This is a genomic window from Herminiimonas sp. KBW02, assembly GCF_003852535.1.
GTDB lineage: Bacteria > Pseudomonadota > Gammaproteobacteria > Burkholderiales > Burkholderiaceae_D > Oxalicibacterium.
On record NZ_QAJP01000004.1, the window covers coordinates 619,933 to 676,262 of the forward strand.

At 53.6% G+C, this 56,330-nt stretch carries 57 protein-coding genes and 2 tRNA genes (2 of these 59 only partly in view); 42 read left to right on the plus strand and 17 right to left on the minus strand.

The window, feature by feature from the left end; genetic code table 11:
• The 3 genes in view from rfbA to rfbD are tightly spaced (at most 2 nt apart) and all read left to right on the plus strand, a layout consistent with a single transcriptional unit that may run on beyond the window.
• A protein-coding gene (gene rfbA / locus DBR37_RS07205; RefSeq protein WP_124573770.1) for a glucose-1-phosphate thymidylyltransferase RfbA crosses the window boundary here: on the plus strand, window positions 1-132 show its 3' portion. Its footprint begins 774 nt before the window's first position; only the last 132 of its 906 coding nucleotides appear in the window; its start codon lies beyond the left edge, outside the window; it ends in the stop codon at window positions 130-132.
• A 2-nt stretch (window positions 133-134) separates the two neighbouring features.
• Window positions 135-680, plus strand: a complete 546-nt coding sequence (rfbC, locus tag DBR37_RS07210; protein WP_124573771.1) for a dTDP-4-dehydrorhamnose 3,5-epimerase — start codon at window positions 135-137, stop codon at window positions 678-680.
• On the plus strand, window positions 677-1,573 hold the full coding sequence (gene rfbD / locus DBR37_RS07215; protein ID WP_124573772.1) for a dTDP-4-dehydrorhamnose reductase: 897 nt from the start codon (window positions 677-679) through the stop codon (window positions 1,571-1,573). The genes rfbC and rfbD overlap by 4 nt, the downstream gene beginning before the upstream one ends.
• An 86-nt stretch (window positions 1,574-1,659) precedes the next feature.
• Here rfbD and DBR37_RS07220 read toward each other — a convergent pair whose 3' ends face one another.
• Window positions 1,660-2,697 (minus strand): Fe(3+) ABC transporter substrate-binding protein, encoded by a 1,038-nt coding sequence (locus DBR37_RS07220; RefSeq protein ID WP_124573773.1) that lies wholly within the window; start codon window positions 2,695-2,697, stop codon window positions 1,660-1,662.
• Between the two features lie 173 nt (window positions 2,698-2,870).
• On the opposite strand from DBR37_RS07220, the gene DBR37_RS07225 reads away from it, so the two are divergent.
• On the plus strand, window positions 2,871-3,785 hold the full coding sequence (locus DBR37_RS07225; RefSeq protein ID WP_124573774.1) for a patatin-like phospholipase family protein: 915 nt from the start codon (window positions 2,871-2,873) through the stop codon (window positions 3,783-3,785).
• Between the two features lie 37 nt (window positions 3,786-3,822).
• Here the strand turns inward: DBR37_RS07225 and DBR37_RS07230 are convergent, their stop codons facing one another.
• Window positions 3,823-4,374: a C40 family peptidase gene (locus DBR37_RS07230; RefSeq protein WP_124573775.1), complete on the minus strand. Its 552-nt coding sequence runs from the start codon at window positions 4,372-4,374 to the stop codon at window positions 3,823-3,825.
• Between the two features lie 112 nt (window positions 4,375-4,486).
• Here DBR37_RS07230 and DBR37_RS07235 point away from each other — a divergent pair, with 112 nt between their 5' ends.
• Window positions 4,487-5,656 (plus strand): response regulator, encoded by a 1,170-nt coding sequence (locus tag DBR37_RS07235; protein ID WP_124573776.1) that lies wholly within the window; start codon window positions 4,487-4,489, stop codon window positions 5,654-5,656.
• Window positions 5,657-5,694: 38 nt separating this feature from the next.
• Here the strand turns inward: DBR37_RS07235 and DBR37_RS07240 are convergent, their stop codons facing one another.
• Window positions 5,695-6,045 carry a hypothetical protein gene (locus DBR37_RS07240; RefSeq protein WP_124573777.1) on the minus strand — a complete coding sequence of 117 codons (351 nt, stop codon included), beginning with the start codon at window positions 6,043-6,045 and terminating at the stop codon, window positions 5,695-5,697.
• 201 nt (window positions 6,046-6,246) lie between these two features.
• Between DBR37_RS07240 and DBR37_RS07245 the strand changes: the two genes are divergently transcribed.
• From DBR37_RS07245 to DBR37_RS07265, 5 genes are all read left to right on the plus strand, one after another.
• Window positions 6,247-6,654: a heme-binding protein gene (locus DBR37_RS07245; RefSeq protein WP_124573778.1), complete on the plus strand. Its 408-nt coding sequence runs from the start codon at window positions 6,247-6,249 to the stop codon at window positions 6,652-6,654.
• 294 nt (window positions 6,655-6,948) lie between these two features.
• Window positions 6,949-8,103: a glutamine-hydrolyzing carbamoyl-phosphate synthase small subunit gene (gene carA, locus DBR37_RS07250; protein ID WP_124573779.1), complete on the plus strand. Its 1,155-nt coding sequence runs from the start codon at window positions 6,949-6,951 to the stop codon at window positions 8,101-8,103.
• Entirely contained in the window at window positions 8,096-11,326 is a 3,231-nt protein-coding gene (gene carB / locus DBR37_RS07255) for a carbamoyl-phosphate synthase large subunit (RefSeq protein ID WP_124573780.1), read from the plus strand. Before carA ends, carB begins: the two co-directional genes overlap by 8 nt.
• 100 nt (window positions 11,327-11,426) lie before the next feature.
• Window positions 11,427-11,900 (plus strand): transcription elongation factor GreA, encoded by a 474-nt coding sequence (gene greA, locus DBR37_RS07260; RefSeq protein WP_124573781.1) that lies wholly within the window; start codon window positions 11,427-11,429, stop codon window positions 11,898-11,900.
• Window positions 11,900-12,361: a DUF4149 domain-containing protein gene (locus DBR37_RS07265; RefSeq protein ID WP_124573782.1), complete on the plus strand. Its 462-nt coding sequence runs from the start codon at window positions 11,900-11,902 to the stop codon at window positions 12,359-12,361. Before greA ends, DBR37_RS07265 begins: the two co-directional genes overlap by 1 nt.
• 10 nt (window positions 12,362-12,371) lie before the next feature.
• Here the strand turns inward: DBR37_RS07265 and yhbY are convergent, their stop codons facing one another.
• The gene (yhbY, locus tag DBR37_RS07270) at window positions 12,372-12,842 is read right to left on the minus strand and encodes a ribosome assembly RNA-binding protein YhbY (protein ID WP_124573783.1); all 471 of its coding nucleotides are present in this window, start codon (window positions 12,840-12,842) and stop codon (window positions 12,372-12,374) included.
• Window positions 12,843-12,938: 96 nt separating this feature from the next.
• On the opposite strand from yhbY, the gene DBR37_RS07275 reads away from it, so the two are divergent.
• From DBR37_RS07275 to DBR37_RS07320, 10 genes are all read left to right on the plus strand, one after another.
• A complete protein-coding gene (locus tag DBR37_RS07275) occupies window positions 12,939-13,583 on the plus strand; it encodes an RlmE family RNA methyltransferase (RefSeq protein ID WP_124573784.1) in 645 nt (214 codons plus the stop codon).
• 138 nt (window positions 13,584-13,721) lie between these two features.
• Window positions 13,722-15,605: an ATP-dependent zinc metalloprotease FtsH gene (gene ftsH, locus DBR37_RS07280; RefSeq protein ID WP_124573785.1), complete on the plus strand. Its 1,884-nt coding sequence runs from the start codon at window positions 13,722-13,724 to the stop codon at window positions 15,603-15,605.
• 86 nt (window positions 15,606-15,691) lie between these two features.
• Window positions 15,692-16,528 (plus strand): dihydropteroate synthase, encoded by an 837-nt coding sequence (folP, locus tag DBR37_RS07285; RefSeq protein ID WP_124573786.1) that lies wholly within the window; start codon window positions 15,692-15,694, stop codon window positions 16,526-16,528.
• A 28-nt stretch (window positions 16,529-16,556) separates the two neighbouring features.
• Window positions 16,557-17,894: a phosphoglucosamine mutase gene (gene glmM / locus DBR37_RS07290; RefSeq protein ID WP_124573787.1), complete on the plus strand. Its 1,338-nt coding sequence runs from the start codon at window positions 16,557-16,559 to the stop codon at window positions 17,892-17,894.
• 75 nt (window positions 17,895-17,969) lie between these two features.
• Window positions 17,970-18,046 (plus strand) — tRNA-Pro (locus DBR37_RS07295).
• 232 nt (window positions 18,047-18,278) lie between these two features.
• Window positions 18,279-18,518 (plus strand): hypothetical protein, encoded by a 240-nt coding sequence (locus tag DBR37_RS07300; protein WP_124573788.1) that lies wholly within the window; start codon window positions 18,279-18,281, stop codon window positions 18,516-18,518.
• Between the two features lie 16 nt (window positions 18,519-18,534).
• A complete protein-coding gene (locus DBR37_RS07305; RefSeq protein WP_124573789.1) occupies window positions 18,535-18,792 on the plus strand; it encodes a hypothetical protein in 258 nt (85 codons plus the stop codon).
• Between the two features lie 158 nt (window positions 18,793-18,950).
• Window positions 18,951-19,027: transfer RNA gene (locus DBR37_RS07310), tRNA-Arg, on the plus strand.
• A 158-nt stretch (window positions 19,028-19,185) separates the two neighbouring features.
• Window positions 19,186-19,458, plus strand: a complete 273-nt coding sequence (locus tag DBR37_RS07315) for a hypothetical protein (protein WP_124573790.1) — start codon at window positions 19,186-19,188, stop codon at window positions 19,456-19,458.
• A 299-nt stretch (window positions 19,459-19,757) separates the two neighbouring features.
• Window positions 19,758-20,555: a fumarylacetoacetate hydrolase family protein gene (locus DBR37_RS07320; protein WP_124573791.1), complete on the plus strand. Its 798-nt coding sequence runs from the start codon at window positions 19,758-19,760 to the stop codon at window positions 20,553-20,555.
• Window positions 20,556-20,608: 53 nt separating this feature from the next.
• Here DBR37_RS07320 and DBR37_RS07325 read toward each other — a convergent pair whose 3' ends face one another.
• From DBR37_RS07325 to wrbA, 5 genes are all read right to left on the minus strand, one after another.
• Complete coding sequence (locus DBR37_RS07325; protein ID WP_124573792.1) at window positions 20,609-20,827, minus strand: hypothetical protein; 219 nt, start codon at window positions 20,825-20,827, stop codon at window positions 20,609-20,611.
• Between the two features lie 374 nt (window positions 20,828-21,201).
• Window positions 21,202-21,636: a DUF4124 domain-containing protein gene (locus DBR37_RS07330; RefSeq protein WP_124573793.1), complete on the minus strand. Its 435-nt coding sequence runs from the start codon at window positions 21,634-21,636 to the stop codon at window positions 21,202-21,204.
• A 34-nt stretch (window positions 21,637-21,670) separates the two neighbouring features.
• On the minus strand, window positions 21,671-23,077 hold the full coding sequence (locus DBR37_RS07335) for an FAD-binding oxidoreductase (RefSeq protein WP_124573794.1): 1,407 nt from the start codon (window positions 23,075-23,077) through the stop codon (window positions 21,671-21,673).
• Complete coding sequence (locus tag DBR37_RS07340) at window positions 23,077-23,469, minus strand: DUF2069 domain-containing protein (RefSeq protein WP_124573795.1); 393 nt, start codon at window positions 23,467-23,469, stop codon at window positions 23,077-23,079. Before DBR37_RS07340 ends, DBR37_RS07335 begins: the two co-directional genes overlap by 1 nt.
• Complete coding sequence (gene wrbA, locus DBR37_RS07345; RefSeq protein ID WP_124573796.1) at window positions 23,469-24,077, minus strand: NAD(P)H:quinone oxidoreductase; 609 nt, start codon at window positions 24,075-24,077, stop codon at window positions 23,469-23,471. The genes DBR37_RS07340 and wrbA overlap by 1 nt, the downstream gene beginning before the upstream one ends.
• Before the next feature lie 108 nt (window positions 24,078-24,185).
• Between wrbA and DBR37_RS07350 the strand changes: the two genes are divergently transcribed.
• The gene (locus tag DBR37_RS07350; RefSeq protein ID WP_124573797.1) at window positions 24,186-25,493 is read left to right on the plus strand and encodes a YihY family inner membrane protein; all 1,308 of its coding nucleotides are present in this window, start codon (window positions 24,186-24,188) and stop codon (window positions 25,491-25,493) included.
• On the opposite strand, the gene DBR37_RS07355 is transcribed toward DBR37_RS07350, so the two are convergent.
• Window positions 25,446-25,763 carry a DUF962 domain-containing protein gene (locus tag DBR37_RS07355; RefSeq protein ID WP_124573798.1) on the minus strand — a complete coding sequence of 106 codons (318 nt, stop codon included), beginning with the start codon at window positions 25,761-25,763 and terminating at the stop codon, window positions 25,446-25,448. The two genes, DBR37_RS07350 and DBR37_RS07355, sit on opposite strands and share 48 nt — an antisense overlap.
• A 219-nt stretch (window positions 25,764-25,982) precedes the next feature.
• On the opposite strand from DBR37_RS07355, the gene DBR37_RS07360 reads away from it, so the two are divergent.
• Together DBR37_RS07360 and DBR37_RS07365 are read left to right on the plus strand one after the other, a co-directional pair.
• Complete coding sequence (locus tag DBR37_RS07360; RefSeq protein ID WP_124573799.1) at window positions 25,983-26,438, plus strand: CBS domain-containing protein; 456 nt, start codon at window positions 25,983-25,985, stop codon at window positions 26,436-26,438.
• 144 nt (window positions 26,439-26,582) lie between these two features.
• On the plus strand, window positions 26,583-28,469 hold the full coding sequence (locus tag DBR37_RS07365; protein ID WP_124573800.1) for an MFS transporter: 1,887 nt from the start codon (window positions 26,583-26,585) through the stop codon (window positions 28,467-28,469).
• Between the two features lie 49 nt (window positions 28,470-28,518).
• On the opposite strand, the gene DBR37_RS07370 is transcribed toward DBR37_RS07365, so the two are convergent.
• Complete coding sequence (locus DBR37_RS07370; RefSeq protein ID WP_124573801.1) at window positions 28,519-30,756, minus strand: bifunctional diguanylate cyclase/phosphodiesterase; 2,238 nt, start codon at window positions 30,754-30,756, stop codon at window positions 28,519-28,521.
• Between the two features lie 181 nt (window positions 30,757-30,937).
• Here DBR37_RS07370 and aroC point away from each other — a divergent pair, with 181 nt between their 5' ends.
• The 18 genes from aroC to DBR37_RS07460 all read left to right on the plus strand — a co-directional run bounded on the left by aroC (window position 30,938) and on the right by DBR37_RS07460 (window position 51,170).
• Window positions 30,938-32,035, plus strand: coding sequence for a chorismate synthase (gene aroC / locus DBR37_RS07375; protein WP_124573802.1), 1,098 nt, complete (start codon window positions 30,938-30,940; stop codon window positions 32,033-32,035).
• Window positions 32,036-32,077: 42 nt separating this feature from the next.
• Complete coding sequence (locus DBR37_RS07380) at window positions 32,078-32,905, plus strand: M48 family metallopeptidase (RefSeq protein WP_124573803.1); 828 nt, start codon at window positions 32,078-32,080, stop codon at window positions 32,903-32,905.
• A gap of 171 nt (window positions 32,906-33,076) precedes the next feature.
• The gene (gene leuC, locus DBR37_RS07385; protein ID WP_124573804.1) at window positions 33,077-34,483 is read left to right on the plus strand and encodes a 3-isopropylmalate dehydratase large subunit; all 1,407 of its coding nucleotides are present in this window, start codon (window positions 33,077-33,079) and stop codon (window positions 34,481-34,483) included.
• A 16-nt stretch (window positions 34,484-34,499) separates the two neighbouring features.
• Window positions 34,500-34,622 (plus strand): entericidin A/B family lipoprotein, encoded by a 123-nt coding sequence (locus DBR37_RS07390; protein WP_124573805.1) that lies wholly within the window; start codon window positions 34,500-34,502, stop codon window positions 34,620-34,622.
• Window positions 34,623-34,728: 106 nt separating this feature from the next.
• Window positions 34,729-35,376, plus strand: a complete 648-nt coding sequence (gene leuD, locus DBR37_RS07395) for a 3-isopropylmalate dehydratase small subunit (protein WP_124573806.1) — start codon at window positions 34,729-34,731, stop codon at window positions 35,374-35,376.
• Between the two features lie 30 nt (window positions 35,377-35,406).
• A complete protein-coding gene (gene leuB / locus DBR37_RS07400) occupies window positions 35,407-36,477 on the plus strand; it encodes a 3-isopropylmalate dehydrogenase (RefSeq protein ID WP_012080022.1) in 1,071 nt (356 codons plus the stop codon).
• Between the two features lie 86 nt (window positions 36,478-36,563).
• On the plus strand, window positions 36,564-37,670 hold the full coding sequence (gene asd, locus DBR37_RS07405; RefSeq protein ID WP_124574193.1) for an aspartate-semialdehyde dehydrogenase: 1,107 nt from the start codon (window positions 36,564-36,566) through the stop codon (window positions 37,668-37,670).
• Between the two features lie 198 nt (window positions 37,671-37,868).
• On the plus strand, window positions 37,869-40,709 hold the full coding sequence (locus DBR37_RS07410) for a FimV/HubP family polar landmark protein (protein ID WP_124573807.1): 2,841 nt from the start codon (window positions 37,869-37,871) through the stop codon (window positions 40,707-40,709).
• Window positions 40,710-40,796: 87 nt separating this feature from the next.
• On the plus strand, window positions 40,797-41,612 hold the full coding sequence (truA, locus tag DBR37_RS07415) for a tRNA pseudouridine(38-40) synthase TruA (protein WP_124573808.1): 816 nt from the start codon (window positions 40,797-40,799) through the stop codon (window positions 41,610-41,612).
• A 21-nt stretch (window positions 41,613-41,633) separates the two neighbouring features.
• The gene (locus DBR37_RS07420) at window positions 41,634-42,311 is read left to right on the plus strand and encodes a phosphoribosylanthranilate isomerase (RefSeq protein ID WP_124573809.1); all 678 of its coding nucleotides are present in this window, start codon (window positions 41,634-41,636) and stop codon (window positions 42,309-42,311) included.
• 14 nt (window positions 42,312-42,325) lie between these two features.
• Window positions 42,326-43,597, plus strand: coding sequence for a tryptophan synthase subunit beta (gene trpB / locus DBR37_RS07425; protein ID WP_124573810.1), 1,272 nt, complete (start codon window positions 42,326-42,328; stop codon window positions 43,595-43,597).
• Window positions 43,598-43,698: 101 nt separating this feature from the next.
• Window positions 43,699-44,496 (plus strand): tryptophan synthase subunit alpha, encoded by a 798-nt coding sequence (gene trpA / locus DBR37_RS07430; RefSeq protein WP_124573811.1) that lies wholly within the window; start codon window positions 43,699-43,701, stop codon window positions 44,494-44,496.
• 107 nt (window positions 44,497-44,603) lie between these two features.
• Window positions 44,604-45,476 (plus strand): acetyl-CoA carboxylase, carboxyltransferase subunit beta, encoded by an 873-nt coding sequence (gene accD / locus DBR37_RS07435; protein WP_012080015.1) that lies wholly within the window; start codon window positions 44,604-44,606, stop codon window positions 45,474-45,476.
• 96 nt (window positions 45,477-45,572) lie between these two features.
• Window positions 45,573-46,871 carry a bifunctional tetrahydrofolate synthase/dihydrofolate synthase gene (folC, locus tag DBR37_RS07440; RefSeq protein ID WP_124573812.1) on the plus strand — a complete coding sequence of 433 codons (1,299 nt, stop codon included), beginning with the start codon at window positions 45,573-45,575 and terminating at the stop codon, window positions 46,869-46,871.
• Between the two features lie 20 nt (window positions 46,872-46,891).
• The gene (locus DBR37_RS07445) at window positions 46,892-47,758 is read left to right on the plus strand and encodes an SPOR domain-containing protein (protein ID WP_124573813.1); all 867 of its coding nucleotides are present in this window, start codon (window positions 46,892-46,894) and stop codon (window positions 47,756-47,758) included.
• A 30-nt stretch (window positions 47,759-47,788) separates the two neighbouring features.
• Window positions 47,789-48,277, plus strand: a complete 489-nt coding sequence (locus DBR37_RS07450; RefSeq protein WP_124573814.1) for a CvpA family protein — start codon at window positions 47,789-47,791, stop codon at window positions 48,275-48,277.
• A gap of 56 nt (window positions 48,278-48,333) precedes the next feature.
• Window positions 48,334-49,851, plus strand: a complete 1,518-nt coding sequence (purF, locus tag DBR37_RS07455; RefSeq protein WP_124573815.1) for an amidophosphoribosyltransferase — start codon at window positions 48,334-48,336, stop codon at window positions 49,849-49,851.
• Between the two features lie 77 nt (window positions 49,852-49,928).
• A complete protein-coding gene (locus DBR37_RS07460; RefSeq protein WP_124573816.1) occupies window positions 49,929-51,170 on the plus strand; it encodes a cystathionine gamma-synthase family protein in 1,242 nt (413 codons plus the stop codon).
• Between the two features lie 12 nt (window positions 51,171-51,182).
• On the opposite strand, the gene DBR37_RS07465 is transcribed toward DBR37_RS07460, so the two are convergent.
• The 6 genes from DBR37_RS07465 to DBR37_RS07490 form a co-directional block, all read right to left on the minus strand.
• Window positions 51,183-51,779: a TIGR00730 family Rossman fold protein gene (locus DBR37_RS07465; RefSeq protein ID WP_124573817.1), complete on the minus strand. Its 597-nt coding sequence runs from the start codon at window positions 51,777-51,779 to the stop codon at window positions 51,183-51,185.
• A gap of 83 nt (window positions 51,780-51,862) precedes the next feature.
• Window positions 51,863-52,459 (minus strand): phasin family protein, encoded by a 597-nt coding sequence (locus tag DBR37_RS07470; RefSeq protein WP_124573818.1) that lies wholly within the window; start codon window positions 52,457-52,459, stop codon window positions 51,863-51,865.
• A gap of 189 nt (window positions 52,460-52,648) precedes the next feature.
• Window positions 52,649-53,146, minus strand: coding sequence for an RDD family protein (locus tag DBR37_RS07475; protein WP_124573819.1), 498 nt, complete (start codon window positions 53,144-53,146; stop codon window positions 52,649-52,651).
• 18 nt (window positions 53,147-53,164) lie between these two features.
• Entirely contained in the window at window positions 53,165-53,893 is a 729-nt protein-coding gene (locus tag DBR37_RS07480) for a DUF3106 domain-containing protein (protein ID WP_124573820.1), read from the minus strand.
• A 2-nt stretch (window positions 53,894-53,895) separates the two neighbouring features.
• The gene (locus DBR37_RS07485; RefSeq protein ID WP_124573821.1) at window positions 53,896-54,306 is read right to left on the minus strand and encodes a DUF3619 family protein; all 411 of its coding nucleotides are present in this window, start codon (window positions 54,304-54,306) and stop codon (window positions 53,896-53,898) included.
• The gene (locus tag DBR37_RS07490; RefSeq protein WP_124573822.1) at window positions 54,303-54,872 is read right to left on the minus strand and encodes an RNA polymerase sigma factor; all 570 of its coding nucleotides are present in this window, start codon (window positions 54,870-54,872) and stop codon (window positions 54,303-54,305) included. The genes DBR37_RS07485 and DBR37_RS07490 overlap by 4 nt, the downstream gene beginning before the upstream one ends.
• 516 nt (window positions 54,873-55,388) lie before the next feature.
• On the opposite strand from DBR37_RS07490, the gene DBR37_RS07495 reads away from it, so the two are divergent.
• Window positions 55,389-56,330: the 5' portion of an acetolactate synthase 3 catalytic subunit gene (locus tag DBR37_RS07495; protein WP_124573823.1), read on the plus strand. The gene runs 810 nt beyond the window's last position; only the first 942 of its 1,752 coding nucleotides appear in the window; it begins with the start codon at window positions 55,389-55,391; its stop codon lies beyond the right edge, outside the window.

Below are 56,330 nucleotides of genomic sequence, written 5' to 3' on the forward strand. Positions count from 1 at the left end.
GCCTGCCCGGAGGAAATCGCCTTCCGCAAAGGGTATATCGATCTGGAGCAGATGAAAAGACTGGCCGAGCCTTTGAAGAAAAACGGATACGGACGTTACCTGCTTCAGGTCATCAATGAAAAGAATTTTTGAGTATGCAGATTAAACCTTTGAATATCCCGGATGTTTTGTTGATTGAGCCGCAAGTATTCAGGGACGACAGGGGGTTTTTCTTCGAAAGCTTTAACGAAGAGCGCTTTACCAGATTAAGTGGTATCCGGCCGCGATTTGTACAGGATAACCACTCCCAATCGGCCCGCAATGTTTTGCACGGCCTGCACTATCAAATCAAACAGACGCAAGCCAAACTGGTACGCGTCATTGTCGGCGAAGTCTTCGACGTCGCCGTCGACCTCCGCAAAAGCTCCCCGACTTTCGGCCAGTGGACAGGCGCAGTCCTATCCGCTGAAAACAAACGTCAAATGTGGATCCCGGAGGGCTTCGCGCACGGTTTTGTCGTCACCAGCGATAGCGCAGAATTCCTTTACAAGACGACAGACTATTGGGCACCTGAGCATGAGCGCTGCATAGCCTGGAATGATCCCGCCATCGCGATCGACTGGCCCATAAACGGCATGCCTACGCTGTCATTCAAGGATCAAAAAGGAGTGTCCCTGGCAGATGCGGAGGTGTTTGCTTGAAGATCCTGCTGACAGGATCCAGCGGACAGGTCGGCTACGAGTTACAGCGGACCTTGCAAGGTTTGGGGCAGGTGATATCACTGGATCGTTCGCAAATGGATTTGTCCGATCTGGATCAGGTGCGCACTGTCATACGTAAGGTAAAACCGCAACTGATTGTGAATCCGGCGGCTTATACCGCGGTCGATCTGGCGGAAAGCGAAACTGAGCTGGCGATGCGTATCAATGCGCAAGCGCCCGAGGTGATGGCGCTGGAAGCACGTCAACTGGGTGCCGCGATAATTCACTATTCGACCGATTACGTGTTCGATGGCGAGCAAGCCGGGAGTTATGCCGAAGACGATCTGCCTAATCCGCAAAGTGTTTACGGCCGTAGCAAACTGGCTGGTGAGCAGGCGATACAGGCAGCGGGGATTCCCCATCTGATTTTGCGCACGAGTTGGGTGTATGGTGCGAGAGGAAAGAATTTCTTGCTGACGGTGCGTCGGCTGGCGCAGCAGCGAGATGAGCTACGCATAGTCGCTGATCAGTTTGGCGCGCCGACCTGGTGCCGGACGATAGCGGAAGCGACAGCGCATGCATTGATACAGATGCAGAGGTATTCAGGTACGCAGCAGGATGCAGAGCTGGATCATGAGGTCTGGCAAAGTCGTGGCGGTTTGTACCACCTGACTGCGCAAGGACGGACCAGCTGGCATGGGCTGACGCAAGCTATTCTTGCGCATCCATCGGTAAGCAAGAAACCGCGGCTGACAGCGATAGGTACACAGGATTATCCGTTGCCAGCCAGGCGCCCAGCTAACTCATCTTTATCGTGCGAACGCTTTATGCAGACATTTTGCGGTTTGCCTGCCTGGGATGAAGCTTTGAAGCTTTGTCAGGACGGGATGTAAAGCAATAATCAGAAGCAATAAAAAAGCTGCCGGAAGATCGCGTTCATTTGCGATGTTCCGGCAGCTTTTTTTACATGGTCTGCAGCTTATTTGTAGCCGACGCGATCAAGTATTTTTTGTGCGGCGATTTGATTTTTACCGATCGCGGCGATGGAGATATTTTCCATCTTGTATGTACCCAGTGATTCCAGGGCTTCGTTTTTTACGTGTACTTTTTTGACGGCAGGCCATTCATTATTGCCATCTGCAAAGTAGGCTTGTGCTTCGTCGCTGGCCAGATACTCGAGGAACTTCACTGCTGCTTCGCGATGAGGGGCATGCTTGGCCACGCCGCCGCCTGCGATATTGAAGTGAGTGCCGCTGGTTTTAGCATTAGGCCAGATAAAGCCGACGTTTTTCATTGCTGCGACATCTTCCGGCTTGGTCGAGCGCAGCATGCGTACGTAGTAGTAAGAGTTGGCAATCGCGACACCGCACTCACCTGACGCAACGCCTTTGATTTGATCCGTGTCGCCGCCGCGTGGTGGGCGCGCAAAGTTCGCTACCATGCCTTTGGCCCATTGCTCGGTCGCTTTTTCACCGTCACGTTCTATCATCGAGCCGATCAGTGACAGATTGTAGGGATGCGAGCCGGAGCGGGTGCAGACCTTGCCTTTGTTTTTAGGATCAGCCAGTGATTCATAGGTGGCGACGTCGGCCGGATTTACCGTCGCCTTGTTATAGACGATCACACGTGCGCGGGTCGAAAAACCAAACCATTCAGGACCCTGGCCATCATCTTTGCCGTGCAAATTGGCAGGAATGCGTTTGCTCAGGACGGCTGATTTTACCGGCTGGAAGAAACCCTCAATTTCTGCGCGCCAGATACGCGCAGCATCGACCATGACGATGACGTCAGCCTGGCTATTCTTGCCTTCGTTTTTCAGGCGTTCAAACAGCGCATTGTCATCGGCTTCGATGCGATTGATCTTGATGCCAGTCTGTTTGGTGAAGTTGGAGTAGAGCAATTCATCCGTCTGATAATGGCGCGCTGAGTAGAGGTTCAGCACTTTTTCTTGTGCTTGCGCGACCGTGACGGTGGCCATCAGGGACATTGCGGCGAGTAGGGTACTTACTTGTCTCATGTGTTTCCTTTGTTTATCAATGGAGATTTCTGCTGCAGGCAGTATATTAGGATTTCGTTAAGATGGAAACGATTCTCAATTGCTTATTTGCGCTTATTCCTTGCTTACTTTAGGTAACAACCATGCAAGCGGAAAAAGGGTACTCTTCGTTCTTTGTAAAAAAATGATCCGAGATGTCGAAAAGTTATTTCAGTAAATTCCTGTTAGTCGGCCTGTTATTAGCGCAGGCTGCATGTACATTCCTGCCGACCAAATCCGAGCCCGTGGCGCCGGTTGTCGTGACGCCAAAGTCCGCTGCGCCAGTCAAAATTGCGCTTGTGCTGGGTGGTGGCGCGGCGCGCGGGTTCGCGCATATCGGCGTCATCAAGGCGCTGGAGTCGCAAGGCATCGTACCGGACATGGTGGTCGGCACCAGTGCCGGCAGCGTGGTCGGCGCCCTCTATGCAGCTGGCAACAATGGCTTCGCATTGCAGCAAATGGCGCTGGCGATGGATGAGGCCGCGATTTCTGACTGGTCCGTGCCATTTTTTGCCAAATCCAGCGGCGTATTAAAAGGAGATGCGCTGCAAAACTATGTGAACAAGGCAGTTCGGAATGTCCCTATAGAAAAGATGAAAATCCCGTTTGCCGCAGTGGCGACAGATCTGAACAGCGGGCAGCCTGTTTTATTTCAGCGTGGCAATACAGGGTTGGCGGTACGCGCATCTTCTGCTGTGCCGGGTTTGTTCCAGCCTGTGAAGATCGGTGAGCGTATGTATGTGGATGGCGGCCTGGTTGCTCCGGTGCCGGTACATTTTGCCAAGGAAATGGGTGCTGACTTCATTATTGCGGTGAATATCTCGGTACAACCGGAAGTGCAACTGGCGTCGAGCTCGCTGGATGTCTTGCTACAGACCTTTGCCATCATGGGGCAAAGCCTGAACCGCTTCGAACTGAAGGATGCGGATAGTGTGATCCGTCCGAGCCTGGGTGATATGAAGGGAAATGACTTCAATGGTCGTAACCGTGCGATCCTGGCGGGAGAGCAGGCGGCGATGGCGCTGATGCCGGAGCTGAAGAAAAAGCTCGCCAGCAAACGTGAGCAGTAATCCAGACCATAAAAAAACGCACCCTAGGGTGCGTTTTTTATTTGACTGGCGGGAAGTCCTGTTCCGGTTCGCTGATGCGTCTGCCGCCGTTAAAGCGCTTTTTCCAGTATGCGATGTCCATGCTTTCTATGCGCACTTGGCCACCGGCAGATGGAGAGTGTATGAATTTGCGGTCACCCAGATAAATGCCGACGTGGGAGAAGCCCTTGCGCAAGGTATTGTAGAAAACCAGATCGCCCGGCTGTAAATCGTCTTTGTCGACGTGTTTGCCGACATGGCTGATTTCAACCGAAGTGCGAGGCAGGATCAGCCCCCAGGTTTCTTTGAATATATGACGTACCAGACCGCTGCAGTCGAGACCGCTTTCCGGGGTGGAGCCGCCGTATTTGTAATGGATACCCAGCATGCCCATGGCCTGCATGGCCAGCTCTGATGCGTGGTTGGAGATGCTTTGCAACTTGCTGACTTGCGCATTTTGCTCTGGTGGCGGCGCTTCGGCGCTCCACGCAGAACCCGCCAACAGGCTGAACGCTAATACGGCCGAGCGTGCCAGTTGAGCAGTGCGGAAGTTAGGTTGCAAAAATGTCATCGGATGCGATTTCCTTCAATGGAACTAACGGAATGTATGTCAATCTGGAAGTGCTGTCAAAATTTATTCGCTGGCGTTATGCTGTTGTCACCATCAAAAAAGTTGGATTTACATGCTGACAGATACACCCGCCGCGCTTTCCTTAAAACCCCGGATTCTGATTGCTGATGACTCTCGTATCGTACGTGCGACCCTGATCAAGCACATAGAAGGCATGTTTGAATTCCGCGAGGCGCTGGATGGCGAGCAGGCATGGGAAGCACTGCTGATCGATCCCAGCATCCGGGTAGTGATTTCGGACCTGACCATGCCCAAACTGGATGGCTATGGTTTACTCAAGCGCATACGCGCATCAAAAATCAGCCGTATACGTACTATGCCGGTAGTCGTGGTGTCCGGTAGCGATGAACAAGCTGAACGTGATCGTGCCAAAGCAGCCGGCGCGACCGATCTGATAACCAAGGGCATAGGCACGGCGCAATTGCTGTCGCGGTTGGATATCCTGTCCAAGCTGGTCAGTACGCAAAACGAATTCGAGCGTGGGCTGGAGGCCTTGGTCCATAGCAGTGATGTCGGCGACCATGTCGAACTGCCGTCGCCGCAGGAATGGGCCGTGCGGGCAGAAGAAATGCGCAGCAACGCGGCGCGTCAGAACCGCAATTTCGTCATTCTGAATGCCTGCATAGGATTGAAACATCCGGAGCTGGACGGCTATCCGGCGTCGCCGCCGCTCAGTGTGATCAACGCGATAGGCCAGCTTTTGCATCGTACGGTGCGTTTAACCGATTGTGTGGCGCGCACCGGCGAGAATGAATTCACAATTGCGACGGGCAGCATACATTTTGATTCTGCGCGCAATTTTGCGGAGCGCGTGTGCCGCGCGATTGCGAACGCCAATCTGGTCGGTGATGGCCAAATGGACTTGATCGCCAGTTGTGGTGTGGTTTCGATAGCCGAGTGTGAGTCCGTTGCGAGCGGTATGCTGGATGAAATGCGTCAGTTGGCGCGCGAGCGGGCCTTACTGGGTTTACAAAAAGGGGTGACAGGTGTCATCGGCAAGGACGAAGAGCTTTTACTCAAGCAGGGCGAGAGTTTGCTGGCGCAATCCCTGGTTGAGCAGCAAGAAAAAGCTGCAGATCTGGCCATAGACCTGGCGACTTTGCTGCGCTGGATTAAAGAGGGTAAAGAAGAGCAGGTGTTGCTGCATATCAATAAATTGTCCGCCGAGCTGCAACCTTTGCTGGACTTGCTTTTGTCGCGGCAAAAGGCGGACACGCCCTGACGGGCAGGATGCTGCAAGGAAAGAGAAGCGGCGCAGGGTCAGACAACGCGTCGTAAATGCTCGCCACGTCGCTCTGTCAGCGTGGCCCGTATGCTCTTTGCGTGATACTGCATCAGCATGATTTTCAGGTGCTCGGGCAACTCGGGATCATTCGAGATGCTATGTAGTAGCTGCGACTGTATAAACATGGTTTGTCGCTTGATCACTTCGCAATCAACATGGGGGACGCCGTGATTCATACGGGCGACCAGCTCCAATACATTGCGTTTGAACTGATACAGAGTTGAATTGGCAAGGGTGGCTTCTGCCGACACTTTGACTTTCTTTTTCGAAGTTTCCTTAGCGGGAGTCGGCGTGGCAGGTTTTTTTGAAAAGCGATTGAAGAACATAGCTCCTCCCTAAACTCAAATGGACGCAGACCTGACATTGCCCACCGGTTTTAGTTTGCCGATAGCAAATGTTTCAGCCTTGAATCATAGTACGCCGTATCTGCGAAAATGATAGTTAAACAATGTGAACAAAATCAATGTTGCCGCAGTTCAGCAACACTGTGATGTCGTACAATTCATTCTTCTTTGACAGGAGGCACCATGCAAACCAAACAAGTACTGACGCTGGAAGACGTAAAAAAGATCGCTGCGGCGGCAGAAACCGAAGCAAATCTGCACAAATGGTGCGTTACGATCGCGATCGTCGATGACGGCGGTCATTTGCTGTGGTTGCAGCGCCTGGACGGCGCCGCGCCAATTTCGTCGCATATCGCACCGGCCAAGGCAAAAACAGCCGCACTCGGTCGTCGCGAGTCGAAAGTCTACGAAGACATCATCAACAATGGTCGTTTCTCGTTTATCACGGCGCCTACGCTGGAAGGCATGCTGGAAGGCGGCGTACCTATTGTCATCAATGGTCAGTGCCTGGGTGCGGTCGGCGTATCCGGTGTGAAATCAACGGAAGACGTGCAAATTGCCAAGGCTGGCATCGTCGCCATCGGCGGCTGAGCTGCGTCCGGGCTGCATAGTTTGGATTTAACACTCTGACATTAAATTAAAACACCCTCGGCACACCGGAAGCTACCGGATTCGGTTGCCAGTCGAGGGTGCCTTGCGCTATAATTCGGCGGTTTAGCTAATTTTATTCCGCCGTAGCGCATACCCATTTCCCATCGTCTAAATACGACCTGTACGACGCCTTGCTCGAGTGAGCCTCCAGCAAGCAGCGCGCAAAGTTGCGCGCGGGTTTCGACGGTCATCTGGCGCAGCGCAGCGGCGGTAACACACATCAGGAGTTACCCCTTGCCGCCATTCTTTTCTGGCCCTACAGTTCCGGCCATCCTAGCGCTAGCGGACGGGTCGATTTTCAAAGGTTTTTCGATAGGTGCACCGGGTCATACGATCGGTGAAGTTGTATTCAACACCTCGATGACCGGTTACCAGGAAATCCTCACCGATCCAAGCTATAGCAATCAAATTGTTACACTGACCTATCCTCATATCGGTAATACCGGCGTCAACGCCGAGGATGTGGAGTCGACCCGAATTCATGCGGCCGGCCTGATCATCAAGGATTTGCCGATCCTGACTTCCAATTTCCGTTCGTCCCAGACATTGTCTGACTACCTGAAGTCGGAAAATGTGGTTGGCATCGCCGGTATCGATACTCGCAAGCTGACCCGTATCCTGCGCGAAAAAGGTGCGCAAAGCGGCGCCATTCTGGCAGGCGCAGATGCGACTGCAGAGAAAGCACTGGAATTGGCCAAGTCCTTTGGTGGACTGGCTGGTCTCGATTTGGCGAAAGTCGTATCGACCAAGCAATCCTACCCATGGACTGAAACCGAATGGAAACTGGGCCAGGGTTACGGTCAGCAGACCGCTCCCCAGTTTCACGTGGTCGCTTTCGACTACGGCGTCAAGTTCAACATCCTGCGCATGCTTGCTGAGCGTGGTTGCAAAGTAACGGTATTGCCGGCACAGGCATCCGCCGCGGAAGCGCTGGCACTGAATCCTGACGGTATCTTCCTGTCGAATGGTCCTGGCGATCCGGAGCCTTGCGACTACGCGATTGCGGCTTCCAAAGAATTGATCGATCGTGGCATCCCGACTTTCGGTATTTGCCTGGGTCACCAAATCATGGCGCTGGCTTCCGGCGCGAAAACCCTCAAGATGAAATTCGGCCATCACGGCGCCAACCATCCGGTGCAGGATCTGGACAGCAAAAAAGTGCTGATCACATCGCAAAACCATGGTTTCGCAGTGGATGCAGCAACCTTGCCGGCGAACTGCCGCGTGACGCACGTCTCGCTGTTCGACGGCTCGCTGCAAGGTTTTGAACGTACCGATAAGCCAGCCTTCTGCTTCCAGGGTCACCCGGAAGCATCGCCTGGCCCGCATGACATCGCCCCCTTGTTTGATCGCTTCGTGGCGATGATGGAGAAGAATAAAAATGCCTAAACGCAGCGACATTAAAAGCATCCTGATTATCGGCGCCGGTCCTATCGTGATCGGCCAGGCTTGCGAATTCGATTATTCCGGTGCGCAAGCTTGTAAAGCACTGCGCGAAGAAGGCTATCGCGTCATCCTGGTCAACAGCAACCCTGCGACCATCATGACCGATCCGGAAATGGCCGATGTAACTTACATCGAGCCGATTACCTGGCAAGCCGTCGAACGCATTATCGACAAAGAGCGTCCAGACGCGATCCTGCCAACCATGGGCGGCCAGACAGCGCTGAACTGCGCACTCGATCTGCACCACAACGGCGTACTGACCAAATACAAGTGCGAACTGATCGGTGCTTCCCCGGAAGCGATCGACAAGGCAGAAGACCGCTCCAAGTTTAAAGATGCGATGACCAAAATCGGTCTCGGTTCGGCGCGTTCCGGTGTCTCGCACACGCTGGAAGAGTCGTGGGCAGTGCAAAAAGAACTCGGCTTCCCGGTCATCATTCGTCCATCGTTCACGATGGGCGGCAGCGGTGGCGGTATTGCTTACAACGCGGAAGAATTCGAAGCTATCTGCAAACGCGGTCTGGAAGCATCGCCAACCAGCGAATTGCTGATCGAAGAATCGCTGATCGGCTGGAAAGAGTTTGAGATGGAAGTCGTGCGCGACAAGGCAGACAACTGCATCATCGTCTGCTCCATCGAAAATCTGGACCCTATGGGCGTGCATACTGGTGACTCGATCACGGTAGCACCAGCGCAAACACTGACCGACAAGGAATACCAGATCATGCGTAATGCATCGATCGCGGTGTTGCGTGAAATCGGTGTGGATACCGGCGGCTCCAACGTGCAGTTCTCGATCAATCCGGCTGATGGCCGCATGATCGTCATCGAAATGAATCCCCGCGTATCGCGTTCGTCGGCACTGGCATCGAAAGCGACCGGTTTCCCGATTGCGAAGATCGCAGCCAAGCTGGCAGTCGGCTTCACGCTGGATGAGTTGCGTAACGAAATTACCGGCGGCGCGACCCCGGCTTCGTTCGAACCATCCATCGATTACGTCGTTACCAAGATTCCACGTTTCGCGTTCGAAAAATTCCCGCAAGCGGACAGCCACCTGACCACGCAAATGAAATCGGTAGGCGAAGTCATGGCGATCGGTCGTACCTTCCAGGAATCCTTCCAGAAAGCCTTGCGCGGCCTGGAAGTCGGCGTCGATGGCATGAATGAAAAAACCACCGACCGCGAAACCATTGAAGAAGAACTGGGCGAGCCAGGTCCGGAACGTATCTGGTACGTCGGTGATGCATTTGCTCAAGGTTTTTCGCTGGATGAAGTGCATGCATTGACGCACATCGATCCGTGGTTCCTCGCACAAATCAAGGAAATCGTTGATATCGAACTGTGGCTGGAAACCCAGACCCTGAGCGCTATCGACAAAGACACGCTGTTCAAGCTGAAGCAAAAAGGTTTTGCGGATCGCCGTCTGGCCAAATTGCTGAAAACGAGCGACAAGGAAGTACGTGAACAACGTCGCGCGCTGAATATTCGTCCTGTCTACAAACGTGTTGATACCTGCGCCGGTGAGTTTGCTACCAACACCGCCTACATGTATTCGACCTATGAAGAAGAGTGCGAATCGCAGCCGACCAACAAGAAAAAAATCATGGTGCTCGGCGGTGGTCCTAACCGTATCGGCCAGGGTATTGAATTCGATTATTGCTGCGTACACGCTGCACTCGCGATGCGCGAAGACGGCTACGAAACCATCATGGTCAACTGTAATCCGGAAACTGTTTCCACCGATTACGACACCTCGGATCGTCTGTACTTCGAACCGCTGACGCTGGAAGACGTGCTGGAAATCGTAGACAAGGAAAAACCATACGGCGTAATCGTGCAGTACGGTGGTCAGACGCCTTTGAAACTGGCGCTCGATCTGGAGGCCAACGGCGTGCCTATCGTCGGTACTTCGCCAGACATGATCGACGCAGCAGAAGACCGTGAACGTTTCCAGAAAATGTTGCACGACCTTAAACTGCGTCAGCCGCCTAACCGCACCGCGCGTACCGAAGAAGATGCATTGCGCCTGGCGCAGGAAATCGGTTATCCGCTGGTGGTGCGCCCATCCTATGTATTGGGTGGTCGTGCGATGGAAATCGTGCATGAGCAACGTGACCTCGAACGCTATATGCGTGAGGCGGTCAAGGTATCGCATGATTCGCCAGTATTGCTTGATCGCTTCCTGAACGATGCGATTGAAGTCGACGTCGATTGCTTGTCCGATGGTCAGCGTACTTTCATCGGCGGCGTGATGGAACACATTGAACAAGCGGGTGTGCACTCAGGTGACTCCGCTTGCTCGTTGCCACCGTACTCGTTGTCGCAAGCAACCATTGATGAATTGAAGCGCCAGACTTCGCTGATGGCCAAAGGTCTGAACGTGGTTGGTTTGATGAACGTGCAGTTTGCGATCCAGCAACAGGAAATCGATGGCAAGCAACAAGACGTCGTCTTCGTGCTGGAAGTGAATCCACGTGCTTCGCGTACCGTACCGTATGTTTCGAAAGCAACCGGTTTGCAACTGGCCAAGATTGCAGCACGCTGCATGGTCGGTCAGTCGCTGGACAGCCAGGGCATCATCAATGAAGTAGTCCCTGAATACTTCAGCGTCAAAGAAGCCGTGTTCCCGTTCGTCAAGTTCCCGGGCGTGGACACCATTCTCGGCCCTGAAATGAAATCGACCGGTGAAGTGATGGGCGTCGGCAAAACCTTTGGTGAAGCCTTCGTCAAATCGCAACTCGGTGCCAGCATCAAGCTGCCACGTTCCGGCAAAGTGTTCCTCAGCGTCAAGGCGAGCGACAAGCCGCGTGCGGTGCAGGTTGCCAAGGATCTGGTTGAGATCGGTTTCTCGGTAGTTGCGACCAAAGGTACGGCTGCGGCTATCAGTGCTGCCGGTATCGAAGTGCAGTCAGTCAACAAAGTGGCAGAAGGACGTCCACATATTGTTGATATGATCAAAAACAATGAAATTGCACTGGTTATCAACACCGTGGAAGAGAAGCGTAGTGCCATCGTGGATTCCCGTACCATCCGTACATCCGCTCTGGCAGCACGCGTCACAACTTACACAACGATAGCTGGCGCAGAAGCTGCGGTGGAAGGCATGGCCCATCTGGACGAGTTACACGTCTATGATTTACAAGGTCTGCATAAAACCTTACACTAAGCCCACAGCGTTAAAAATCTAACCACAGAGGTCACAGGCGGCGCCGGATTCCGGTGCCTTTTGCGACCTCTGTGGTTTTCCACTTTTGAAGATAGAAGCTATGAGCACACCAATTACCCCCTATGGCGCAAACGTCCTGAAAGAGGAGTTGCACCGTCTGAAAACAAAAGAACGTCCATGGGTCATTAATGCTATTGCTGAAGCACGTGCACAAGGTGACCTGTCGGAGAATGCCGACTATGATGCGGCGAAAGAAAAGCAAAGCTTTATCGAAGGTCGTATTGCCGACATCGAAGGCAAGCTGGGTACTTCGCAAGTGATTGATCCGACCACGCTGGAAGCAGAAGGCCGTGTGGTCTTTGCTGCTACCGTTGATCTGGAAGATCTGGAGTCTGGCGAGAAAGTAACTTACCAAATCGTCGGTATCGACGAAGCAGATCTGAAAGAAAAGAAAGTATCGATTACGTCGCCTATCGCGCGTGCGATGATCGGTAAATACGCAGGCGATATCGTCGCGGTGGAAGCACCGGCCGGTCTGCGTGAATACGAAATCCTGCAAGTACGCTACATCTGATGTTGCTCACACGCGTACGATTGCTGATAGCAACCTTCTGGGTGGGAACCCTGTGGGCGGTGGGCTTTGTGGTCGCGCCAACCCTGTTCTCAACCCTGAGTGATCGTGCGCTGGCAGGCACCATCGCCGGTAGCCTGTTTAATATCGTCGCGTGGTTGTCGCTGTTTTGTGCAGCGGCACTGCTGGCTTTGTTATTTCAGGCTGGTCGCGGTGCGCAAGCCCAACCTGCGAAGGTGAACTACTACCTGATCGCAGGCATGGTTGCATGTACCCTGATCGGTTACTTTGCATTGCAGCCGCACATGGCGGAGTTACGCCTGGTATTGCATAGCGTCGCGGATAGCAATACCGCTGCAATGGCCGATGCGCGTAAGCAATTCGGTATCCTGCATGCTGTTTCAACCGGGTTTTATATAGTGCAGAGCCTGTTAGGCGCTGCACTGATACTCAAGCTACGCTGAGTAGGGGAGATTATCGTCCGAGTGACGATTTCTTCGGGCTGGTCTGACGTGGCTTGGCGCGTTTGATTGAGCCACCCTGGGTGACACGCTCATTTCCCTTGACCATTACTTTAGTCACAGTCGGGCGTTTGGTGCCGCTAGGACTTGGTTTGACGATGGTGACTTCGCGCATGCCGCGGCCACGGGTTTCGCTCGGTGCTTTTACCGCTTCTTTTTTCGGGCGATAAACGACCAGCAATTTACCGATGTGCTGTACAGGTGCGGCATCGAGTTTTTCGCAGATAGTGTCGTAGATAGTGACACGTGCTTCGCGGTCATCGCCGAATACGCGTACTTTGATCAGACCATGGGAATTGAGGCTGGCGTCGATTTCCTTGAGTACGCCTGGCGTCAAGCCGGCTTCCCCGATAATGACGACAGGGCTGAGAGCATGCGCTTCAGCGCGTAAGGAACTGCGCTCGGCCGGTGTAAGTTTCAACATAAATTGTGATGGTGTTCGGGGGCAGGATTGCTTCGGCACGCAGCGCGAACCTGACAAACTTTGTCCCACAGTATTTAAAACTAGTATTCTACGCGAATGGCAAAGAAGAAATTAAACAAAAACTGGCTGCATGATCATATTAACGACCCGTATGTGAAGCTGGCACAGAAAGAAGGCTATCGCGCCCGTGCGGTCTACAAGCTCAAAGAGATAGACGAAACCGAGAAGCTGATCAAGCCGGGGCAGGTGATTGTTGATCTGGGGGCAACACCGGGCAGCTGGTCGCAATACGTGCGCAATAAGCTGTCAGGCAGCGTCGGTGGTGGTATCAACGGCACGATTATCGGTTTGGACATGCTACCTATGGAGCCGATTGCCGACGTGCACTTTATACAAGGTGATTTCCGCGAACAGGAAGTACTGGTTCAGCTGGAGCAGGTACTGCAGGGCCGTAAGGCTGATCTTGTGATATCGGATATGGCACCCAATTTGTCAGGTATTGCCGTGGCCGATGCTGCGCGTATGATCGATTTGATCGATTTGGCAATTGATTTTGCGCAACATCATATGAAACCTTCGGGCTCCTTGCTGGTAAAGTGCTTTAACGGTTCCGGATATAGCGATATAGTGGGCAAATTCAGGGACGAATTCAAAACGGTCGTACAAAAGAAGCCAAAAGCCAGCCGTGACAAATCGTCCGAGATCTTTTTACTTGGGAAAACCTTAAAAAATCCGCTTTAATCTGGAATTAACCCTGAATTGACCCTTGTTAATGCCGTTTTTAGCCTGATATTCGATACTGCAAGCCTTGAGTATTACGAGTAGAATCGAAATTACATTTTTAGTAAAAAAGACGCGTTCTGTGTCCAAGGAGTTTTAGTGAACAATATGTTTTCCAAGGCCGCTATATGGGTGGTCATCGGGATGGTGCTTTTCACCGTGTTCAAACAGTTCGACGGCCGCAGTGCGTCGGGCTCAGCCACGGCGATTGCCTACTCGGATTTCCTGGACGAAGTAAGAAGTAAGCGCATCAAGGAAGCGACGATCGAAGATCGCAGCATCGTTGCGACTACGACCGACGGCAAAAAAATTAAATCCGCGATTACCTATCTGGATCGCGGTCTGGTTGGCGATCTGGTCAATAACGGCGTGAAATTCGACGTTAAACAACCGGAAGAGCAATCTTTCCTTTCCCAAGTATTTATATCCTGGTTCCCGATGCTGTTGCTGATCGGCGTCTGGATCTTCTTCATGCGTCAAATGCAGGGCGGCGGCAAGGGCGGGGCATTCTCGTTCGGCAAGTCGAAGGCGCGCATGCTGGACGACACCAACAACCCGGTCACTTTTGCTGACGTCGCAGGTTGCGATGAAGCGAAAGAAGAAGTGGGCGAGCTGGTCGACTTCCTGCGCGATCCTACCCGCTTCCAGAAACTGGGCGGTCGTATCCCGCGCGGCGTGTTGATGGTCGGTCCTCCAGGCACCGGTAAAACTTTGCTGGCGCGTGCGATTGCAGGCGAAGCAAAAGTACCTTTCTTCACGATTTCCGGTTCGGACTTCGTTGAAATGTTTGTCGGTGTCGGTGCATCCCGTGTGCGCGACATGTTTGACAACGCGAAGAAACATGCACCTTGTATCATCTTCATCGATGAGATCGATGCTGTCGGTCGTCATCGTGGTGCCGGTATGGGCGGCGGTAACGATGAGCGCGAACAGACACTGAACCAGATGCTGGTTGAGATGGATGGTTTTGAGCCTAACGCCGGTGTGATCGTGATCGCGGCAACCAACCGTGCTGACGTACTCGATAAAGCGCTGTTGCGTCCAGGTCGTTTCGACCGTCAAGTGATCGTCGGCTTGCCTGACATCCGTGGCCGTGAGCAGATCTTGCTGGTTCACATGCGTAAAGTACCTATTGGTACCGACGTACAGGCAGATATCCTGGCGCGCGGTACGCCTGGTTTCTCCGGTGCTGATCTGGCGAACCTGGTCAACGAAGCAGCCTTGTTTGCCGCACGCCGTAACAAGCGTCTGGTCGAGATGCAGGACTTCGAGGATGCCAAAGACAAGATCGTCATGGGCCCTGAGCGTAAATCGGCTGTCATGCGTGAAGAAGAACGTCGCAATACTGCTTACCATGAGTCCGGTCACGCAGTGGTTGCCAAACTCTTGCCTAAGGCTGATCCGGTACATAAAGTCACCATCATGCCGCGTGGTTTCGCGCTGGGTCTGACCTGGCAGTTGCCTGAGCATGATCGCGTCAATATGTACAAGGACAAGATGCTGGAAGAGATCTCGATCCTGTTTGGTGGCCGTATTGCAGAAGAAGTGTTTATGCATCAGATGTCGACCGGTGCTTCGAACGACTTTGAGCGTGCAACCAAGCTGGCACGTGCGATGGTGACGCGTTACGGTATGTCGGAAAGCCTGGGTACCATGGTCTACGAAGATACCGAGCAAGATGCCTACTTCGGACGTTCATCGGCCAAGACAGTGTCGGAAGCGACCCAGCAAAAGGTCGATACTGAAATCCGTACGATACTGGACACCCAGTATGCGTTGTCGCGCAAACTGATCGAAGAGAATCGCGATAAGGTTGAATTGATGGCGAAAACCCTGCTGGATTGGGAAACCATCGATTCGGATCAAATCAACGACATCATGGAAGGACGTGAACCACGTCCACCGAAAGCGGGCGTTCCTGTCAAACGCAGCCCACCGGATAATCCTACCGATGTCGCGCCGAATGCAACTGCACCGGCCTGATAGATCGCTTCAGATCTGACGAACATGTTTTAATACAGGGGTGGGGAGAAATCCTCACCCCTTTCTATTTGTACCCAGACAAAACAATGCAAACTCACCTGCAATGCGGTCGTTACCGCCTTTCCGTCGACGCTGCAGCGCGTCCCCTTGTAATGGGTATCCTCAATATCACGCCTGACTCGTTCTCTGACGGCGGCAAGTACCACATGCTGGATACTGCCTTGTCGCATGCGGAAGAGATGATCGCGGCAGGTGTAGACATCATCGATATCGGCGGCGAATCCAGCCGTCCCGGTTCACTCGCGGTTTCGCTCAAAGATGAGCTGGATCGCGTCATGCCGCTGGTTTACGCTTTGCGCGATTGCGGCAAGCCATTATCGATAGACACGTATAAACCGGAAGTCATGCGTGAAACCATCGCAGCCGGCGCCGACATGATTAACGACATCAACGGCTTTCGTGCGCCGGGCGCCTTGCAGGCGGTAGCCGATGCAGATTGCGCGCTGTGTGTCATGCACATGCAAAATGATCCGCAAAGTATGCAGCTGCAACCAGAATATGATGACGTCGTGGCTGAAGTCGGGGAATTTTTACGCGAGCGTATCGGTCAGATGGAGCAGGCTGGTATTGCCCGTGAGCGTATATGTATAGACCCGGGCCTGGGTTTTGGAAAAACGCTTGCGCACAATATCGCCTTGTTGAAAAATACCAGGCAAATGCAGGCATCCCTGCAAGCGCCGATGTTGATCGGTTTATCGCGTAAAACGATGATAGGTGCGCTGACAGACCGGTCGGTAGAGCAACGTATGGCAGGCAGTCTGGCAGGAGCGTTAGCAGCTGTTGCGAATGGCGCTCGTATTGTGCGCGTGCATGATGTGGCAGAAACAGTAGACGCATTACGCGTTTGGCAGGCAATATCCTGATTACATACAAAATTTAAAAAGAACAACAATGACACGACAATATTTCGGCACCGATGGCGTGCGCGGCAAAGTAGGCACTTCCCCGATTACTCCCGATTTCGTCATGCGCCTCGGCTATGCGGCAGGTACCGTGCTGACCAAGTCGCGTACCAAGACCAGCCGTCCGGTGGTACTGATAGGCAAAGACACACGTATTTCCGGCTACATGCTGGAAGCCGCTCTGGAGGCAGGTTTCTCCGCTGCCGGCGTCGATGTGATGCTGGCCGGTCCTATGCCGACACCGGCGATTGCCTATCTGACGCGCGCTTTGCGTTTGTCTGCAGGCGTCGTGATTTCAGCTTCGCATAATCCATACGAAGATAACGGCATCAAATTTTTCTCTGCATCCGGCAATAAATTGCCGGATGCGATAGAACTGGAAATTGAAGCGGCATTGAATGAGCCGATGTCTTGTGTCGCATCCGAGAAACTGGGCCGAGCGAAGCGGCTGGAAGATGCACGCGGACGTTATATCGAATTCTGCAAGAGCACCTTCCCGCACGAACTGGATCTGCGCGGCACCAAGCTGGTAGTCGATTGCGCACATGGAGCTGCTTACCATATTGCACCGGACGTTTTCCACGAGCTGGGTGCTGAAGTGATCGCGATTGGTAACCAGCCGAACGGCTTCAACATCAATGAAGGTTTTGGTGCGACTGCGCCCCAGGCTTTGGTGGAAGCAGTGCGTGCGAACCAGGCGAATCTGGGTATCGCATTGGATGGTGATGCTGATCGTTTGCTGGTGGTGGATGCTGCTGGTCGTATTTATAACGGCGACGAGCTGTTATACATCATGGTCAAGGATCGCATGCGGGTGCGGCCGATTGAAGGTGCAGTCGGCACTCTGATGACGAATATGGCGCTCGAAGTCGCGTTCAAGGAAATGGGCATAGGCTTTGCGCGTGCAAACGTCGGCGATCGTTATGTGCTGGAAGCCTTGCGTGAACGTGGCTGGCAGGTCGGTGGTGAAGGCTCGGGCCATATGCTGTGTCTGGACAAGCATACTACCGGTGACGGTATTGTTTCTGCCTTGCAAATTCTCTCTGCTTTGAAGCGCAGCGGACAGAGCCTGGCGCAGCTGACGGAAGATATCGCCATGTTCCCGCAAACCTTGATTAATGTGAAAGTCGCTCCCGGTTTTGACTGGAAGAAAAACAAGGATTTATTGGCGGAAAAAGAAGTGGTGGAAGCCGAGTTGGGTGACAAGGGCAGGGTACTGATACGCGCCTCTGGTACCGAACCTTTAATCCGCGTAATGGTAGAGGCCAAAGAGGCGGATGTTGCTGATAAAATGGCACGACGGATAGCCGCCAAGCTGACTGAATAAATTTATAAAATTATTGAAGTAAAAGCATTTTAGATATTGACCGATTCCGGAACATTCAATATAATCTCTTTCTTTCGGAGTGTAGCGCAGCCCGGTAGCGCACCTGGTTTGGGACCAGGGGGTCCAAGGTTCGAATCCTTGTACTCCGACCAGAATTTAAAGGACTAGCCTAATCGCTAGTCCTTTTTTTCGTCTATTATCTTTCTACTGTTCAGTGGAAAGTCTGCAGTAATTTTTCCCTCATTCTGATTGACGTTTCAACGCTCGCCCTTACGTTTTTACGCAATATCTTCGCCATATAAATCTATCTGGGATTTTATAGTCGTATAGTCACTCCAATATGCATGAAGTGATTTCATCAGCTAACCGTAAAGGATGTACATCATGCTTAGTATGATTAGCACCTGCAGTCGTCTTTATGCATCTCCGCTGCCATTTGTCCGTGCATCGCATATCCCGTTGTCTGCACATACTGCACCAGTGCCTGAACCGATAGAAGATCCTTTGCCAGGTGAACATCCGGTGCCGCAGGAAGATCCGGTTCCATCTCCTAATCCCGAAGTTGATGATCCGAAGTCGCCGCGTAAGGCGGCTGTTACACGTGGTCATTGCTCGCATCATTGAAGTCTGGGGAATGCTTATGGAAAAGCAGCAGAACTGGAGTACAGAGTTGTATCAGGGGCTGGATGTGCATGTCACCACATTGCAAAAAGAAGCGCCACCCCAGTTGTGGGATTACACGGTGCGCGTGTGCGAGCCGGGACTGGATGCTTCGGCAGAAAGCGAGCTGGCAGCCGAGTCTGGTGACGACGCAGATTACGCCAGCGCAGCGGAAGCTTTGGCCGCAGGTTTTTCTCGCGGTTATGCATTAGTCGATCGGATTCGTAAAGACAGGTAGGTATGACTACCTGCAGCTGGCGATGACATATGCCGGCATGGCTTGCTGCAGGGCAGGGACATTGAAAGAGTGGCGTAAAAAAGGCATAATGCAGCACCTTTAGACGGGCGTTGATTCAGGCTTTGTCTTTCCGCATCGCGGTTTACTCCCGCCATATTCTGCCCATAGCTCAGTTGGATAGAGCATCAGCCTTCTAAGCTGAGGGTCGCAGGTTCGATTCCTGCTGGGCAGGCCACTAGCTACATTCCCCGCTACACATTGACACCATCCATGGCCGATAGCTGCATGGGCATAAGACTATGCTGAATTCATAGTCTTAAGTGCGTTAGCTAACAGATGCAATTTCTTTATGGTGATAGGATATTAACTATCCTCGACTACCGGGAGCGCATCATGAATCGCATCGATCAGGCCATCAGTGATTTGGCACGTGCTTTTTGCCAGCTCAAGCAGCATGACGAAGTGCTGTACACCAAGGCTTTGCAATCCCTCGTTGCGTTGGCACTTTCTGAAGAAAAAGTTGAAAGAGTCTCCAGCATAGAGCAGGATATGCAATACGTCGGACAGATTCTTTCCAACACCCGTCGGGTGCGCACTACGGGCGGTGACGCGGTACTGGAGTTCCCTTGTCGAAGAAAAGGCGAGCGTCGTGTTTCCGCACGCTAGGAATGTCGCTCTTCAGTCATACCCGTAGTTAGTCAAATTCAGCCCTGTGCTTGCAAGAGCATGGGGCTTTTTTACGCCCATCACTCAGGATTTGACAGCTGTCACCACCGCGCTTAACTCGTTTCGCTTGTGCAAATTACTGGTTGTGTACAAGGCCGGATTTATTCATCGGCTTGCGTATCTTTCTTATATTAACTTGTATATATTTGGTATATGGAGAGCTCGGATAACGGGCCAGCCGGGACGTTATCGATTACTTGCCATATCGCGGTATAACCCAAGTGGATTGAGGAGACAACATGACTAAAATGAGTCGGCGTGGAATGCTTCAGGCAGCTGGTTTGATGACGGTCGGTGCGGTAACAGGTTGTGCCGCTCCGCGCAGTTCAGGCGGTAAGGAAGGCAATGCAATATTCTCAGTCGCGCAACCGACTATCCCTATCGTTGGCAGCAATGAGCAATTCCCGGTTCGCCGCATCTACTGTATCGGACGTAACTACGCAGCACATGCACGTGAAATGGGTTCAGATCCGACACGTGAGCCTCCTTTCTTTTTTCAGAAACCCAGCGATGCCATTCAATACGTCGCGCCAGGCAAGGTAGTCGATCATCCGTATCCGACGCTGACCAAGAATTACCACTATGAGATTGAATTGGTTGCTGCGATCAACAAGGGAGGCAAAAATATCCCGGTCGAAAGTGCACTGCAACACGTCTTTGGTTATGCGGTTGGCCTGGACATGACGCGCCGTGATTTGCAGGCAGCGATGAAGAAGGAAGAAAAGCCATGGGAAATCGGCAAGAGCTTCGATATGTCCGCACCGATCGGACCTTTGCATCCGGTCGCCAGTATCGGTAATTTCACCGAAGGAAAGATCTGGTTGAAGGTGAACGGACAAGTGAAACAGAGTGCAGATTTGAAGCAAATGATCTGGTCAGTGGCCGAGCAAATCAGTAATTTGTCGAAAGCATTCGAGTTAATGCCTGGAGATATTATTTATTCGGGCACACCGGAGAACGTCGGACCGGTGGTACGTGGCGATGTGATGGAAGGTCATATCGATCGACTTCCTAATATCACGCTAAAAGTCGTATAAGCGAGGTGCCGGGCCTGAGCGCCCGGCACTTTTTAAGGTCGCAGGCGGAGTAGTCAGATACGACTGTAGGTATCCTGGACGCCCTTGATTTTGAAGGTGCCGTCTTTTTGCGGCTCCGCGATATTGTCTGTGTCTTTAATGCGATAACCAACGAAGTCGCGTGGCAGTTTGGTACTGCCGAAATCCAGGTAGGTCCTGCCTTTTCCTATGTTTTGCAAAGTAATGACTTTGCCGGATGGAGCTTTAACCTTAAACTCTTCAATGCTTTTCATGTAGCCTCCTGATAGGTGGGTTGAGCAGCGGAATCGTGACTGACTTTCATACTGACGAGCAGACCGAAGAAGTGTTAAGCGATGTTATACCATGGGTCGGATCATGTTGCATGCTGCAATGCCATGCAGTATTTACATGGATTGCAGCATGAGACGACTCTTTCGGATGAGAAGACAGGCAGGACTGCATGTCTTTGATATTGGTGCTGGTATATTTCCCGACCGCCAGCGCCGGTAGTAGCGACCACTGCTTAAATGGCCCTAAGGCATGCCCACTCTTGGTGAGCAAGGCCGTATCGTAGCAAAGCTATATGACCGCAGTTTGACATGGATCAAATTCGCTGCGATCAGCGAATTTTCTCAGTGGCGACATTTCATGGTCCGCATTCCAGTTGCAGCTTTTCTGCTGCGCGTTGAGCCTTGCGCTGTTCGCGTGCCATGCGCTTCACGCTGGCACGTGCTGCGTCTTCCTTTGCCCATCGCGCACGCTGTTCGAGCGTGGCACAACGCTTCCTCTTGCGCTCCTGTTCCTTGTAGATTCTTTGCCGTTCTTTTTCCGCACTGGCTTCTTCTTTCCTGCGCTGCGTTTCCATCGCCTGCAAGATGCGTTTTTCACGGATCAGGTTTTCTTGTGCGAGATGCGTATCAGATGATGGAGGGGGCGTGATGATGCGCTCGAAGCGCTGCTTAGTTCCGGTGCCGTTACAAGGCAGGTCGCTGTAGCTGATTTTTCCGCCTGACTCGCATTTATAAATCGCCAGCGCTGGAAGTGGAAGGGAAAAGAGCGCGAATAACAGCAGGAATGGCATGGCAAGCTCGCAGGTCTATAGGGACCTTGCCACTTTAGAGGAGCTTGCCGGGATTCATCAAATTCAAGGGATCAAGTGCCAGCTTAATAGAGCGCATTAATTGCATCTCTACATCGGACTTGTAACGCAGCATTTCCATGCGTTTCAACGCGCCTATGCCGTGTTCGGCGGAGATGGAGCCACCGTGTTGATGCACGCTATCGTGCACGACGCGATTTACAGCTGTTTGCTTTTGCAGAAAACTCTGATCAGTTTCCTGCTCAGGATGCGCAACGTTGTAATGCAGATTGCCGTCGCCGAGATGGCCAAAGGTCACCATGCGGGCACCGGGAAATGCCTGCTGCAGTAATGCATCCGTCGTGCGGATGAAATCACCGATATGTGAAATCGGGATGGAGACATCATGTTTGATGTTCTTGCCTTCCGCTGCCTGCGCTAGCGGTATGTGTTCACGGAAATCCCAGATCGCTTGTGATTGTGCGATTGAGCGCGCGATGATCGCATCTTGTATCAGGTCTTGCTGCAAGGCTGCGCTGATGACATGTTCCAGCATGGCTTGCGCATGTTCTTCAGATTCGCTATCGGACAATTCAAGTAGCACATATTGCGCATGCTCTTCGGCGAAAGGCAGGCGCATGGCGGGGAAATGTTGATTCACCAGCTTGATGCAGAAACCCGACATCAATTCGAAACCCGTCAGTGACGACACGCAGTAACTTTGCGTCAACGACAGCAGTCGTAATGCATCGTCCGGCGTACGCAGAGCAGCCAGGGCGGTGAGTTGTGCTTTCGGCGGTGGGAAGAGTTTCAGTACTGCCGCAGTGATCAGGCCCAAAGTACCTTCTGCGCCTATGTACAAATCGCGCAGGTCGTAGCCGGTATTGTCTTTGCGCAAGCCGCGCAGGCCATTCCAGATATCGCCCTGCGGCGTGACGACTTCGAGACCGAGGCAGAGCTCGCGTGTGTTGCCATAGCGCAGGACAGCGGTACCTCCTGCATTGGTGGACAGATTGCCGCCTATCGTACAACTGCCTTCTGCCGCCAGTGAAAGCGGGAATAGGCGACCGGCATCGCTGGCTGCCGTCTGGATATTTTTCAGGATGCAACCGGCTTCGACGGTAATCGTGTTGTTGCCAGGGTCGATCTGACGGATGCGATTGAGGCGCGTCAGTGAGAGGATGACGGCTTTGCCGCTGTCGTCCGGGATGCCGCCCAGTACCAGGCCGGTATTCCCTCCCTGCGGCACCATCGGGACTTTGTGCTCATTGCAAAGACGCACCAGTGCTGCGAGTTCCTGCGTATCCGCCGGTTTGAGTACCGCGCAGGCCTTGCCGGTGTAGCGCCGACGCCAGTCAGTCAGGTAGGGCGCGGTATCGTCCTCTGAGGTCAGGACATGCGCCGCGCCTATCGCTCTGCGGCAGGCATGGAGGAAGGTGTCCATTACTTGGCGGCCTTCTGTAGCGCCTGCTTGGTCAAGGCCTTCGCCGCTTTTTTGTAAGGGCGCAGGTAGAGGATGGTACAGCTAAAGAAGACCAGCACCAGGCCGACTTCGATCCAGCCCAGGATGGCGGACAGGCCGGTGTCGCTCATGCCACGTACTATGCCTTCGGCGAAAAATAGCAGGATCAGCATGGATGCCCATTGCATGGTGTAGAGATTGCGTTTCCAGACACCATGCAACGGAATCAGTAGCGGGATGACCTTGAGTACCAGCCAGGAGCCGTTAGGGCGTATTGGCGCCAATATCATTTCCCAGGCTACACACAGCACGATCAGGGCAAGCAGGCTGCCTAGTGCGCCCATATGCAGGATTTTTTGCCCTTGCGTTTGCATCAGGTGCTCCGTAATTTGACAGCTGTTTGCGCCAGGCGCTGGCCGAGCGCGATGGCCAGTGCGCGTGTATCGGGTGAAATCGGCTGGTTGCCGGCTACGCCGGACCAGTGCGAGGCGCCGTAGGGTGTGCCGCCGCTGCTGGTCGTCATCAATTCCGGTTGGGTGTAGGGGATGCCGAGCACGAGCATGCCGTGATGCAGCAGTGGCAGCATCATGGATAGCAGGGTCGATTCCTGTCCACCGTGCAAGCTGCCGGTTGAGGTGAAGACACAAGCAGGTTTGCTGTTCAGAGCGCCGGATAGCCATTGTGCGCTGGTGCCATCCCAAAAATACTTCATCGCCGACGCCATATTGCCGAAACGGGTAGGTGAACCCAGCGCCAGGCCTGCGCATTCCTCCAGGTCCTGCAATTCGACATAGGGCGCGCCTTCATTCGGCACCTCGGGTTCGGTCGCTTCGGTGACGGTGGATACCGCAGGTACTGTGCGCAGGCGCGCTTCGCAGCCGGGGACGCTGTCTATACCCTGGCCGATTAACTCCGCCAGTTTGCGGGTCGAGCCATGGCGCGAGTAGTACAAAACGAGAATAGGGAGCTGGGCAGTGTTCATGCTTGGTATTATAGGGCGCTTTATAAGCATCTTGAATGGCGTATGGGGCGTCACTGGCGTAATTCTGCGCTTACGCTGTCCGCCTAAGAATACACTCACACCTACTGCATGAAACCAGCTATTCCCCTTTTTTTTCGCGAACTGACCTGGCCTCAGGTACGCGATCTCTTTCATTTTGCCGCACGTCGCCTGACTGAAGAGCGCTTGCCGCAAGTGGCTGGCAGCCTGACGTTTACCACCGTGCTGGCGCTGGTGCCTATCCTGACGATCGCACTGGCGATTTTCACTACCTTCCCGCTGTTCAATACCTTCCGCACATCGCTGGAGGCTTATTTTGTACATAACCTGATGCCGAAAGGTATCGCCAATACCATCCTCGGTTATCTGACCCAGTTCTCCAGCAAGGCGACGCGTCTGTCGGCTTTCGGCGCAGTGGCGCTGATCGTGACTGCGGTCGCCATGATGCTGATGATAGACCGGGTCTTCAACCAGATCTGGCGTGTCAAAACCAAACGTCCCATCATGCAGCGTATCCTGGTGTATTGGGCGATTGTGACTCTGGGGCCGCTGCTGATAGGCGCGTCGATGACGCTCACTTCATACTTGTTTACTGCGACCGACGGCGTGGTGCGCGGCGTGCCGTTTGTGGGCGCTGTGTTTTACACCTCCATCTCGATTTTGCTGAGTATGGTGGCGTTTACTTCGCTCTACATCGTGGTGCCGAATCGTCTGGTTGAGTGGCGCGATGCCGTGTATGGCGGCCTGCTGGCAGCGATCGCATTTGAAATCGTCAAGCGCCTGTTTGCCGCTTTCGTCATTAAAGTACCGACTTACACGGTTGTGTATGGCGCGGTTGCGGCTTTCCCCATTTTCCTGGTCTGGGTGTATCTGGGCTGGATGATTACGCTGGCGGGAGCGGTGGTGACGGCAGCCTTGCCGATCGTGAAGTATGAGCGTTGGTGGCATGTACCGCAGCCGGGCAGTGCCTTCGTCGATGCGATGGCATTGATGGCCGTGCTGTACGAGGCGCGTGCATCTGCTGATTCCGCGGTGGTGGATACCAAGCTGCTGCGCGATCGTACCCGGCTCGGTTTCGATGAGTCCGAAACCCTGCTGGAGAAGATGCTGGACGCGGGTTGGGTTGCGCGCCTTAAGTCAGAAGGGCCGAAGCGCATGCAGTGGGGCAAGCGGATTACCGATGGCCTTGATCGCTGGGTTTTGCTGGCGAATCCGGAGTATCTGACGCTGGCAGACGTGTACCGCGTATTCGTATTTGACGCGAGTGGCAATGAAACACTGGCGAAAAAAGTGGAATGCGCGGTCGAGCAGGGCTTGTATCAGTCGCTGGCTAGCTACTTCCGTGAAGGCTCAGAAGGAAATTTGCCCGGTCAGCATTTGCCAGTACATCAGCCATGATCCTATGAAGGAATACAGCGGTTGCCTGAACGAACTGGGGTGGTTTTTCTCGAAACCAAGATGACCTATCCACGCCAGGCCGTAAAACGACAGGATGGCGGCTAATAACCACCACGCGTTCCCGGTGAGCACCAGCGCGGTAAGAAAGATGATGGCCAGCGTTGAGCCAAGGAAATGGAGCTGGCGAGATCTGCGGTCGGAATGCCCTGTCAGATAAGCGGCATAAAATTCCGAAAACGACAGATAGGTCTTTTGTGTGATGACACTCATGACTGCCTCCTGTGGCTGCTACAGTTTCAGGGTAGTCCTCGTGCAGTCACTATGCAAGCCTTATTGACGCAGGGCATGTAAGGGGCGGAGCCATACTGGCACTTGTCTCATTGCCGCCATTCGTGCATTTGGCCCCAAGAGAGTATTGTGGATTTTTTCCAGAGCTTGAGCTACATTGGAAGTGTCCGAAGTACAACCATAACTCTTGAGGACGGTGCCATGAAAGTATCCGAAATACTTAAAGTAAAAGGAAACATTCTCTTCACGGTAACACCAGATAGTCCGATGCTGGACGCAGTCAATGCGATGGCGGAAAAAGACATCGGTTCTCTGGTTGTGATGGAGGCGGGCAATCTGATCGGTATGCTGACTTTCCGCGAGGTCATGGCAACGATCCATGCAAATGGCGGGGCGGTCGGTGGTGATACCGTGCGGCGCTATATGGATAAACATCCGATCACTATCACTTCCGATGCAGAGATCAATGAAGTACGACGACTGATGCTGGAGAAGCATGCGCGTTATGTGCCGGTACTGGACGGGAAGATACTGGTTGGCGTCATCTCTTTCTACGACGTGGCGAAAGCGGTGCTCGAAGCGCAAAGCTTTGAAAACAAAATGCTGAAGTCTTACATACAGGACTGGCCAGCTGTCGCGAACGAACAAGACGGCTGAGTCGCAGTAGTCAAGTAAAAGCCGCTCGCATACCCGTTTGGGTATGCGAGCGGCTTTTTGTCATTCATATCCCTTACAATCGCCTGATATTGAACGCGCATGGCATGTTGGCGTTCGCATTCCTGAACCACTATATGGATACCCATGAGTAAGCCCAGTCAATTCAAGTTGATGATACAACGCCGCTTTGCGCCTTTTTTCTGGGCCCAGTTTTTCGGTGCGTTTAACGATAACGTGTTTAAGACTGCCTTGCTGACGGTGCTGACCTTTGAAGCGCTGAGCTGGACCACGATGGATAGGGGATTTTTGAATAACCTGATTCCTGGTTTATTTATCCTGCCCTTTGTCTTGTTCTCGGCGATTGCCGGCCAGCTGGCCGACAAGTTTGAAAAGTCAGGTCTCGTGCGTTATATCAAATTGCTGGAAATCGCCATCATGTTGCTGGCGGCAGTTGGCTGGATGCGCCAGGATTTGTGGCTGCTCATCGCAGCCGTTGCCGGCATGGGTTTGCACTCGGCTTTGTTCGGGCCGGTGAAGTATGCCTATCTGCCACAAAAATTGGCGCCGGATGAATTGGTTGGCGGTAACGGCCTGGTTGAAATGGGGACTTTCGTCGGCATCCTGCTGGGTGAAGTATTGGGCGCGGTGCTGGTATTGCACAAACCGTGGGGCATAGAGCTGGTAGCTGGCGGTACGATTGCGATTGCCTGTGCCGGATGGCTGGCCAGTCGCGCGATTCCGCTGTCGCCTGCACCTGCGCCTGAGCTGAAAATAAACTGGAATCTGGCGACGGAAACGGTACGCAATATTCGCTACTCGAAGCAGAATCGCCCGGTCTTTTTATCGATGCTGGCGAACTCGTGGTTCTGGTTTTACGGCGCGATCATACTGGCGCAATTTCCGCTGTACGCAAAAGATTATCTGCATGGCGACCATAGTATCTTCGTCTTGTTGCTGACGATATTTTCGCTCGGCATAGGCACCGGATCCTTGTTGTGCGAACGCTTGTCCGGTCATAAGGTCGAGATCGGTCTGGTGCCGTTCGGTGCGATCGGTTTGTCGGTATTCGGTTTCGATCTTTTCCTCGCCAGCATCAGTTATACCAATACCACCCTGGTGGATATTGCGGGTTTTCTGCAGCAACAGGGTGGTGTGCGTATTCTGGTGGATTGCCTGTTGATAGGCGTGTTCGGCGGCTTGTACATCGTGCCTTTGTTTGCCTTGATACAGACCCGTTGCGATCCGCAGCATATGTCACGCACGATCGCCGGTATGAATATCCTGAATGCGGTGTTCATGGTGGTCGCCGCACTGGTGGCGATGGTCTTGCTGAAGATGGGTTTGAGCATTCCGCAACTGTTTATGGTGACAGCCATCCTGAACGCAATTGTGGCGCTCTACATCTTTACTGTGGTACCAGAATTCTTGCTGCGCTTCCTGGCATGGCTGATGCTGCACACCACGCACAGGGTACGTACTTTCAATGCCGAGCGGATACCGGCTGAAGGGGGCGCCATCCTGGTTTGTAATCATGTCAGCTATATGGATGCGATCGTGATTCTGGCGACCAGTCCGCGTCCGCTGCGCTTTGTGATGGATCACAGGATTTTTAAAATCCCGTTGTTGTCTGCTTTGTTTAAGGCAGTGCGGGCGATTCCGATTGCACCTGCGAGTGAAGATGTTGAGATCATGGACGCTGCCTACGGCAGCATAGCGCGTGCGCTGGAGCGGGGAGAGCTGGTGTGCATTTTCCCCGAAGGAAAGTTGACACGTGATGGCGAGTTGAATGAATTCAAAGGCGGCATCATGAAGATACTGGAACGGACTCCGGTACCTGTTATTCCGATGGCCTTGCGCGGCTTGTGGGGCAGTCTGTGGACGCGTAGTGCCGATAATCCCTTCCAGCGCTCCTTCCGTAGCGGACCGTTCTCCAAACTTGAGTTGGTGGTCGGTCAGCCCATGGCTGTGACTGAGGTGACACCAGAGATTTTGCGTGAGCGGGTTGCGCAATTGCGCGGGGCGCGCAAATGAGGGAATAAAAAATCAGGCCGGTACGCGTACCGACCTGATTGTTGCGGTCTTATTTTGGTGCGCTTAGCCAGTGATGTAATGCATCTGCAGTCATGGGTCTGGCGAACAGATAACCCTGGCCCAATGGACAGCCGAGTTCGGTCAGGATAGCTGCCTGCCGTTCATCTTCCACACCTTCCGCAATCACATCCAATTCGAGGTTGCGACCGAGTTGGATAATCATTTCGGCAATGCTGCTGCCGCGCGAAGAATCGGTGATTTCGGTAACGAACGCGCGATCAATTTTGAGGCGGTCCACACTGAGTTTTTGCAAGTGGCTGAGGGATGAGAAACCCGTTCCGAAATCATCAATCGCAATGCTGACGCCGGTAGCAGTGATCTGATCCAGTAGTTTGATCAGGGCATCGGGCTCTTCCATTGCCATCGATTCGGTGATTTCAAGTTCTATACAGTGTGGCGGAACCTGGGTGTCGTGCAGGGCATGACGTAGCATGCTGAGGAAGTGTGGATGACGAAATTGTACTTGCGAGACATTGACCGAAATCATGAAGTCGGTGAAGCCCAGGCGATGTATGCGCACCAGTTCCTGGCAAGCCTGCCGCAAAACCCATTCACCGAGTTCGATGATCAGACCGGAGTACTCAGCAATCGGGATGAAGCGGTTTGGTGAAATCATGGAGCCGTCTTCAGTCGTCCAGCGCAAGAGAGCTTCAGCACCTACTGGTTGTCGCGTCGCCATATCGATTTGCGGTTGATAAACGACGGATAAATGTCTTTCTTCAAATGCGGTACGCAAGGCGTGCATCATATTCACGCGTTCACGTATATCGATACCCATATTGCGTGAGAAATACAAATGGCCGGTACGCTGCTGAAACTTGGCGCGCTTGAGCGCAATATGTGCGTTCTTCAAGGCTTCCACACCGCGCCCCTCATGTTCGGACAGGCGCACCAGTCCGACTGTGGCGGAAAGTTGCACGTCTTGTCCGTCTATGCTGAACGGCCGTTCGAATTGCGCGAGTATGGCAGCCGGATTCACTTGTATATCGTCGCCGAGGACGCCAAACGTATCGCCACCGACACGCGCCACGATGAGATGGTCACCCAGGCGCGATTGCAGGCGTGTGGCAACCGAAAGCAGGAGCAGATCGCCGAACTGATGGCCGAGCGTATCGTTGGTTTCCGCAAAGTGGTCGATATCGATCAAAGCCAGCGTACTTGGCAAGTCATTGCTGGAAGACAGGCTGTCGTCGATGATTTCCTTGAGGCGGGTACGGTTCGGTAGCTTGGTCAGTGAATCGTAGAAGGCTGAATTGTGCAGGCGCGTGACGAGCGTGATATTCGAGAGACCAACCGAGATGTTGCTGCAAAATACTTCCAGCAAGCGCAGCTCGATTTCAGTGAGTGGTCGCCCGGTGCGGAAGAAGGCCGCGAAATTGCTCGAGGCATTGCCGGTGAAATGTAGTGCACTAAATTCGCGACCATAAATATTTCTGCGCTCTTTCAATGCGCGCGTCAGCGTGCGGTCTATGCTGGCGTCTTCTATCGATGAAAGTGGGTGATTGATGAGATCACCAAACCGTCCGGCGGCCGCCACCACGAACAACGCGTTTTCCTGATTGTGCAATTGTTCCTGTACGCAGAACAAGCCATCCGGGGATATGCCCAGCAGGCGTGCGATCTGAGTCACTACACCAGTGGCAAATTCCTCCAGGCTTTGCAAGGCCATTAACTCAGTGCTGGCGCGCAGGATCATATCCAGGCCGCTGCTGCTTGAATTGATGGTGCAGATTTGCTCATACGAGCGGATTGCCGCAGTCACTGCCGTGAACAGCTTGATCTGGGTCAGTTCGGATTTTGATTTGTAATCGTTGATGTCGAACTGCTGGATCGCATCGATACCGGGCGTATAACCAGGCTGGTCGGTGCGCAGGATGATGCGAACCTCGGCGCGATGCAGGACATCGCGTATGTAATGTACCAGTTGCAGGCCTTCGTCTTGCTGATCGGCGTCGATATCCAGCAAGATCACCGCGACGTGAGCTTCTTGTGCCAGAACTTCCCGGGCTTGCTGCGCTGTGTGGGCGTGCAAAAAAGCCAGCGGCCTGTTTTGTATTTCAACATTGCTGAGGGCGAAAGTCGTCGCGGTGTGTACATCAGCGTCGCCGCCGATGATCAGCACCTGCCATACATCCTTGCTTAAACCTGATTTATTGTCGCCGGACACACGCACCGTTTTATCCAGAAATACAAGGTCATCCTCGCTATGGCTGACCGACTTGCTCATGGTGCCTTCTCCGAGATTGGTTGTTCTAATTTTGTAACCTGATTTTGTAATCCGGTTTTGAAACCTGCTTTGTAACCGTATATTGCACATCGATTTGTCATGAGGCAATGCTTTTTCTAGAACTAATTGTTATGTGACCACTGGTAGAATGACTACTTTATTTCGCTTATAACCAACTATCATGTCCGGCAATACTTTTGGAACACTCTTTACTGTCACCACTTTCGGCGAGTCGCACGGCCCGGCTATCGGCTGCGTAATCGACGGTTGTCCACCCGGAATAGTGTTGTCAGAAGGTGACATTCAGCCCGAACTGGACCGTCGCAAACCAGGTACTTCACGCCATGTGACACAGCGGCAGGAGTCGGATACGGTCGAAATCCTGTCCGGTGTATACCAGGGAAAAACGACGGGTACGCCGATTGCACTGCTGATTCGTAACGAAGACCAGCGCAGCAAGGACTACGGCAATATCACCGAAACTTTCCGTCCCGGCCATGCGGATTACACGTATTGGCATAAATACGGGATTCGTGATCCACGCGGCGGCGGTCGTTCGTCGGCACGTCTGACCGCGCCTGTGGTGGGAGCTGGCGCGATTGCGAAGAAATGGTTGTTCGAAAAATACGGCACGATCTTTAAAGGCTGCATGAGCCAATTGGGTGATATCGAGATTCCATTCGAAGACTGGCGCCATGTACCTGAGAATCCATTCTTTGCGGCCAATGCAAGCATCCTGCCGCAGCTGGAAGCCTACATGGATGATTTGCGTAAGAACGGCGATTCCTGCGGTGCGCGCATTGATGTCGTTGCGCAAAACGTACCTATCGGGCTGGGTGAGCCGATTTACGACAAGCTGGATGCCGAAATCGCCTTTGCACTGATGGGCATCAATGCCGTCAAAGGCGTGGAGATAGGCGCGGGCTTCAAGTCTGTTGCGCAAAAAGGCACCGAGCATGGTGATGAGTTGACGCCTGAGGGCTTTGCCAGCAATAACTCCGGCGGCATCCTCGGCGGGATTTCAACCGGGCAGGACATCACGGCATCGATTGCGATCAAACCGACCTCGAGTATCCGTACCGCACGTCACTCCATCGACAAAGCCGGTAATCCGGTGCTGGTGGAAACTCTCGGGCGCCATGATCCTTGCGTCGGCATACGGGCAACCCCGATAGCTGAATCCATGCTGGCACTGGTGCTGATGGATCACGCCTTGCGTCATCGCGCGCAATGTGGCGATGTGGTGGTCACCCCGCCACCTATTCCGGGCAGCCGTTAATTACTGTGCGCATAGCGTGTAATCATTTTTGATGGAGGGAAAATGAAACCAGTACCAGGGCATTCTTTTCTGTCGTCACTAGTGATGGCTGCTGCCGTTTTGCTGCTATCCGCTTGCGAAACCGTGCAAACCACGCAGGGTGGGGCAGTGGGCGTGGATCGCCAGCAACGCATGATGATTTCAGCGCAGGAGCTGGATCAGGCTGCCAATAAGCAATACAGCGAACTGATAGCCGCCGAAAAGAAAAAAGGCAGTCTGAACCGAAATGCAGCGCAAGTGGAGCGGGTGAAGGCGATTTCCAGTCGTCTGATCGCACAAACCGGCGTGTTTCGTCAGGACGCGCGGCGCTGGCAGTGGGAGGTCAATGTCCTGAGCTCCGACGAGGTCAACGCCTGGTGCATGCCGGGCGGCAAAATCGCGGTGTACACCGGTTTGATCGAAAAGCTGAATGTGAGCGATGACGAACTGGCGGCCGTGATCGGGCATGAGATTGCACATGCCTTGCGCGAACATGCACGTGAACGTGCGTCGGAGCAAAGGGTGGCGGGCAGCTTTATCACTATCGGTTCGGCTTTGCTGGGCGTCGGTGGGCTTGGTCAGCAGGGTGCTGAATTCGCCTATATGGGCCTGATCGGCCTGCCTAATTCACGTAGTCATGAAACCGAGGCTGACCGTATCGGCGTCGAACTGGCGGCGCGTGCCGGTTACGATCCGCGCGCTGCGGTTACGCTGTGGCAAAAAATGGGCAAGGTTTCCAGTAGTTCGACTCCGGCTTTCCTGTCTACTCACCCTTCCAGTTCGGCCCGTATCAGCGATTTGACCGTGTATTCCGAGCGCGTCATGCCGCTTTATCAACAGGCACGGAAATAAGTGACAAGACGGCAAGATATTGTTTTTCTGGCTGTCACCCACATCTTTTTAATCAACTAGCCGGCTTTCCAGCGGCCGTGTGGCGCGCCGTCCTATAAAGAATCGGCGTAAATATGGCATAATCGAGAGCTATCTCACCGGTCCTCGCGGACTTACTTTTACACACGAAACATGGCCCAAACGCTCTACGATAAACTTTGGCAATCGCACGTCGTCGAAACCGGCGACGATGGCACGACTGTGCTCTACATAGATCGCCATTTGCTGCATGAAGTGACCAGCCCTCAGGCTTTTGAAGGTTTGAAGCTGGCTGGCCGTCGCCCATGGCGCGTCTCCGCCAACCTGATGGTGGCGGATCACAACGTACCGACTACTGACCGTGTGAACGGTATTGCCGATCCTACTTCGCGTCTGCAAGTAGAAACACTGGACGGCAATGCGCACGAATACGGCCTGACCTACTTCAGCATGCGCGATAAGCGCCAGGGTATCGTGCACGTGATCGGACCTGAGCAAGGTGCAACGCTGCCAGGCATGACCGTCGTTTGCGGTGATTCCCATACTTCCACGCATGGCGCTTTTGGCTGCCTCGCGCACGGTATCGGTACTTCCGAAGTGGAACACGTGCTGGCGACGCAAACGCTGCTGGCGCAAAAATCAAAAGCCATGCTGGTACAGGTCGACGGCGTATTGCCGGACGGCGTGACGGCAAAAGATATCGTGCTGGCAGTGATCGGCAAGATCGGTACTGCGGGCGGTACCGGTTATGCAATCGAATTCGCTGGTTCGACCATCCGTTCGCTGTCGATGGAAGGTCGCATGACCATCTGCAATATGGCAATCGAAGCAGGCGCACGCGCCGGTATGGTGGCGGTGGATGAAACCACGATCAATTACGTCAAAGGTCGTCCTTTGTCGCCGGTCGGCCCACACTGGGATCGCGCCGTCGAATACTGGCGCACCTTGCACTCCGATGCGGGTGCCAGGTTCGACCTGGTTGTGACCCTGAATGCAGCCGAAATCAAACCGCAAGTCAGCTGGGGCACATCGCCTGAGATGGTGGTGGCGGTTGACGGTCGTGTACCTGATCCGGATAAAGAAAAAGATCCGACCAAACGTGACGGTATGGAAAAAGCGCTGGTCTACATGGCCTTGAAACCAAATACACCGATTACCGATATCCGTATCGACAAAGTATTCATCGGCTCCTGCACCAACTCGCGCATCGAAGATTTGCGCGCTGCGGCAGCAGTCGTGCGTGGTAAGTATCGTGCATCGAATGTGAAGCTGGCGCTGGTGGTGCCGGGCTCCGGTCTGGTCAAGGAGCAGGCGGAACGCGAAGGTCTGGACAAGATTTTCAAGGCCGCTGGTTTCGAATGGCGTGAACCAGGTTGCTCGATGTGCCTGGCGATGAATGCAGATCGCCTGGAACCGGGTGAGCGTTGTGCCTCGACCTCGAACCGTAACTTTGAAGGTCGCCAGGGTGCGGGTGGTCGTACCCATCTGGTCAGCCCTGCAATGGCTGCGGCAGCCGGGATCGAAGGGCATTTCGTTGATGTACGTGCTTTAAAACACTAAGAGTGCTGAGGACAGTATGAAGAAAACGATTTCATTTCTCCTGCTGATCGCCGCTGTCTCGTCGTTGGCCGCCTGCAATACCGTGCATGGCTTTGGTCGCGACGTAGAGCGTCTCGGTGAAAAAGTGCAGGGCAAGTAATCCTGGGTAAAACGCGTCGGATGCCGGTGTCTGCACCCATCTGATAAACATGAGAAATCGGCGCTGCAGCAAGCTACTCTGCAGCACGTACTAATAGTTGGATAGCATGGATAAATTTACTATTCTTGATGGCCTGGTTGCACCGCTGGATCGTGCAAACGTCGATACCGATGCCATCATTCCAAAACAGTTTCTGAAGTCGATCAAACGGACCGGCTTCGGTCCTAATCTGTTCGATGAATGGCGCTATCTGGATCAGGGTGAGCCTGGGCAGGATAATTCGCGTCGTCCTTTGAATCCCGATTTTGTGCTGAACCAGCCGCGTTACCAGGGTGCGTCGATTTTGTTGGCGCGCAAGAACTTCGGTTGCGGCTCGTCGCGTGAGCACGCGCCCTGGGCTTTGAGCCAGTACGGTTTCCGCGCGATCGTATCGCCTAGCTTTGCTGATATCTTCTTCAACAACTGCTACAAAAACGGTTTGCTGCCAGTCACCCTGACTGAAGCGCAAGTTGATCACCTGTTCAATGAAGTCAAGGCCTTCCCTGGCTACCATCTGGTGATCGATCTGGAAAAGCAAATCATCGGCACCAGCAACGGCAGCGTGACGTATCCGTTTGAAATTGACGCCTTCCGTAAATATTGCCTGTTGAACGGTTTCGACGATATCGGCCTGACCTTGCAAAAGGCGGACAAGATACGCGCGTTCGAAGAACGTCATCTGGCAGCGCAACCTTGGCTGTCGAACACGATTTAATCCTTTTTTAATCCTTCTCGAAGTTATCAAATGAAAATTGCAATTCTGCCGGGCGACGGCATCGGTCCGGAAATCATGAATCAGGCAGTCAAGGTAATGAATGCCTTGGGTGAAAAGTTTGAAACCGAAACAGTACCGGTCGGCGGTGCAGCCTATGCAGCGCAAGGCCATCCTTTGCCTGAATCGACACTGAAAGTTGCTAAAGAAGCGGATGCCATTTTGTTCGGCGCAGTCGGCGATTTCAAATACGACACACTGGAACGCTCGCTGCGTCCTGAACAAGCGATTCTGGGTCTGCGCAAGCACCTGGGTTTGTTCGCTAACTTCCGTCCTGCGATCCTGTACCCGGAACTGGCAGGTGCCTCGTCGTTGAAACCGGAAATCGTATCCGGCCTCGACATCATGATCGTGCGCGAATTGACCGGCGACATCTACTTCGGCCAGCCACGCGGCGTACGCGCAGCACCAGACGGTCCGTTCAAAGGCGAACGCGAAGGTTTCGACACCATGCGTTACACCGAACCTGAAATCCGTCGCATCGCACACGTTGCATTCCAGGCTGCGCAAAAACGCGGCAAACGTCTGACCAGCGTCGACAAAGCCAACGTACTGGAAACCTTCCAGTTCTGGCGCGACATCGTCACCGACGTGCACAAGGAATACCAGGACGTCAAACTCGACCACATGTATGTCGATAACGCAGCGATGCAATTGGTACGCGCACCGAAAGAATTCGACGTGGTTGTGACCGGTAATATGTTCGGCGACATCCTGTCCGACGCAGCAGCGATGCTGACCGGCTCGATCGGCATGTTGCCTTCGGCTTCGCTGGACGCCAACAACAAAGGCCTGTACGAACCATCGCACGGCTCGGCGCCGGACATCGCAGGCAAGGACATCGCCAACCCATTGGCGCAAATCCTGTCGCTGGCCATGATGCTGCGTTACTCGCTGGGTAAAACAGAGCAGGCTGATCGTATTGAAACGGCTGTTAAATCCGTCTTGAAACAAGGTTTGCGTACTGTCGATATTTTCGAGGCAGGTACAACCAAAGTCAGCACCACACAGATGGGCGATGCTGTCGTTAAAGCATTGGCTTGATGTAAATAAGAGCGGTAGCAGTCACTAAACCGCATACCAATTGATAAATAGGGCGGCTGTCAGCGCCCTGAGCGAAGGAAATGATGATGAAAGTTGTTGGCTTAGTCGGATGGCGTGGGATGGTCGGATCGGTCTTGATGCAGCGTATGCAGGAAGAGGGCGATTTCGACCATATCGAAGCTGTATTCTTCTCGACCTCGAACAAGGGCGGTAAAGCGCCTGCGATCGCGAAGAAGGAAACCACACTGCAAGACGCTAACGACATAGACGCATTGAAGAAGTGCGACATCATTATTACCTGCCAGGGTGGTGACTACACCACCGAGATCTTCCCGAAACTGCGCGCAGCAGGTTGGGATGGCTACTGGATCGACGCGGCATCGACTCTGCGCATGAAAGATGACGCAGTCATCGTGCTGGACCCGGTTAACCAAAACGTGATCAAGGATGCCCTCGGCCGTGGCGTGAAAAACTACATTGGCGGTAACTGCACCAACTCCATCCTGTTGATGGGTGTGGGTGGTTTGTTCAAGGAAGGTCTGGTCGAGTGGGTCAGCTCCATGACTTACCAGGCAGCGTCGGGCGGTGGTGCCAACCACATGCGTGAGTTGTTGAGCGGCATGGGCGTGGTGCACGGTGCGGTTGCCAGCGAACTGGCGACCCCGTCGTCGGCTATCCTCGACATCGATCGCAAGGTCGCAGAGTCCATCCGTAACGACGTACCGACCGAATTCTTTGGTGCTCCACTGGCTGGCGGCCTGATCCCATGGATCGACGCACAACTGGAAAACGGTCAGTCGAAGGAAGAGTGGAAGGGCCAGGCTGAGGTCAACAAGATCCTCGGCAATACCCAGGTCATTCCGGTTGACGGTCTGTGCGTCCGTATCGGTGCGATGCGTTGCCACAGCCTGGCGCTGACCATCAAGCTCAAGCGTGATCTGCCGTTGGCGGAAATCGAAAACATCATCCGTTCGGCCAATCCATGGGTCAAATGGGTACCGAACGAACGCGCTGTGACAGTAAAAGAGTTGACGCCAGCTGCCATCACCGGCGGCCTGGAAATCGGTGTCGGTCGTGTGCGCAAGCTGAACCAGGGTCCTGAATACATCTCGGCTTTCGTCATCGGCGATCAATTGCTGTGGGGTGCGGCTGAACCACTGCGCCGTATGCTGCGCATCATACTGGGCAAGTAAATCGCGATAGTCGTTGTCAGATCGCAACATAAACCCGCCAATTCACCTTGTTAAATGGGTGTCTGGCGGGTTTTAAATTAGTTGCCAAGATGGTTGCGCTTGCGCCTGTAAGTCCATGATGCTATGGTGAAAGTTCTTAAAAAAACGATATGCAAGCGTTGTTTGTGGTCCCCGACGAACGCCAACGGAATACTCTCCATGCCACTCAAAATGCGGTCAAATCCTGGTTCTACCCTTTCCTCATTGAAACTAAAGACACTGAGTGCAGCGGTCATTTCCGCGCTCGTGTTGTCCAATGCATACGCAGCGGGCCTGGGGAAACTGACTGTGATGTCGTCGCTGGGGCAGCCCCTGCGCGCCGAGATCGAGCTAACCTCGGTCGCACCTGATGAACTTGCTTCGCTGCAGCCCAAGCTGGCTTCCGCTGAAGCGTTTCGCCAGGCGAATATCGATTTCAACCCTAGTTTGTTCTCACTGCGCTTTGCTGTAGAGCAGCGCGGTGGCCAGCCTATCGTACGGATTACCTCGACCCAGCCTATCAACGAGCCTTTCGTCGATATGCTGCTGGAATTGGGCGGCAACAAAGGTCGCCTGGTACGTGAATACACCTTCTTGCTGGACCCGCCGGAAATGCGTACTACGCAGCCGGCACAAGTAGCGCCTATCGCGATCACGCCGCCACCTGCTGCGCGCCCGGTAGAAAGCCGTCCGGAAGTTGCCGCGGCAGCACCGGCAGCACGTCCTGCGCCTGAGCCGGTTGCACCTGTGCGAGAAGCTCCGGTCGCAGCACCTAAACCAGTCCGCGCTGCACCTGCACCTGCACCTGCTGCTGCGCCGGCACCAGCGCCGGTAGCGAGAGCCGCGGCAGCGCCTATCAATGAGTACGAAGTCAAGAAAGGCGACACCCTCGCCAAGATTGCAAATCAATACCGTTCGAGTGGTGTATCGCTGGACCAGATGCTGGTTGCCTTGTACCGCGCCAATCCGGAAGCTTTCATCGACAAGAATATGAATCGCCTGCGTGCCGGACAGATTTTGTCGGTACCTGAGGCGGATAGCACGCAAGCCATCGGACAATCCGAAGCGCGTGGCGTGGTCATCGCACAAGCGGCCGATTTCAATGCTTACCGTAGCAAGCTGGCAGGTCAGGTTGCAAACGCTGCAGCGAAGAAATCCGACGACGCGAAGCAGGCTGACGGCGGCAAAATTACGGCCAAAGTGCAGGATGAGTCCGGCGCAGGATCTGAGTCCAAAGACAAGCTGAAACTGTCCAAGTCTGGTGCTGCGAGCGGTTCCGACAAGTTGGCGAATCAGGCTGGCGCGGAAGAGTTGATCGCGAAAGACAAGGCGATTGCCGATGCCAATGCACGCGTCAAGGAACTGGAAAAGAACGTCAACGAATTACAAAAAATCCTTGAAATCAAAAACAAGGATTTAGCAGCTCAGCAGAAACAGGCTGAAACTGCAGCAGCAGCTGTAGCCGCGGCTGCTCCTGCCGCGCCAGCGACACCAGCGCCGACTCCAGTTGCAGCACCAGAGCCGACGCCTGCGCCAGCAGCAGAAGCGCCTGCAGCGACGCCGCCGGCAGCCGAAGAAAAACCAGCTGAAGCCGCACCAGCAGCGGAGCCGGCACCAGCGCCTGTTAAACCGAAGAAACCAGTCGTGGTCGCACCTCCGCCGCCGCAACCTAGTTTCTTTGAAGACTTGACCGACAACGCGATGTTCCTGCCAGGCGCCGCTGCCTTGCTGGCACTGCTGGCTGGTTTGGGTATCTACAGCTCGCGTCGTCGCAAGCAGCAACCTAAATCGTTTGAAGACAGCATCATTACGGATTCCAGCCTGAAGTCGAATTCGCTGTTCGGTTCTACCGGTGGTCAAAGCGTAGATACGAATAACAGTGTGTTCAATTCCAACTTCGTACCATCGGCCAGCCAGCTGGACACGAACGAAGTCGATCCGATTGCGGAAGCCGATGTTTACATCGCTTATGGTCGTGACGCACAGGCAGAAGAAATCCTGAAAGAAGCGCTGCGTAACCAGCCGGATCGTCATGCAGTACGCGTGAAATTGCTGGAAATTTATTCCAGTCGCAATGACGTGCGTTCGTTTGAAATCCTCGCGACCGAGCTCTACAGCATGACCAAAGGTGAGGGCGATGACTGGGCGCAGGCTGCGACCATGGGGCTGATCCTCGACCCGAGCAATCCTCTGTATGCGCACGGTGCAGTGCCGGAAGATGTGGCGGCGAAAGCATCGGCGATGACTGCGCCGACACAACCGCTGGATGGAATTGATGACTTGCGTGCGATCGCACCGCTTGCGGCTGGCGCTGCGGCGTTGGGTAGCGCGGCGTATTTCGCCAGCAATAACTCGGAACTTGATGCAGAGCAGGAAGAATTGACAGCCGCACCGCAGGCAGAAGCCAAGCCAGTGGTAGAGGATCTGGACTTCGATCTGGAAGGTCTGGATATCGAAAAGAATGCCGATAAACCGGCAGTCGACGAGGCTGCACCAGCTGAATTCGCGGCTGATGCGGCTGCCATCGATTTCGACTTCCTCGACGACAAGTCAAAAACAGCTGCTGACAAATCCGGCAATACTTTGCAGTTCTTTGATTCCGAAGCGAGTGCGCCGACGATACCTGCCGCAGAGATTAAACCTGTAGCAACGCCAGACTACTTGCTGCCGGACGATATAGAGCTGGATTTCCCTGAGCATGATACGGCTCGCTTCAGTGAGACTCAGCCTGCGACGAATCTGCCGGAGTTTGATCTGTCCGATATCGCATTGGAACTGGATCCGGTCGACAAGCCAACACTGGCAAGTGCAGAAGAATTGGCGCTGCCGGAACTGGATGGTCTGGGCGATGAAGCCAGTTACTCGGCGAACGCAGAAATGGCGACCAAGCTGGATCTGGCGATTGCCTATCAGGAAATCGGTGACCGCGAAGGCGCGCGTGAGCTACTGGAAGAGGTAGTCAAAGGCGGTAATGGCGAACAGTCAGAGAAAGCCAAAGCCTTGCTGGGCAAGCTTTCCTGAGCTATTAGTTAGTTATACCGACGGGCGCAATGCTATGCTTGCGCCCGTTTTCATTTTTAGTTTCGATTTTTCCGGTAAATTCTCTCTATGAGTGGAGTATCCAAACGCATCGTGCTTGGCGTGCAATATGACGGTGCGCCGTGGCAGGGCTGGCAGACACAGCTGAACGGCCTGACCGTGCAGGACAGGCTGGAATTTGCCCTGCATAAATTCACGCTGCAGGATGTCGGCACAGTGTGCGCCGGTCGTACCGATGCCGGTGTGCATGGACTGGAACAAGTGGTGCATTTTGACACTACGCTGGAGCGCGACATGTCGTCCTGGGTACGTGGTGTAAATACCTTTTTGCCGCCATCGATAGCGGTGCGCTGGGCCACTGAAGTACCGTACCGTCCGGAAGAGCAGGATAATTTCCATGCACGTTTCAGTGCGCGTTCACGTATGTATCAGTACGTGCTGTACAACAATCCGGTGCGCTCGCCCTTGTTGGAGGGCAAGGCAGGCTGGGTATTCCGCAAGCTGGATGTGACGCGCATGCAGGCAGCCGCGCAGCATTTGTTGGGTGAGCATGATTTTTCGACTTTCCGCTCAGTACAATGCCAGGCCAAATCACCGGTCAAAAGCATGTACGCAATCAAAATAGAGCAGCGGGGCGACCTGATCATGTTTACGCTGCACGCGAATGCCTTCCTGCATCACATGGTGCGCAATATAGTCGGCTCGCTGATTTATGTCGGCAATGGCTCGCAGCCGCCGGAGTGGTTGAAGGAAATACTTGATGGACGCGATCGCAAGTTTGCTGCCCCGACTTTTATGCCCGACGGCTTGTACCTGGCCAAAATCGATTACGATCCGAAGTGGCAGTTGCCGCAACTGGAAGTGCAGAATTTTTTTTGGTCTTAAGACTGATACCAAACATACCCAATGACACACCGTACCCGAATCAAGATATGTGGCCTGACGCGGCCGCAGGATGTGCACAGCGCGATTGCAGCGGGTGCCGATGCCGTCGGCTTCGTGTTTTACCCGAAGAGCCCGCGTTACATCGCTGCCGCAGCAGCCGGGCAACTGATCGCGCAGATTCCGCCTTTCGTTACGCCGGTTGGCTTATTCGTCAATGCAACACTGGAAGAAGTGCAGGCCATCATTGCACTGGCTCCTATTGCCTTGCTGCAATTTCATGGCGATGAGACGCCGGAACACTGCGCGGCAATAGCAAAAGCGGTAAATCGTCCATTCATACGCGCAATTCGCGTAAAAGAGGGTATGCAGCCAGCCGATTTGCTAGAATACGAGTCTGAATATCGCACCGCCAGTACATTGTTCACCGGCTTGTTGCTGGACACCTTTGTAGACAGTTATGGCGGCAGCGGAAAGGTCTTCGATTGGTCTCTCATTCTCGAAAACTTCGCGCCTCGGGTCGTTTTAAGTGGTGGCTTGAGCGCACAAAACGCGACTGACGCGGTACAACGCGTACGTCCCTATGCGGTCGACATCAGCAGTGGTGTCGAACAAGACAAGGGGATCAAGGACGCAACCAAAATACGCGCCTTCATCGCCGCGGTGCGAGCAGCAGATGCCACCGCGGATCAGACAAAATAGCAAAGAGAAAAGCCATGAAAGAATTAGACGTGCTGGGCAGTTTTGCCGAGCGACAAGCGATTGCAGAAAGCGCTTTGCATCAGACTGCTCCATACAATCTGCCTGATGCTCGCGGCCACTTTGGCCCCTATGGCGGCAGCTTCGTTGCAGAAACCCTGAGCCATGCGCTGGCTGAGCTGAAAGCAGCGTACGCGCATTACAGCAAAGATCCTTCCTTCCTCGCCGAATTCCATTACGACCTCAAGCATTTCGTCGGTCGTCCCAGCCCGATTTATCACGCCAAACGCTGGTCTGAAAAAATGGGCGGTGCGCAGATTTACTTCAAACGTGAGGATCTGAATCACACTGGTGCACACAAGATCAACAATGTGATCGGCCAGGCTTTGCTCGCCAAACGCATGGGTAAGCCGCGCATCATCGCGGAAACCGGTGCCGGCCAGCATGGTGTTGCGACCGCGACGATCTGCGCACGCTTCGGTCTCGAATGCGTGGTCTACATGGGTAGCGAAGACGTCAAACGCCAGGCGCAAAACGTCTACCGTATGAAATTGCTGGGCGCGAAAGTGGTACCAGTCGAATCCGGTTCAAAAACGTTGAAAGACGCGTTGAACGAAGCGATGCGCGACTGGGTGACCAATATCGAAAATACCTTCTACATCATCGGTACGGTGGCAGGCCCGCATCCATACCCGATGATGGTGCGCGACTTCCAGTCCGTGATCGGTAACGAGTGCATAGAACAAATGCCGGAAATGACCAGCCGTCAGCCTGATTATGTGGTGGCTTGTATCGGTGGCGGTTCGAATGCGATGGGTATTTTCTATCCATATATCGAGCACAAGAACGTCCAACTGGTTGGTGTCGAAGCAGCCGGTGAGGGCCTGGATAGCGGCAAGCATTCGGCTTCACTGACAGCCGGCTCGCCGGGTGTATTGCACGGCAATCGCACCTATTTGCTGCAGGATGAAAACGGCCAGATCATCGAAACACATTCGGTTTCTGCCGGCCTCGATTATCCGGGCGTAGGTCCTGAACACGCATGGTTGAAAGACTCCGGTCGTGCGCAATACGTCACCATCACAGACGATGAAGCGCTGCAGGCTTTCCACGATTGCTGCCATATTGAAGGCATCATCCCGGCGCTGGAATCCAGCCATGCCCTGAGCTATGCAGCCAAGCTGGCCGCGACCTTGCCGAAAGACAAGGTCGTGTTGGCCAACCTCTCAGGCCGCGGCGACAAGGATATGCATACAGTGGCACAACGCATGGGTTTGCAATTCGATTAAATCAGCGCGCAGAAATCTCCGCTGCTGAACGGTAGCGGAGCCCTGATGCCTGTTGCTCAAACTACGGTTCATCCAGTCCGGAAAATTTATAAAGTATCTCCATGTCCAGAATTCAGTCCACCCTGGCCGCGTTGGCGGCAAAGAATAAAAAAGGTCTCATTCCTTTCATTACCGCTGGTGATCCGGCGCCTGAGCTGACAGTGCCGCTGATGCATGCGCTGGTCGCAGGCGGTGCCGATATTTTGGAATTGGGTGTACCTTTTTCGGATCCGATGGCAGAAGGCCCGGTCATTCAACGCGCCTGCGAACGCGCACTGGTGTTCGGCGTCAGCATGCATGACGTGCTGGGTTTCGTCAGTGAGTTCCGCAAGACCAATAGCACCACACCGGTGGTACTGATGGGGTATGCCAATCCTATCGAACGCATGGGGCAAACCAATTTCGTGCTGGCGGCCAAGGCGGCTGGAGTCGATGGCACCATCGTGGTGGATTACCCGCCGGAAGAGTGCGAAGAGTTTGCCGAAACTTTGAAGGCGAACGATATGGACCCTATCTTCCTGTTGTCGCCCACCTCGACCGAAGAACGTATCCAGCAAGTAGCTAAATTCGGTAGCGGCTTCAGCTACTACGTCTCGCTCAAGGGCGTCACGGGTGCGGCCAATATTGATACCAAAGAAGTGGCAGAACGCATCGCTGCGATCCGCAAATACGTGAAATTGCCTATCGGTGTCGGTTTTGGTATTCGCGACGCGGCAACGGCCAAAGCAGTTGCGGCAGTATCCGATGCCGTTGTGATCGGCAGCCGGATCATCCAGGAGCTGGAAAACAGCCCGCGCGAACAAGCTGTTGAAAGAGTGCAAACGTTTATTGCCGGTATACGCAAGGCTTTGGACGAATAAGATGAAAATGTCGTGTTAGACAAGTAAAATACTGTCCGACACGTAATTGTGGCGAATTGCCGTGCAAACGGTACAATTCGGCCAGTACAAAATTGAAAGAGGTCACGATGAGTTGGCTAGAAAAGTTACTTCCCCCACGTATCCAGCGTTCCGATGCGGCGCAACGCAAGTCCATCCCGGAAGGTTTGTGGGTTAAATGCCCATCCTGTGAAGCAGTCCTGTATCGCACGGATCTGGAATCGAATATCCACGTTTGCCCGAAATGCGACCACCACATGCGCATCCGTGCCCGTGACCGTCTCGATGCCTTGCTCGACGCCGGCGGCCGCTACGACATCGGCCAAGAAGTCCTGCCAGTCGATACGCTCAAGTTCAAAGACAGCAAAAAATACCCGGATCGCCTGAAATCGGCGCTGGAAGCAACCGGTGAGACCGATGCTCTGGTTGTCCTGGGTGGCTCCATCATGAGCCTGCCAGTGGTCGTAGCCTGCTTTGAATTTGAGTTCATGGGAGGTTCCATGGGTTCCGTGGTCGGCGAACGCTTTGCGCGTGGCGCCCAAACTGCGCTGGAGCAAAAAGTACCGTTTATTTGCATCACCGCTACCGGCGGTGCGCGTATGCAAGAAGGTTTGTTGTCATTGATGCAAATGGCTAAAACAACTTCCATGCTGACCAAGTTGGCAGAAAAGAAATTGCCGTTTATTTCGGTGTTGACTGATCCGACCATGGGTGGTGTTTCCGCTTCCTTCGCGTTCATGGGCGACGTCGTGATTGCCGAACCTAAGGCGTTGATCGGTTTTGCCGGTCCGCGCGTGATTGAAAACACCGTTCGTGAAAAGCTGCCGGAAGGCTTCCAGCGTGCTGAATTCCTGGTGCAAAAAGGTGCGGTGGACATGATTGTTGACCGTCGTAAAATGCGCGAAGAAATTGCCCGTATCCTGGCCTTGTTGCAAAATCAGGCGGCTGAAGTCCTGGCCTGATCTCCCGGCTTGGTCAAAAAAGCCCGAACCTCATGTGTTCGGGCTTTTTATTTGCGTTTTCGCCTTTACATACTGTTCTCTACCTGACGAGTTTGCATGGAAAATCCCACGACCCTGGCTGACTGGCTAAGCCGCCTGGAAGCGATGCATCCGAAAGCCATCGATATGGGGCTGGATCGCGTGCGCCAGGTCAAGCAGGCGATGAATGTGCAGTTCGCGTGCCCGGTGATTATCGTCGGCGGCACCAACGGCAAGGGCTCCACCTGTGCAATGCTGGAAGCGATACTCCTGCGTGCCGGTTATCGCGTCGGTTTATACACCTCACCACACTTGCTGCACTTCAACGAGCGCATGCGTCTTAACGGCGTCTCCTGTAGCGATCAGGAGTTGATCGCCGCCTTTGACAAGCTGGAAGCCGTACGCGGTGATGTTTCTCTCTCATATTTCGAATTCACTACACTGGCAGCGATCCAATTGTTTGCAGATGCCAAGCTGGATGCTGTGATCTTTGAAGTCGGTCTCGGTGGCCGACTGGATGCAGTCAATGTGCTGGATGCTGATGTCTCTATCGTGACCAGTGTGGATATCGATCACACCGAATACCTGGGTGATACCCGCGAAAAAATCGGCTTTGAAAAGGCCGGGATTTTCCGTGCCGGCAAAACCGCAATTTGCGGTGATCCGGTACCGCCTGCCTCGCTGGTCGAACATGCCGAGAAAATAGGCGCTGACCTCTGGCTGTTCAACCGTGATTTCAACTATTCCGGCGACAAGCAACAATGGAATTTCAGCGGTCGTGGTCGTCGCCGCAATTCCCTCGGTTATCCTGCCTTGCGCGGCGCCAATCAGCTATTGAACGCCTCATCCGTACTGGCGGCGCTGGAAGCGTTGCGCTTGCGTCTGCCGGTAGGCGCGCAGGAAGTACGTACCGGCCTGGCTGTCGTCGATTTGCCGGGCCGTTTTCAGGTGTTACCAGGGCAACCGACGGTTATCCTGGATGTGGCGCATAACCCGCATGCGGCCGCTACTTTGGCGCAGAATCTCGACAATATGAACTTCTCGCCCTACACCTACGCGGTATTCGGTGCGATGCAGGACAAGGACATAGACGGCGTCATCGCTCACCTGAAAGGCCGCGTTGACCACTGGTGTGTGACCGATTTGCCGCTGCCGCGTGCCGCCAGTGCCGCCGAGATTAAAGACAGGCTGGTGCATGCTTATGGCGAAATGCCGCCGGCCAGTGATACCGAACGCAGCATCCTTACCTTTGCCTCACCTGCAGAAGCTTTTGCAAATGCACTCAGCCGAGCGGGGGAGAATGATAGAATTGCGGTTTTCGGATCGTTCCTGACTGTTGCTGGCGTCATGGAATTCCGTAATTCCGAACATCACTGACGAATTTCACATTACATCGTATGGGCTTGTTCTCGTTTCTTCGTAAAAATCAGCAGGATTCATCGGTCGGCAAGAGCGATTTTTATTCGCAGGCTGATGAAGAAAAACCGGCTCGCGGCAAGCGCAAGCAGGGCAACAGACGCGAGGAACCGGTTGATCCGGTCTTGCCAGAAAAGAAACGTGCGCGCCGCCGTCTGGTAGGCGCGATTGCGCTGGTTCTGGCCGCCATTATTGGTTTGCCGATGATACTGGACTCTGAACCGAGACAGCTGCCAGACGACATCGATATCCAGATTCCATCCAAAGACTCACCTGCACCGGCGGCACAAGCCAAAGCCGGGCTGGTAGCGAAAGCAGATAGCTCCACAGCTGCAAACAATTCGCTGAGCGCAGAAGAAGAGATCGTCGAGCCGGAATCTGCGGCTCCGGCAATCGCCGCGCCTAAGGACAGTCCTAAAGAAACACCCAAAGAAACGGTAAAAGTTGAGCCTAAGCCTGCAGAAGCAGAGAAAAAGCCACAGGTAGCGACTGCCAAGCCGGAAGCTGCAGAACCAAAAGCAACACCGCATGCTCCAAGTGTTAGCAAAGCGGACGAGGCTGCACGGGCACGCGCGATCCTGGAAGGCAAGCCAGCTCCTGCCGCCGCTGCGCATGCATCCGGTAAGGTCGTGCTGCAAGTCGCCGCACTGGCATCGCAGGATAAGGTCAATGAGTTGCAGAAAAAGCTGCATGCAGCAGGTTTGAAGTCATATACGCAAAAAGTGGCAACGGAATCGGGTGAGCGTATCCGCGTCCGGATAGGCCCGTTTGCGAATGAGGCGGAAGCAGAGAAAGCACGAGCAAAACTGACTAAAATCGGTTTGACAGCCAAGTCCTTCCCGGCCTGATGTGTCGCAAGGCAGTGAAGCAGAGCGACTGTGACGATTTTTGATTACCTGGTTTTATTCGTACTGATTTGCTCAGTTGTGATCAGTACCTTGCGTGGACTGGTGAAGGAAATCCTGTCCCTGCTGAGCTGGATAGTGGCATTTTTCGTTGCCAATGCCTATGGTGAAACATTGGCGCAGTGGCTGCCGGAAATGGTGCCGGGTAAGACGGCACGTCTGATTGTGGCTTTTATCGTATTGTTCATCGGTGTGCGCATCCTGATGGGCTTGCTCACGATGGCGCTGGACGCGGTGATCAAGGCTTCAGGCCTGACGCTGGCGGACCGGGGGCTGGGTGGTTTGTTTGGTTTGGCGCGTGGTTTGCTGATTGTGCTGGCGGCGGTGTTGTTGTGCGGCATGACGGCGATTCCACAGCAACCGTTCTGGAAGGATGCACTGTTTAGTCCGCTGGCAGAAACTGCAGCACATACGGTCAAACCCTTCCTGCCGGGCGAGTTTGCGCAGCACATAGAATTCTGATTCACCATAATATAAATAATTCTTAGTTTTAATTTGCTTTAGTTGAGGAGTCCACCATGTGTGGCATTGTTGGCGTTGTTTCTCACACCCCTGTCAATCAATTGATATATGACGCGTTGCTGCTGCTGCAGCACCGTGGTCAGGATGCTGCCGGTATCGCTACCGATAACGGCAATACATTCAGCATGCACAAAGCGAACGGCCTGGTACGGGATGTCTTCCGTACCCGCAATATGCGTTCGCTGTTCGGTAATTCGGGTGTCGGCCAGGTCCGTTACCCGACTGCCGGTTCTTCCAGTGCGGAAGAAGCGCAACCGTTCTACGTTAATGCGCCGTTCGGCATCATCATGGCGCACAACGGTAACCTGACGAACTGGGAACAGCTCAAAATCGAGATGTTCAAAAACGACAGGCGTCACATCAACACGACCTCCGACTCGGAAGTCCTGTTGAATGTACTGGCACATGAAATCCAGCAAGCGACCACTGGTTACTCGCTCGATCCGGCCGCCATTTTCAAAGCGGTTGCCATGGTGCACAAACGTGTACGTGGTTCGTATGCAGTCACCGCGCAAATCGCTGGTTACGGCTTGCTGGCTTTCCGCGATCCGTTCGGCATTCGCCCGCTGTGCATCGGTTTCAATGAAACTGATCACGGTACCGAGTACCTGGTAGCCAGCGAGTCGGTGGCGCTTGAAGGTCTGGGCTTCCGTTTCTTGCGCGATGTGTTGCCAGGCGAAGCGATTTTTATCGACCTCGACGGCAAACTGTATAACCAGCAATGTGCTGAAAACCCAACGCTCAATCCATGTGCGTTTGAGTTCGTTTATTTCGCACGCCCTGATTCCATCATTGATGGTGCTTCGGTCTATGCGACGCGCCTGAAAATGGGTGAGTATCTGGCAGAGAAGATCAAAAAAGAAGTTCCGCTTGGCGATATCGATGTCGTCATGCCTATCCCTGATTCGTCGCGTCCGGCTGCGATGGAACTGGCGCAAAAGCTGAATATTGAATACCGCGAAGGCTTTATCAAAAACCGTTACATCGGTCGTACCTTCCTGATGCCGGGACAGGCGATTCGTAGCAAGTCGGTGCGCCAGAAACTGAATGCAATCGGTTCCGAATTCAAAGGCAAAAATGTATTGCTGGTCGATGACTCCATCGTCCGTGGTACGACCAGCCGTGAAATCGTCCAGATGGCACGTGAAGCCGGCGCGAAGAAAGTCATCTTCGCTTCGGCCGCGCCACCGGTGATGTATCCAAACGTATACGGTATCGATATGCCGACCCGTGCGGAATTGATCGCCTATGGCCGTAGCACCGAAGAAGTGTGCCGTGAGATCACTGCAGATGCATTGATTTATCAGGATATCGAAGCCTTGAAACGTTCGATCTCTGATGTGAATCCTGCATTGAAGAGCCTGGAAGCATCGTGCTTTGACGGCATCTATGTGACCGGTGATATTTCACGCGACTATCTGGATCGTATTGAGTTCGCGCGTAACAATCCAAAACCGGAAGTGGACGATAGCGTTCGCTCGCAATTGAATTTGAATCTGGCACAGGTAGATTAATTCTATTTAAGCTACGTTACTGCTATGCCTGATTTGCACACGCAAGTGTGCATTCAGGCATTTTTTTCTTGGCCATCATGACAGACTCCAAAAAATACGGCTTTACCACCACTACCTTGCATAGCGATCGCCAAAAAGAGATCGAGCACGGTTCGCTGCACAAACCTATCCATACCTCGGTCACCTTCGGCTACAACGACGCACGTGAGCTGGCTACCGTATTCCAGGGCAAGAAGCCTGGTTATCGCTACGGACGTCAGGGCAATCCGACAGTGGCAGCGCTGGAAGACAAAGTGAACAAGATGGAAGAAGGTCTTTCCACGATTTGCTTTGCGACCGGTATGGCTGCGATAGGCGCAGTGGTACAAGCCTTGTTGCGCGAAGGTGATCATGTGGTGTCGTCGGCTTACTTGTTCGGTAATACCAATAGCCTGTGGCAAACCGTAGGCGGGCAGGGCGTCAAAATCTCCATGGTGGATGCGACCGACGTCAAAAACGTGGAAGCAGCGATCCAGCCTAACACGCGTATCGTCTTTGTCGAAACTATCGCCAATCCGCGCACCCAGGTTGCTGATCTGGCGCGCATAGGCAAGCTGTGTGCAGAGCGCGGGATCCTGTATGTAGTCGATAACACCATGACTTCGCCGTATCTGTTCCGTCCGAAAACGGTAGGTGCCAGCATCGTCATCAATGCGCTGACCAAATCAATAGGGGGCCATGGCAATGCGCTGGGTGGCAGCCTGACCGATACTGGTTTGTATGACTGGGCGCGCTTCCCGAATATCCTGGAAACTTATAAGCGTTATCCTGCTGCACAGTGGGGTATGGCACAAATACGTGCCAAGTCCTTACGCGATTTTGGTGGTTCGCTCGGGCCGGAAGCGGCGCATCATCTGGCCGTTGGCGCGGAAACCATGGCGCTGCGTCTGGATCGTGAATGTGCGAATGCACTGGCTGTGGCGCAGATGCTGGAAGCAGATGAGCGTGTCGCGGCGGTGTATTACCCAGGCTTGAAGTCACACCCACAGCACGCGATCTCGACCGAGCTGTTCCGCGCGTATGGCAGCCTGTTCAGCTTCGAACTGAAGGATGGTATCGATTGCTTCGATTATCTGAACCGCCTGCAACTGGGCGTGTCGGCCAGCAATCTCGGTGATACCCGTACGCTGGTGATTCCGGTTGCCCATACGATTTTCTATGAAATGGGTGCAGAGCGCCGCGCCAGCATGGGAATAGCAGAATCCCTGATCCGTGTTTCGATCGGGATAGAAGACACGGCTGACCTGGTGGAAGATTTCCGCCAGGCGCTGGATGCCTGATTTGGTGGGGTATTAAGGCAGCAGTGTTTTAGCTGCCAGCGCATCCAGCACCTTGGTGCTGGGTTGCGGCACAAAAGTCTGCAGTCGTATCATGAGTGCAAGCGGCGTTGTTTCATGCATCATCAATGAGGCCTGATTGTCTTTCACAAAACCTTGGGCGACCTGGTTTTGCAGGAAGGCGATCAGTCCGTCATAAAAACCATCTACATTCAATACGCCTATCGGTTTCTGATGGAAACCAAGCTGTGACCAGGTCAGAATCTCAAACAGCTCTTCCAGTGTACCTATGCCGCCCGGCATCGCGACGAAACCATCCGATAGTTCTGCCATCAAGGCCTTGCGTTCGTGCATGTCCTTGACCACGTGTAAATGCGTTAGCTCTTTGTGGCCGACTTCCTTATCCATCAAGGCTTGCGGAATGACGCCGGTAGCCTTGCCACCGAGGCGCAGGATTTCATTGGCAATCACACCCATCAAGCCGACATTGCCACCGCCATAGACCAGCTCGATCTGGCGATCGACCATTTCTTTGGCCAGTGAGCGAGCACCTTCGGCATAAACCGGTTTGACTCCATAAGACGAGCCGCAATAAACACAAAGAGATTTCATTTTCGGTACAGGGAGAGGGTGGCTGGATGTGCTGATGTTGCAGATGCGGGTTTGCGCCAGGCGCAAACCCTGCGGTACGTGGCTTAAGCGGTTTTTACTGCTGCTTTGCGTGCTGCCGGCTTTTTCGCTGCAGCTTTTTTGACAGGTGCTTTTTTGACAGGTGCTTTCTTGGCTGCAGGTTTAGCTGCTGCTTTTTTCGCTACGGCTTTCTTCGCCGGAGTTTTCTTGGCAGCAGCTTTTTTGCCTGCAGTTTTCTTGGTTGCCGGTTTCTTTATGCCAGCGGCTGCCGCACCTTTATTGGTGAGCGTATCTATGCGTTTATGCAGCGCTTCCAGTTCTTTTTTGGTTGTAACGCCAAAATGATTGAGGGAGTTGGCTACCGTGTTTTCGATTAATTGCTCGAGTTTGTCCCAGGAGCTGGATGCCTGCTTGCCGACATTGTTGCTGAGTTTGAGCAAGCCGTCCGAGACATCGGCCACTTTGCTTTCGGCGATCTTGCGTGTGCGCTTTTGCAGGCTACTGCCTTTTTTTGCCAGCTTGGCGAGCACGCGTTCACCTTCTTGCTGTGTTTTGGCAAAGGCTTCGAGGCCTGCTTGCCAGATTTGCTGAGCCGAGGCGTGTACGCCGTCGCTCAATTGTTTGCTTCCTGATTTCGTTGTTTTTTTCAGTTTCTTTACCATGTGACTTCTCCACTTTTTGGTTAAACAAAAATGCCGTTACAGGCATGACACGTCAATCAAGATGAATACTGAAGTTACGACTCATTCTACCTATGCATAGACCATAAGGAAGCAACAAGATTCACTTTTAACACTAAATAGCGAAGAGAGAGGCAGGGCGGCATGCCTGCGCGCTGGCAGGAAATGGATTTATTTGATTTTACTGAGCTGGATCAGTTTGGTGCCGGCAATGCGGTCATGCAGGAACTGGCGGCTAGGATGTACATAAGCGGCGAGTGCCCACGCAGCGACGTTGGCGCAGACGATGGCAACCGACGTCCATGCCTTGGCGTCAAGTGCCCATGCAATCGCCAGACCAGGCAGGAACCAGAACCAGGCAAGGAAGTAGCGCGCGACTGCATGCTTGAAACTCAGCGTATGGTTATCAACTGTTACCACGCGTATGCGCCAGGTTTTCATCGGCAGGGTCTGGCCGCTGTGGATCCAGAACCAGACGAAATAGGCGCCGACGACAAAGAATAGCCAGTACTGCAAGGCATGGCGCAGGTAGAGGGCATTACGTTGCTGGAAAATCGTGGAGAACAGCAGGCCAGCGATGGCGATCACACCGAATAGCAATACGCCTTCATAAATCATTGTAGTCAGGCGGCGTTTGATCGTAGGCGTATCAGAACTATTCAATGACATAAGGCGAGGGCGGTAGTTTTATTGCGATTGTACCGCAGACGCCGGGGCCGGCACCGCTGCCGGTGGAGGTAATGAAGGTTGTATCGCTTCCTGTCGCGGCACCGGTTGTTTCGCGGGCACAGCTTTAGGCGCCACTTTTACTTGCGACGGATTTTGATCGTTGCTTAAGCCGTTACTGGCGCTACCGCTCAGGCGTGGCGGATTGACGATGCGCTTAGGCGGCGGCGCGGTATCAGCCAATTGCTTTTTCTTTTCGTCCGGCAGCTGTTGATACTCTTCCCACTGCCTGGCCTTTTGTTCTGCATTCAGTTTTTTTGCGCGATTATAGTTTTCGCGCGCCAGGCGTCTTTGATCCGGAGTCAGCTTGACCCAGTCGCGCATGCGTTCCTGCATGCGTTCCTGTTCAGGCGGCGTCATGGTGGCAAAGCGATTTGCCAGTTCCAGCCACTTTTCCTTGCGGAAGGAATCCAGCTTGTGCCAGTCGCCAGCCAATGGCTCGAGCGCCTTCTTTTGCGCCGGGCTGAGTTTGTTCCATTCTGACTTGGTACTGGTCTTGGCAGTAGGGGCCGGGCTTGCTTTGACGATAGGTTTGCTATTTGCAACCGGGGGCGTGCCCGCAGGTGCAGGCGTCGGCGCGCTAGCCGGCGCTGCTTGCGTTGCACTGGTGTATGCAAGGGACAAGGCGAAGAGGGTATTAGTGATTTTCCCGAGAGCAGATGCATTCAGGGAAAAAATCCATGCCTTCATGCCTATTTGTCCCCTTTTGTCAAAAATGCATCAAAACCATGATCCAAGTAAGCGGATATAGGCAAATCATCAGTTAACACTTCGGCATCAATCGATGCTGAATCCATGATTTGCTGGTGTTGTTCAAATTGATAGATGGCGAACAGGCCGAAAACCAAAGCTGCCAGCGGTACCGCCATACCCATGCGACCCAGCCAGGCCCAGCGATTGCCGGACGAAGAATCAGCGTCGCCATGGGATGCCAGTGCTGGTTGCGCGACGAAAGCAGGTGCCGTCGCAGTCTGCTTTTTATGGGATAGCGCGATTTTACGCGCAGATGCCAGGCGTTCGGCGGTGTTTGCCGAAACCTTGTTGGCGCTTTCATCCAGCGCGTGGCTTAACTTGTAAGCGAGGTCCAGTTCTTTGGTTTTCATAGGTAAATTCCTTTGGCTTTGAGCGCCTGAGCCAAGGCATGCGTTGCACGGGAACAGTGCGTTTTTACACTTCCTTCGGAGCATCCCATTACGGCGGCAGTTTCTGCCACGTTCAGATCCTGCCAATAACGCATCAGGAAGGCTTCTCGTTGACGTGATGGGAGATTTTGTACTTCGTGCTCTATGAATTCGAGAATTTGCTTGCGTTCCAGCTTAACCAGACCGGTTTCGGAGCCGAAGCTGCCTTCCTCTGCCTCTATCATATCCATCGCGTCGAAATTTTCCTGGTCTTCCTGTTTATTTCCAAAGCTGGAAAACAGGCTGATCCACGAGGAGCGGACTTTTTCACGGCGAAAATAATCGCGGATGGTATTTTGCAGGATGCGCTGGAACAGCATGGGTAGTTCTGGCGCCGGCTTGTCGCCGTATTTCTCTGCGAGTTTGATCATGGCATCCTGGACGATGTCCAGTGCCGATTCTTCCTTGCGAACCGCGTACACCGCCTGCTTGAAGGCGCGGCGTTCGACATCTTCGAGAAAATCCGAAAGTTCTTTATCAGTTGCCATTGGATGCAGCGCATTCGATTGAACGCTGCCTAGGGTGTTTCGGGATGAGATGTCTAAACAATTCGACAATCACGTTTTTAAACTGCACGCATGCTAGCAAAAAAGCCTCGTTTGCGGGTGTTTTTTGCGCAAAATCGTTGATTCCATACAGCTTTCCAGCGATTTAGCTTGACCTATATTGTGCAACGCAGTAACGTAGCGTTCCCCTTACCATCTCAAAGGGTACCCATGGTCTTTCCGCATATTGCGCATGATGCAATCTTGTTGAAAGACGCGCTTCAAACAATTTGAAAGCTGTTTGCTCTAACCCGCGCCACAAGCGCGAGAAATCCGTCATTACCCCAGAACCTCTGGCTGAACGAGTCGCGTTAAGCGTCTTTTTGAAACACATACACACATGTGTGACGAATCGGCGTGACCGCACAAAAAAGGGATGCCTAAGCACTGGAGCATTTAGCGGTTTCATCAGGAGAGAGCATCCGATCAATTTCCAATGGACCTTGAAAGGACGTTAGCATGACCACTGAAACAAGTACTACCAGCAATAATAAAATCGGCGAAGAACTGACTGGCGCCGAGATCGTTGTCCGTTGCCTGGCTGAAGAAGGTGTTGAACATGTGTTCGGCTACCCTGGCGGCGCAGTGCTTTACATCTACGACGCGATTTTCAATCACAGCAAATTCCAGCATATCCTGGTGCGCCATGAACAGGCCGCCGTGCATGCTGCTGACGCATACTCCCGCAGCTCCAATAAAGTCGGCGTTTGCCTGGTGACCTCTGGTCCTGGCGTAACCAATGCCGTTACCGGTTTGGCGACTGCGTATATGGATTCGATTCCGATGATCGTCATTTCCGGTCAGGTGCCTTCGCACGCGATCGGCCTGGATGCGTTCCAGGAATGCGATACCGTCGGTATTACGCGTCCATGCGTTAAACACAATTTCCTCGTCAAGGACGTCAAGGATCTGGCAGCGACCATGAAGAAAGCGTTCTTCATTGCTACCACCGGCCGTCCAGGTCCGGTGCTGATCGACATCCCTAAAGACATCACGATGCACAAGTGCGTGTTCGAGTATCCGCAAGAAGTTGAAATGCGCTCGTACAAGCCGGTAGACAAAGGCCACTCCGGTCAAATCCGCAAAGCGGTGCAGCTCTTGCTGCAAGCTGAACGTCCGATGATTTATACCGGCGGCGGTGTGATCCTGGCCAATGCTTCGGAAGAATTGAATCGTCTGGTTGATCGTCTCGGTTTTCCATGCACCAACACCCTGATGGGTCTGGGCGCGTACAAAGCCTCGAGCGATAAATTCGTCGGTATGCCAGGTATGCACGGCACCTACGAAGCCAACATGGCGATGCAGCACTCGGACGTGATGATTGCGATCGGCGCGCGCTTTGATGACCGCGTGATCGGCAACCCGAAACATTTCTCTGCAACCCCGCGCAAGATTATTCAT

What these genes read in the sequence shown, in the direction of transcription:
- rfbC (WP_124573771.1), top strand. Translation starts at nt 135, where the DNA reads ATGCAGATTAAACCTTTGAATATCCCGGATGTTTTGTTGATTGAGCCG.
- DBR37_RS07220 (WP_124573773.1), bottom strand. Translation starts at nt 2,697, where the DNA reads ATGAGACAAGTAAGTACCCTACTCGCCGCAATGTCCCTGATGGCCACC.
- DBR37_RS07225 (WP_124573774.1), top strand. Translation starts at nt 2,871, where the DNA reads ATGTCGAAAAGTTATTTCAGTAAATTCCTGTTAGTCGGCCTGTTATTA.
- DBR37_RS07230 (WP_124573775.1), bottom strand. Translation starts at nt 4,374, where the DNA reads ATGACATTTTTGCAACCTAACTTCCGCACTGCTCAACTGGCACGCTCG.
- DBR37_RS07235 (WP_124573776.1), top strand. Translation starts at nt 4,487, where the DNA reads ATGCTGACAGATACACCCGCCGCGCTTTCCTTAAAACCCCGGATTCTG.
- DBR37_RS07240 (WP_124573777.1), bottom strand. Translation starts at nt 6,045, where the DNA reads ATGTTCTTCAATCGCTTTTCAAAAAAACCTGCCACGCCGACTCCCGCT.
- DBR37_RS07245 (WP_124573778.1), top strand. Translation starts at nt 6,247, where the DNA reads ATGCAAACCAAACAAGTACTGACGCTGGAAGACGTAAAAAAGATCGCT.
- carB (WP_124573780.1), top strand. Translation starts at nt 8,096, where the DNA reads ATGCCTAAACGCAGCGACATTAAAAGCATCCTGATTATCGGCGCCGGT.
- greA (WP_124573781.1), top strand. Translation starts at nt 11,427, where the DNA reads ATGAGCACACCAATTACCCCCTATGGCGCAAACGTCCTGAAAGAGGAG.
- DBR37_RS07265 (WP_124573782.1), top strand. Translation starts at nt 11,900, where the DNA reads ATGTTGCTCACACGCGTACGATTGCTGATAGCAACCTTCTGGGTGGGA.
- yhbY (WP_124573783.1), bottom strand. Translation starts at nt 12,842, where the DNA reads ATGTTGAAACTTACACCGGCCGAGCGCAGTTCCTTACGCGCTGAAGCG.
- DBR37_RS07275 (WP_124573784.1), top strand. Translation starts at nt 12,939, where the DNA reads ATGGCAAAGAAGAAATTAAACAAAAACTGGCTGCATGATCATATTAAC.
- folP (WP_124573786.1), top strand. Translation starts at nt 15,692, where the DNA reads ATGCAAACTCACCTGCAATGCGGTCGTTACCGCCTTTCCGTCGACGCT.
- glmM (WP_124573787.1), top strand. Translation starts at nt 16,557, where the DNA reads ATGACACGACAATATTTCGGCACCGATGGCGTGCGCGGCAAAGTAGGC.
- DBR37_RS07300 (WP_124573788.1), top strand. Translation starts at nt 18,279, where the DNA reads ATGCTTAGTATGATTAGCACCTGCAGTCGTCTTTATGCATCTCCGCTG.
- DBR37_RS07305 (WP_124573789.1), top strand. Translation starts at nt 18,535, where the DNA reads ATGGAAAAGCAGCAGAACTGGAGTACAGAGTTGTATCAGGGGCTGGAT.
- DBR37_RS07315 (WP_124573790.1), top strand. Translation starts at nt 19,186, where the DNA reads ATGAATCGCATCGATCAGGCCATCAGTGATTTGGCACGTGCTTTTTGC.
- DBR37_RS07320 (WP_124573791.1), top strand. Translation starts at nt 19,758, where the DNA reads ATGACTAAAATGAGTCGGCGTGGAATGCTTCAGGCAGCTGGTTTGATG.
- DBR37_RS07325 (WP_124573792.1), bottom strand. Translation starts at nt 20,827, where the DNA reads ATGAAAAGCATTGAAGAGTTTAAGGTTAAAGCTCCATCCGGCAAAGTC.
- DBR37_RS07330 (WP_124573793.1), bottom strand. Translation starts at nt 21,636, where the DNA reads ATGCCATTCCTGCTGTTATTCGCGCTCTTTTCCCTTCCACTTCCAGCG.
- DBR37_RS07335 (WP_124573794.1), bottom strand. Translation starts at nt 23,077, where the DNA reads ATGGACACCTTCCTCCATGCCTGCCGCAGAGCGATAGGCGCGGCGCAT.
- DBR37_RS07340 (WP_124573795.1), bottom strand. Translation starts at nt 23,469, where the DNA reads ATGCAAACGCAAGGGCAAAAAATCCTGCATATGGGCGCACTAGGCAGC.
- wrbA (WP_124573796.1), bottom strand. Translation starts at nt 24,077, where the DNA reads ATGAACACTGCCCAGCTCCCTATTCTCGTTTTGTACTACTCGCGCCAT.
- DBR37_RS07350 (WP_124573797.1), top strand. Translation starts at nt 24,186, where the DNA reads ATGAAACCAGCTATTCCCCTTTTTTTTCGCGAACTGACCTGGCCTCAG.
- DBR37_RS07355 (WP_124573798.1), bottom strand. Translation starts at nt 25,763, where the DNA reads ATGAGTGTCATCACACAAAAGACCTATCTGTCGTTTTCGGAATTTTAT.
- DBR37_RS07360 (WP_124573799.1), top strand. Translation starts at nt 25,983, where the DNA reads ATGAAAGTATCCGAAATACTTAAAGTAAAAGGAAACATTCTCTTCACG.
- DBR37_RS07365 (WP_124573800.1), top strand. Translation starts at nt 26,583, where the DNA reads ATGAGTAAGCCCAGTCAATTCAAGTTGATGATACAACGCCGCTTTGCG.
- DBR37_RS07370 (WP_124573801.1), bottom strand. Translation starts at nt 30,756, where the DNA reads ATGAGCAAGTCGGTCAGCCATAGCGAGGATGACCTTGTATTTCTGGAT.
- aroC (WP_124573802.1), top strand. Translation starts at nt 30,938, where the DNA reads ATGTCCGGCAATACTTTTGGAACACTCTTTACTGTCACCACTTTCGGC.
- DBR37_RS07380 (WP_124573803.1), top strand. Translation starts at nt 32,078, where the DNA reads ATGAAACCAGTACCAGGGCATTCTTTTCTGTCGTCACTAGTGATGGCT.
- leuC (WP_124573804.1), top strand. Translation starts at nt 33,077, where the DNA reads ATGGCCCAAACGCTCTACGATAAACTTTGGCAATCGCACGTCGTCGAA.
- DBR37_RS07390 (WP_124573805.1), top strand. Translation starts at nt 34,500, where the DNA reads ATGAAGAAAACGATTTCATTTCTCCTGCTGATCGCCGCTGTCTCGTCG.
- leuD (WP_124573806.1), top strand. Translation starts at nt 34,729, where the DNA reads ATGGATAAATTTACTATTCTTGATGGCCTGGTTGCACCGCTGGATCGT.
- leuB (WP_012080022.1), top strand. Translation starts at nt 35,407, where the DNA reads ATGAAAATTGCAATTCTGCCGGGCGACGGCATCGGTCCGGAAATCATG.
- asd (WP_124574193.1), top strand. Translation starts at nt 36,564, where the DNA reads ATGAAAGTTGTTGGCTTAGTCGGATGGCGTGGGATGGTCGGATCGGTC.
- DBR37_RS07410 (WP_124573807.1), top strand. Translation starts at nt 37,869, where the DNA reads ATGCCACTCAAAATGCGGTCAAATCCTGGTTCTACCCTTTCCTCATTG.
- truA (WP_124573808.1), top strand. Translation starts at nt 40,797, where the DNA reads ATGAGTGGAGTATCCAAACGCATCGTGCTTGGCGTGCAATATGACGGT.
- DBR37_RS07420 (WP_124573809.1), top strand. Translation starts at nt 41,634, where the DNA reads ATGACACACCGTACCCGAATCAAGATATGTGGCCTGACGCGGCCGCAG.
- trpB (WP_124573810.1), top strand. Translation starts at nt 42,326, where the DNA reads ATGAAAGAATTAGACGTGCTGGGCAGTTTTGCCGAGCGACAAGCGATT.
- trpA (WP_124573811.1), top strand. Translation starts at nt 43,699, where the DNA reads ATGTCCAGAATTCAGTCCACCCTGGCCGCGTTGGCGGCAAAGAATAAA.
- accD (WP_012080015.1), top strand. Translation starts at nt 44,604, where the DNA reads ATGAGTTGGCTAGAAAAGTTACTTCCCCCACGTATCCAGCGTTCCGAT.
- folC (WP_124573812.1), top strand. Translation starts at nt 45,573, where the DNA reads ATGGAAAATCCCACGACCCTGGCTGACTGGCTAAGCCGCCTGGAAGCG.
- DBR37_RS07445 (WP_124573813.1), top strand. Translation starts at nt 46,892, where the DNA reads ATGGGCTTGTTCTCGTTTCTTCGTAAAAATCAGCAGGATTCATCGGTC.
- purF (WP_124573815.1), top strand. Translation starts at nt 48,334, where the DNA reads ATGTGTGGCATTGTTGGCGTTGTTTCTCACACCCCTGTCAATCAATTG.
- DBR37_RS07460 (WP_124573816.1), top strand. Translation starts at nt 49,929, where the DNA reads ATGACAGACTCCAAAAAATACGGCTTTACCACCACTACCTTGCATAGC.
- DBR37_RS07465 (WP_124573817.1), bottom strand. Translation starts at nt 51,779, where the DNA reads ATGAAATCTCTTTGTGTTTATTGCGGCTCGTCTTATGGAGTCAAACCG.
- DBR37_RS07470 (WP_124573818.1), bottom strand. Translation starts at nt 52,459, where the DNA reads ATGGTAAAGAAACTGAAAAAAACAACGAAATCAGGAAGCAAACAATTG.
- DBR37_RS07475 (WP_124573819.1), bottom strand. Translation starts at nt 53,146, where the DNA reads ATGTCATTGAATAGTTCTGATACGCCTACGATCAAACGCCGCCTGACT.
- DBR37_RS07480 (WP_124573820.1), bottom strand. Translation starts at nt 53,893, where the DNA reads ATGAAGGCATGGATTTTTTCCCTGAATGCATCTGCTCTCGGGAAAATC.
- DBR37_RS07485 (WP_124573821.1), bottom strand. Translation starts at nt 54,306, where the DNA reads ATGAAAACCAAAGAACTGGACCTCGCTTACAAGTTAAGCCACGCGCTG.
- DBR37_RS07490 (WP_124573822.1), bottom strand. Translation starts at nt 54,872, where the DNA reads ATGGCAACTGATAAAGAACTTTCGGATTTTCTCGAAGATGTCGAACGC.